The 45,028-nt window shown below is 42.9% G+C and carries 57 protein-coding genes, 1 pseudogene, 2 riboswitches and 1 other annotated feature; of the genes and pseudogenes, 17 read left to right on the top strand and 41 right to left on the bottom strand.

Annotated features, from left to right (window positions below; translation table 11 throughout):
• The first annotated feature begins 134 nt into the window (after nt 1-134).
• The 3 genes from AC3WTL_RS17840 to AC3WTL_RS17850 all read left to right on the top strand — a co-directional run bounded on the left by AC3WTL_RS17840 (nt 135) and on the right by AC3WTL_RS17850 (nt 2,814).
• Nucleotides 135-389: a YiaA/YiaB family inner membrane protein gene (locus tag AC3WTL_RS17840; protein WP_009335475.1), complete on the top strand. Its 255-nt coding sequence runs from the start codon at nt 135-137 to the stop codon at nt 387-389.
• 102 nt (nt 390-491) lie between these two features.
• Nucleotides 492-699 (top strand) — a binding site (T-box leader).
• Between the two features lie 91 nt (nt 700-790).
• Complete coding sequence (locus AC3WTL_RS17845) at nt 791-2,521, top strand: aromatic amino acid hydroxylase (RefSeq protein ID WP_252220708.1); 1,731 nt, start codon at nt 791-793, stop codon at nt 2,519-2,521.
• Nucleotides 2,518-2,814 carry a 4a-hydroxytetrahydrobiopterin dehydratase gene (locus AC3WTL_RS17850; RefSeq protein ID WP_248349246.1) on the top strand — a complete coding sequence of 99 codons (297 nt, stop codon included), beginning with the start codon at nt 2,518-2,520 and terminating at the stop codon, nt 2,812-2,814. The genes AC3WTL_RS17845 and AC3WTL_RS17850 overlap by 4 nt, the downstream gene beginning before the upstream one ends.
• Nucleotides 2,815-3,049: 235 nt before the next feature.
• On the opposite strand, the gene AC3WTL_RS17855 is transcribed toward AC3WTL_RS17850, so the two are convergent.
• Both AC3WTL_RS17855 and AC3WTL_RS17860 read right to left on the bottom strand, forming a co-directional pair.
• On the bottom strand, nt 3,050-4,177 hold the full coding sequence (locus AC3WTL_RS17855) for a bifunctional cystathionine gamma-lyase/homocysteine desulfhydrase (RefSeq protein WP_248349248.1): 1,128 nt from the start codon (nt 4,175-4,177) through the stop codon (nt 3,050-3,052).
• Nucleotides 4,174-5,100, bottom strand: a complete 927-nt coding sequence (locus AC3WTL_RS17860; protein ID WP_252220706.1) for a PLP-dependent cysteine synthase family protein — start codon at nt 5,098-5,100, stop codon at nt 4,174-4,176. The genes AC3WTL_RS17855 and AC3WTL_RS17860 overlap by 4 nt, the downstream gene beginning before the upstream one ends.
• 247 nt (nt 5,101-5,347) lie before the next feature.
• Here AC3WTL_RS17860 and AC3WTL_RS17865 point away from each other — a divergent pair, with 247 nt between their 5' ends.
• The 4 genes from AC3WTL_RS17865 to AC3WTL_RS17880 all read left to right on the top strand — a co-directional run bounded on the left by AC3WTL_RS17865 (nt 5,348) and on the right by AC3WTL_RS17880 (nt 7,566).
• A complete protein-coding gene (locus AC3WTL_RS17865) occupies nt 5,348-5,983 on the top strand; it encodes a class I SAM-dependent DNA methyltransferase (protein WP_248349252.1) in 636 nt (211 codons plus the stop codon).
• A 161-nt stretch (nt 5,984-6,144) separates the two neighbouring features.
• Complete coding sequence (locus AC3WTL_RS17870; RefSeq protein ID WP_163139541.1) at nt 6,145-6,573, top strand: MarR family winged helix-turn-helix transcriptional regulator; 429 nt, start codon at nt 6,145-6,147, stop codon at nt 6,571-6,573.
• Nucleotides 6,574-6,609: 36 nt separating this feature from the next.
• Nucleotides 6,610-7,245, top strand: coding sequence for a nitroreductase family protein (locus AC3WTL_RS17875; RefSeq protein ID WP_252220704.1), 636 nt, complete (start codon nt 6,610-6,612; stop codon nt 7,243-7,245).
• Nucleotides 7,246-7,266: 21 nt separating this feature from the next.
• Entirely contained in the window at nt 7,267-7,566 is a 300-nt protein-coding gene (locus AC3WTL_RS17880; RefSeq protein ID WP_248349256.1) for a putative quinol monooxygenase, read from the top strand.
• A 53-nt stretch (nt 7,567-7,619) separates the two neighbouring features.
• Here AC3WTL_RS17880 and AC3WTL_RS17885 read toward each other — a convergent pair whose 3' ends face one another.
• The 3 genes from AC3WTL_RS17885 to AC3WTL_RS17895 form a co-directional block, all read right to left on the bottom strand.
• The gene (locus AC3WTL_RS17885; protein ID WP_197248598.1) at nt 7,620-7,763 is read right to left on the bottom strand and encodes a hypothetical protein; all 144 of its coding nucleotides are present in this window, start codon (nt 7,761-7,763) and stop codon (nt 7,620-7,622) included.
• 98 nt (nt 7,764-7,861) lie between these two features.
• Nucleotides 7,862-8,203, bottom strand: coding sequence for a hypothetical protein (locus tag AC3WTL_RS17890; RefSeq protein ID WP_252220702.1), 342 nt, complete (start codon nt 8,201-8,203; stop codon nt 7,862-7,864).
• 15 nt (nt 8,204-8,218) lie between these two features.
• Nucleotides 8,219-8,671 carry a GNAT family N-acetyltransferase gene (locus AC3WTL_RS17895; RefSeq protein WP_252220700.1) on the bottom strand — a complete coding sequence of 151 codons (453 nt, stop codon included), beginning with the start codon at nt 8,669-8,671 and terminating at the stop codon, nt 8,219-8,221.
• A gap of 257 nt (nt 8,672-8,928) precedes the next feature.
• Between AC3WTL_RS17895 and AC3WTL_RS17900 the strand changes: the two genes are divergently transcribed.
• Nucleotides 8,929-9,198, top strand: coding sequence for a hypothetical protein (locus tag AC3WTL_RS17900; RefSeq protein WP_035333089.1), 270 nt, complete (start codon nt 8,929-8,931; stop codon nt 9,196-9,198).
• A 76-nt stretch (nt 9,199-9,274) separates the two neighbouring features.
• Here the strand turns inward: AC3WTL_RS17900 and AC3WTL_RS17905 are convergent, their stop codons facing one another.
• The 12 genes from AC3WTL_RS17905 to AC3WTL_RS17960 all read right to left on the bottom strand — a co-directional run bounded on the left by AC3WTL_RS17905 (nt 9,275) and on the right by AC3WTL_RS17960 (nt 18,187).
• A complete protein-coding gene (locus tag AC3WTL_RS17905) occupies nt 9,275-9,430 on the bottom strand; it encodes a DUF1540 domain-containing protein (protein ID WP_226619693.1) in 156 nt (51 codons plus the stop codon).
• 57 nt (nt 9,431-9,487) lie between these two features.
• Nucleotides 9,488-10,003, bottom strand: coding sequence for a GNAT family N-acetyltransferase (locus AC3WTL_RS17910; protein WP_248349262.1), 516 nt, complete (start codon nt 10,001-10,003; stop codon nt 9,488-9,490).
• A 221-nt stretch (nt 10,004-10,224) separates the two neighbouring features.
• Nucleotides 10,225-10,731: an EAL domain-containing protein gene (locus AC3WTL_RS17915; protein ID WP_492369843.1), complete on the bottom strand. Its 507-nt coding sequence runs from the start codon at nt 10,729-10,731 to the stop codon at nt 10,225-10,227.
• Nucleotides 10,613-11,233 carry a hypothetical protein gene (locus AC3WTL_RS17920; RefSeq protein ID WP_492369834.1) on the bottom strand — a complete coding sequence of 207 codons (621 nt, stop codon included), beginning with the start codon at nt 11,231-11,233 and terminating at the stop codon, nt 10,613-10,615. The genes AC3WTL_RS17915 and AC3WTL_RS17920 overlap by 119 nt, the downstream gene beginning before the upstream one ends.
• Nucleotides 11,234-11,308: 75 nt before the next feature.
• Nucleotides 11,309-12,010, bottom strand: coding sequence for a hypothetical protein (locus AC3WTL_RS17925; protein ID WP_248349266.1), 702 nt, complete (start codon nt 12,008-12,010; stop codon nt 11,309-11,311).
• Nucleotides 12,011-12,070: 60 nt separating this feature from the next.
• Nucleotides 12,071-13,264 carry an ABC transporter permease gene (locus tag AC3WTL_RS17930; RefSeq protein WP_163139559.1) on the bottom strand — a complete coding sequence of 398 codons (1,194 nt, stop codon included), beginning with the start codon at nt 13,262-13,264 and terminating at the stop codon, nt 12,071-12,073.
• Complete coding sequence (locus AC3WTL_RS17935) at nt 13,261-13,953, bottom strand: ABC transporter ATP-binding protein (protein ID WP_252220692.1); 693 nt, start codon at nt 13,951-13,953, stop codon at nt 13,261-13,263. The genes AC3WTL_RS17930 and AC3WTL_RS17935 overlap by 4 nt, the downstream gene beginning before the upstream one ends.
• Nucleotides 13,950-15,068 carry an efflux RND transporter periplasmic adaptor subunit gene (locus tag AC3WTL_RS17940; protein ID WP_252220691.1) on the bottom strand — a complete coding sequence of 373 codons (1,119 nt, stop codon included), beginning with the start codon at nt 15,066-15,068 and terminating at the stop codon, nt 13,950-13,952. Before AC3WTL_RS17940 ends, AC3WTL_RS17935 begins: the two co-directional genes overlap by 4 nt.
• Nucleotides 15,069-15,734, bottom strand: a complete 666-nt coding sequence (gene yknW / locus AC3WTL_RS17945) for a YknW family membrane protein (protein ID WP_248349274.1) — start codon at nt 15,732-15,734, stop codon at nt 15,069-15,071.
• Nucleotides 15,735-15,836: 102 nt separating this feature from the next.
• Nucleotides 15,837-16,568, bottom strand: coding sequence for an ABC transporter permease (locus tag AC3WTL_RS17950; RefSeq protein WP_248349276.1), 732 nt, complete (start codon nt 16,566-16,568; stop codon nt 15,837-15,839).
• Nucleotides 16,569-17,279, bottom strand: coding sequence for an ABC transporter permease (locus AC3WTL_RS17955; protein ID WP_252220687.1), 711 nt, complete (start codon nt 17,277-17,279; stop codon nt 16,569-16,571).
• Complete coding sequence (locus AC3WTL_RS17960) at nt 17,276-18,187, bottom strand: ABC transporter ATP-binding protein (RefSeq protein ID WP_252222267.1); 912 nt, start codon at nt 18,185-18,187, stop codon at nt 17,276-17,278. Before AC3WTL_RS17960 ends, AC3WTL_RS17955 begins: the two co-directional genes overlap by 4 nt.
• A 131-nt stretch (nt 18,188-18,318) precedes the next feature.
• On the opposite strand from AC3WTL_RS17960, the gene AC3WTL_RS17965 reads away from it, so the two are divergent.
• On the top strand, nt 18,319-18,498 hold the full coding sequence (locus tag AC3WTL_RS17965) for a hypothetical protein (protein ID WP_248349280.1): 180 nt from the start codon (nt 18,319-18,321) through the stop codon (nt 18,496-18,498).
• An 8-nt stretch (nt 18,499-18,506) separates the two neighbouring features.
• Here AC3WTL_RS17965 and AC3WTL_RS17970 read toward each other — a convergent pair whose 3' ends face one another.
• Together AC3WTL_RS17970 and AC3WTL_RS17975 are read right to left on the bottom strand one after the other, a co-directional pair.
• Nucleotides 18,507-19,868 carry a sensor histidine kinase gene (locus AC3WTL_RS17970; protein WP_252220685.1) on the bottom strand — a complete coding sequence of 454 codons (1,362 nt, stop codon included), beginning with the start codon at nt 19,866-19,868 and terminating at the stop codon, nt 18,507-18,509.
• On the bottom strand, nt 19,865-20,533 hold the full coding sequence (locus AC3WTL_RS17975) for a response regulator transcription factor (RefSeq protein WP_248349284.1): 669 nt from the start codon (nt 20,531-20,533) through the stop codon (nt 19,865-19,867). The genes AC3WTL_RS17970 and AC3WTL_RS17975 overlap by 4 nt, the downstream gene beginning before the upstream one ends.
• 62 nt (nt 20,534-20,595) lie before the next feature.
• On the opposite strand from AC3WTL_RS17975, the gene AC3WTL_RS17980 reads away from it, so the two are divergent.
• The gene (locus AC3WTL_RS17980; protein ID WP_248349285.1) at nt 20,596-20,793 is read left to right on the top strand and encodes a hypothetical protein; all 198 of its coding nucleotides are present in this window, start codon (nt 20,596-20,598) and stop codon (nt 20,791-20,793) included.
• Here the strand turns inward: AC3WTL_RS17980 and AC3WTL_RS17985 are convergent.
• From AC3WTL_RS17985 to AC3WTL_RS18000, 4 genes are read right to left on the bottom strand one after another with little or no spacing between them, the layout of a single operon-like run.
• Nucleotides 20,786-22,240 (bottom strand): PH domain-containing protein, encoded by a 1,455-nt coding sequence (locus AC3WTL_RS17985; protein WP_252220683.1) that lies wholly within the window; start codon nt 22,238-22,240, stop codon nt 20,786-20,788. The two genes, AC3WTL_RS17980 and AC3WTL_RS17985, sit on opposite strands and share 8 nt — an antisense overlap.
• Complete coding sequence (locus tag AC3WTL_RS17990; RefSeq protein WP_248349295.1) at nt 22,237-22,731, bottom strand: PH domain-containing protein; 495 nt, start codon at nt 22,729-22,731, stop codon at nt 22,237-22,239. The genes AC3WTL_RS17985 and AC3WTL_RS17990 overlap by 4 nt, the downstream gene beginning before the upstream one ends.
• A gap of 9 nt (nt 22,732-22,740) precedes the next feature.
• Nucleotides 22,741-23,646: an ABC transporter ATP-binding protein gene (locus AC3WTL_RS17995; protein ID WP_248349296.1), complete on the bottom strand. Its 906-nt coding sequence runs from the start codon at nt 23,644-23,646 to the stop codon at nt 22,741-22,743.
• A complete protein-coding gene (locus tag AC3WTL_RS18000) occupies nt 23,646-24,335 on the bottom strand; it encodes an ABC transporter permease (RefSeq protein ID WP_248349298.1) in 690 nt (229 codons plus the stop codon). The genes AC3WTL_RS17995 and AC3WTL_RS18000 overlap by 1 nt, the downstream gene beginning before the upstream one ends.
• 151 nt (nt 24,336-24,486) lie before the next feature.
• Here AC3WTL_RS18000 and AC3WTL_RS18005 point away from each other — a divergent pair, with 151 nt between their 5' ends.
• The 3 genes from AC3WTL_RS18005 (at nt 24,487) to AC3WTL_RS18015 (ending at nt 27,198) form a co-directional block, all read left to right on the top strand.
• A complete protein-coding gene (locus AC3WTL_RS18005; RefSeq protein ID WP_197214017.1) occupies nt 24,487-25,203 on the top strand; it encodes a response regulator transcription factor in 717 nt (238 codons plus the stop codon).
• Nucleotides 25,190-26,911, top strand: coding sequence for a sensor histidine kinase (locus AC3WTL_RS18010; RefSeq protein WP_252220681.1), 1,722 nt, complete (start codon nt 25,190-25,192; stop codon nt 26,909-26,911). The genes AC3WTL_RS18005 and AC3WTL_RS18010 overlap by 14 nt, the downstream gene beginning before the upstream one ends.
• A 155-nt stretch (nt 26,912-27,066) precedes the next feature.
• Entirely contained in the window at nt 27,067-27,198 is a 132-nt protein-coding gene (locus AC3WTL_RS18015) for a hypothetical protein (protein ID WP_261391598.1), read from the top strand.
• Between the two features lie 25 nt (nt 27,199-27,223).
• On the opposite strand, the gene AC3WTL_RS18020 is transcribed toward AC3WTL_RS18015, so the two are convergent.
• The gene (locus AC3WTL_RS18020; RefSeq protein WP_222500060.1) at nt 27,224-27,583 is read right to left on the bottom strand and encodes a hypothetical protein; all 360 of its coding nucleotides are present in this window, start codon (nt 27,581-27,583) and stop codon (nt 27,224-27,226) included.
• Between the two features lie 142 nt (nt 27,584-27,725).
• On the opposite strand from AC3WTL_RS18020, the gene AC3WTL_RS18025 reads away from it, so the two are divergent.
• Nucleotides 27,726-28,103 (top strand): VOC family protein, encoded by a 378-nt coding sequence (locus tag AC3WTL_RS18025; RefSeq protein ID WP_197214014.1) that lies wholly within the window; start codon nt 27,726-27,728, stop codon nt 28,101-28,103.
• Between the two features lie 84 nt (nt 28,104-28,187).
• Here AC3WTL_RS18025 and AC3WTL_RS18030 read toward each other — a convergent pair whose 3' ends face one another.
• The 7 genes from AC3WTL_RS18030 to AC3WTL_RS18060 all read right to left on the bottom strand — a co-directional run bounded on the left by AC3WTL_RS18030 (nt 28,188) and on the right by AC3WTL_RS18060 (nt 34,663).
• Complete coding sequence (locus AC3WTL_RS18030; RefSeq protein ID WP_252220680.1) at nt 28,188-29,207, bottom strand: MoeB/ThiF family adenylyltransferase; 1,020 nt, start codon at nt 29,205-29,207, stop codon at nt 28,188-28,190.
• On the bottom strand, nt 29,204-29,971 hold the full coding sequence (locus tag AC3WTL_RS18035) for a thiazole synthase (protein ID WP_252220679.1): 768 nt from the start codon (nt 29,969-29,971) through the stop codon (nt 29,204-29,206). The genes AC3WTL_RS18030 and AC3WTL_RS18035 overlap by 4 nt, the downstream gene beginning before the upstream one ends.
• A 2-nt stretch (nt 29,972-29,973) precedes the next feature.
• Nucleotides 29,974-30,177: a sulfur carrier protein ThiS gene (gene thiS, locus AC3WTL_RS18040; protein ID WP_163139584.1), complete on the bottom strand. Its 204-nt coding sequence runs from the start codon at nt 30,175-30,177 to the stop codon at nt 29,974-29,976.
• Complete coding sequence (gene thiO / locus AC3WTL_RS18045) at nt 30,174-31,313, bottom strand: glycine oxidase ThiO (protein ID WP_222500066.1); 1,140 nt, start codon at nt 31,311-31,313, stop codon at nt 30,174-30,176. The genes thiS and thiO overlap by 4 nt, the downstream gene beginning before the upstream one ends.
• A complete protein-coding gene (gene tenI / locus AC3WTL_RS18050) occupies nt 31,297-31,920 on the bottom strand; it encodes a thiazole tautomerase TenI (RefSeq protein ID WP_492369835.1) in 624 nt (207 codons plus the stop codon). The genes thiO and tenI overlap by 17 nt, the downstream gene beginning before the upstream one ends.
• An 85-nt stretch (nt 31,921-32,005) precedes the next feature.
• Nucleotides 32,006-32,115: riboswitch (TPP riboswitch) on the bottom strand.
• 23 nt (nt 32,116-32,138) lie between these two features.
• Nucleotides 32,139-33,923 (bottom strand): phosphomethylpyrimidine synthase ThiC, encoded by a 1,785-nt coding sequence (gene thiC, locus AC3WTL_RS18055; RefSeq protein WP_197214004.1) that lies wholly within the window; start codon nt 33,921-33,923, stop codon nt 32,139-32,141.
• Between the two features lie 126 nt (nt 33,924-34,049).
• Nucleotides 34,050-34,164, bottom strand: a riboswitch (TPP riboswitch).
• 214 nt (nt 34,165-34,378) lie between these two features.
• Complete coding sequence (locus tag AC3WTL_RS18060) at nt 34,379-34,663, bottom strand: hypothetical protein (protein WP_197204868.1); 285 nt, start codon at nt 34,661-34,663, stop codon at nt 34,379-34,381.
• 181 nt (nt 34,664-34,844) lie between these two features.
• Between AC3WTL_RS18060 and AC3WTL_RS18065 the strand changes: the two genes are divergently transcribed.
• Entirely contained in the window at nt 34,845-36,464 is a 1,620-nt protein-coding gene (locus tag AC3WTL_RS18065; RefSeq protein WP_492369836.1) for a bifunctional metallophosphatase/5'-nucleotidase, read from the top strand.
• A gap of 100 nt (nt 36,465-36,564) precedes the next feature.
• Nucleotides 36,565-36,798: a hypothetical protein gene (locus AC3WTL_RS18070; RefSeq protein ID WP_197214000.1), complete on the top strand. Its 234-nt coding sequence runs from the start codon at nt 36,565-36,567 to the stop codon at nt 36,796-36,798.
• An 8-nt stretch (nt 36,799-36,806) separates the two neighbouring features.
• Here AC3WTL_RS18070 and AC3WTL_RS18075 read toward each other — a convergent pair whose 3' ends face one another.
• Nucleotides 36,807-37,343 (bottom strand): DUF3267 domain-containing protein, encoded by a 537-nt coding sequence (locus tag AC3WTL_RS18075; protein ID WP_197248545.1) that lies wholly within the window; start codon nt 37,341-37,343, stop codon nt 36,807-36,809.
• Between the two features lie 228 nt (nt 37,344-37,571).
• Here AC3WTL_RS18075 and AC3WTL_RS18080 point away from each other — a divergent pair, with 228 nt between their 5' ends.
• Nucleotides 37,572-37,991, top strand: coding sequence for a hypothetical protein (locus AC3WTL_RS18080; protein WP_197213996.1), 420 nt, complete (start codon nt 37,572-37,574; stop codon nt 37,989-37,991).
• A gap of 176 nt (nt 37,992-38,167) precedes the next feature.
• Here the strand turns inward: AC3WTL_RS18080 and AC3WTL_RS18085 are convergent.
• The 9 genes and pseudogenes from AC3WTL_RS18085 to AC3WTL_RS18125 all read right to left on the bottom strand — a co-directional run.
• Nucleotides 38,168-38,333 (bottom strand): annotated as a pseudogene (locus AC3WTL_RS18085) (IS1595 family transposase); the annotation flags it as partial.
• Nucleotides 38,334-38,399: 66 nt separating this feature from the next.
• Nucleotides 38,400-38,675, bottom strand: coding sequence for a hypothetical protein (locus AC3WTL_RS18090; protein WP_492369837.1), 276 nt, complete (start codon nt 38,673-38,675; stop codon nt 38,400-38,402).
• A 314-nt stretch (nt 38,676-38,989) separates the two neighbouring features.
• Nucleotides 38,990-39,859 carry a cation diffusion facilitator family transporter gene (locus AC3WTL_RS18095; protein WP_248349307.1) on the bottom strand — a complete coding sequence of 290 codons (870 nt, stop codon included), beginning with the start codon at nt 39,857-39,859 and terminating at the stop codon, nt 38,990-38,992.
• A 231-nt stretch (nt 39,860-40,090) separates the two neighbouring features.
• Nucleotides 40,091-40,879: a DUF2935 domain-containing protein gene (locus tag AC3WTL_RS18100; protein WP_163139602.1), complete on the bottom strand. Its 789-nt coding sequence runs from the start codon at nt 40,877-40,879 to the stop codon at nt 40,091-40,093.
• A gap of 153 nt (nt 40,880-41,032) precedes the next feature.
• Nucleotides 41,033-41,593, bottom strand: coding sequence for a hypothetical protein (locus AC3WTL_RS18105; protein ID WP_197213994.1), 561 nt, complete (start codon nt 41,591-41,593; stop codon nt 41,033-41,035).
• Nucleotides 41,590-42,222: an SCO family protein gene (locus tag AC3WTL_RS18110; RefSeq protein WP_492369838.1), complete on the bottom strand. Its 633-nt coding sequence runs from the start codon at nt 42,220-42,222 to the stop codon at nt 41,590-41,592. Before AC3WTL_RS18110 ends, AC3WTL_RS18105 begins: the two co-directional genes overlap by 4 nt.
• A gap of 60 nt (nt 42,223-42,282) precedes the next feature.
• Entirely contained in the window at nt 42,283-43,977 is a 1,695-nt protein-coding gene (locus tag AC3WTL_RS18115; protein WP_283913961.1) for a cbb3-type cytochrome c oxidase subunit I, read from the bottom strand.
• 14 nt (nt 43,978-43,991) lie between these two features.
• On the bottom strand, nt 43,992-44,456 hold the full coding sequence (locus AC3WTL_RS18120) for a cytochrome c oxidase subunit II (RefSeq protein WP_492369839.1): 465 nt from the start codon (nt 44,454-44,456) through the stop codon (nt 43,992-43,994).
• A gap of 12 nt (nt 44,457-44,468) precedes the next feature.
• On the bottom strand, nt 44,469-44,609 hold the full coding sequence (locus tag AC3WTL_RS18125) for a cytochrome c oxidase subunit 2A (RefSeq protein WP_163139610.1): 141 nt from the start codon (nt 44,607-44,609) through the stop codon (nt 44,469-44,471).
• Nucleotides 44,610-45,028: the final 419 nt, after the last annotated feature.

The raw sequence follows: 45,028 nt of genomic DNA on the forward strand, positions 1-45,028 counted from the left end.
TTGCGTATTTTTACAAAAAAGGGTAATTTTATATAATATAGAATAAATTGTTACATCTGTTGTATTGGATTGTAGACTTACATCTTCAAGGAGAGAACGAGAAAATATGTTAAGAAAAAAGGGGATTAAAACATATGCAAAAGTATAGAAGGAGAAACACGCCAGCTTTTACATTTTTAGCATACTTTACACTGATTGCCGGCGTTGGGCTGTTTCTGATCGGACTTTACAATGCTGATATGGAGCTTAATGAAAAAGGGTACTACATTGCCGTCATGCTTCTGGTGGCGGTTGGGTCCATTCTGACTCAGAAGGTGACACGGGACAATGCCGAAGATGCGGAAATCATGGCAGAGCAGGAGCGCAGATCAGCTAAAATTGAGCAATAATACACAAGCTCAGAAAGGCTTCTGGGCTTTTTCTTTTGATAAAAATAAAAAGATGTTGACTTTAACACTTAAAAGCGTTTAAGATATAAAGCATCCTAATACTTAAATGCTTTGAAGGAATTAAAGTAGTGGTACCCTCCCTGTTGCAGAGAGCTGGTGGTGCTGAAAACCAGTACAAAGGAGATCACGAATTACGTTTCTGGAGCTTCTTATTTCTTTTCTGAAATAAGACGGTTTAGCCGTTATTCTGTGAAGTGGTAAGTTCTATACTTACAATCAGGGTGGTACCGCGAATAAATTCGTCCCTGCTGAATGAAAATTCAGCAGGGATTTTTTATACACAAATACTTTCGCACTTAAAAGCGTTTAAGCATAAAAACTAATAAAAGGAGACATACCAAATGAAGAAATCGATACCCCTGCACTTACGTCCATTTACAGCCCAGCAGCATTACAATGCTTACAGCCCCATTGACCATGCGGTTTGGAGGTATGTGATGAGGCAAAACCATCATTTCCTTGAAGACATCGCCCATGATGCATTCACTTCAGGTCTGAAGTCATCCGGCATTTCCATCGACAGCATTCCACGGGTAAGTGAAATGAACGATCATTTAGATAAAATCGGCTGGGGAGCAGTCATTGTCGACGGATTGATTCCCGGCACAGCATTTTTTGATTTTCAAGCGCATGGCATCCTTCCAATTGCAACGGATATACGCCAGAAGACCAATATCGAATACACACCCGCTCCTGACATTCTCCATGAAGCGGCGGGGCATGCGCCGATTTTATTTGATGAAACCTACTCAGAGTTTGTTAAATTAATAGGGAATATCGGAGCTAACGCTTTTGCGACAAAAGAAGAACATGAGGTGTTTGAGGCAACCAGGCATTTATCGATTGTCATGGAAAGTCCAGCCTCAACTGAAGAAGAAATTGAAGCAGCCAAACAGCGATTAAAGGAAAAACAGCTGCATGTAAAAGGACTTTCTGAAGCTGAGCAAATCTCCCGGATTTTCTGGTGGACGGTCGAATTTGGCCTGATTGGCGAGCTGCAAAAGCCCAAGATCTTTGGTGCAGGACTGCTGTCATCTGTGGGCGAAAGCAAACATTGCCTGTCCGATCAGGTGATGAAACGCCGGTTCACAATTGAAGATGCTATTAACACCAGCTATGACGTTACATCTATGCAGTCCCAGCTATTTGTTTGCGAAAGCTTTGAACAATTGATAGAGGAAGTGACGAGATTCGGCGAGTCGATGGCCTTCAGGCAAGGCGGAACAGCGGCTATCGAAAAAGCGATCGCTTCAAGTCAGGTTGCGCACATCGAACTCAATTCAGGCATTCAAATTACTGGTCTTTTCACCGATATCATGAAGGATGCAGAAGGTGAAGCCATCTATGTCAAAACGACAGGTCCGAGTGCCCTTTCGATTCAAAATGAACAAATTAATCATCATGGTCCTGATATTCACCATGACGGCTTTGGAGCGCCGATCGGAAAATTGGCTGGAGACATTAGGCTGGAAAATCAAACTGAACAGAGCCTGAAAAAACTTGGCATCGAGATCAATAAAATGATGCAAATCACCTTCGAAAGCGGAGTAGAAATTTCCGGCCATGTGACGAATCTTTTATTTAATCATGATTCCCTTGTTTTAATATCACTTGAAGAATGTCTCGTCAAAAAGGGAGATGAAATCTTGTTCCACCCCACTTGGGGCACCTATGATTTAGCTGTGGGCAGTCGAATTGTTTCCGCACGTCCAATCGCAGCGGATTACGCTGCATATCACGGTGAATCTTTTATGAATGAAGAAAGCCCAAAAGAAGGAACAGCCCTAACCCCTCTGGAAGAATTATATGCGGAAGTAAGACAAATCCGGGAAACGAATTTCCCTCAGGATGTCCTTCTTCACAGTGTTATCGGAAAAATTCTCGATGAGTTCCCGGAAGAATGGCTGCTTCAGCTGGAAGTTCTGGAACTGCTTGAAAAGCATGACAAAGAATCGCCTTTGAAAAAACTGCTTCTGAACCAGCTTGAAAAGTTAAGTAAGGAAGAACGCTATGTCCGCCTGATTCAAAACGGACTCGATGTCATCTTTGATTGGAGGCATGTCACAGTATGACAAAAATAAGTGAAGAAGAAATAGCCCTGAAACTCTCCAAGCTGCCGGACTGGAAAAGAAAAGACAGCAAATGGATTGAACGGCGCTATCGCTTCAAAGAATATTTAGACGGTATCGCCTTCGTAAATAAAATTGCATCTCTTGCTGAAAACGAAAACCATCATCCTTTTATCGCCATTCAATACAAAATGGTGATCGTCTCCCTCACTACCTGGAGTGAAAATGGGCTGACAGGTCTGGATTTTAAGCTAGCCCGGCAGATAGATGATGTTTACCTTGCAGACCATAATTAAGAAAATAAGTGCCTGTTGAAGATGACGGGCACTTACTTTTCCATTGCATCAAGTGGATTTTCATATTCCCGTACAAGAAATTTCTATGCCTAGAACACTCCAAAGCCTAACATCATACATTAAAGCAAAGTTGTTAGCAGGTCACTAATAAAGTCAGAAAAGCGTTAAGAGGTTAATCATTCTCATAAAAAAATACTCAAGCCCCATTTAGATTTTAAACTAAATGGGCTTTTCCTTATAGTGCCGACTGCAAATCCTCAATTAAGTCTTCGGCATCCTCCAGGCCAACTGAAATCCGAACCAGGCCATCTGTAATTCCCAGTTCCAGACGGCGTTCTCTCGGTATCGATGCATGCGTCATTTTGGCTGGAAGGGAAATCAGGCTTTCAACTGCGCCCAAACTTTCTGCCAGGGTAAAGTATCTTACTTTTTTCAGCAACTCTTCTGCCTTTTCACCGGTTCCGGCATCAAAGGAAATCATTCCGCCAAAGCCCCGTGCCTGCTTCGAGTGAATATCATGGCCTTTATGATCTTTAAATCCTGGATAATAAACCTTTGAAACCTGCGGATGATCGGCAAGAAAATGTGCCACCCTTTTCGCATTTTCTTCAATTTCCTCCATCCGAATGGCCAGTGTCCGAATCCCCCTGATTAATAGCCAGCTATCCTGAGGCCCCAAAACCGCACCGATTGAATTTTGAATAAAGTGAATATCTGCTGCAAGCTGTTCGGAATTCACCACAACCAGCCCAGCAACCACATCACTATGTCCGCCTATATATTTGGTGGCACTATGCAAGACAATATCAGCTCCCAGTTCAATTGGATTCTGCCAGTAAGGTGTACTGAAGGTGTTATCCACAATCATAAGCAAATTCTTGGATTTGGCCAGCTTGGAGATTCCAGCCAAGTCTGTAATCTTCAGCAATGGATTCGTTGGCGTCTCAACATAGATTGCCTTTGTATTCTCCTTTATCGCCGCCTCTACAGCAGCCAAATCACTTGTATCGACAAAGGTTACATCTACATTATATTTCGTCAAAACCTTTGTCACTAATCGATAGGACCCGCCATACACATCATCAGTGAAAATAACATGATCTCCTGTTGAAAATAAGTGCATTACAGAAGAAATAGCCGCCATGCCGGAACCGAAAGCAAAGCCTCGGTATCCGCCTTCCAGATCCTTTATTAGTTCCTCAAGAGCATGCCTGGTCGGATTCCCTGTTCTTGCGTACTCATAAACAAAATTGCCCACACCATCTTGTTTAAACGTACTGGCATGGTGGACAGGTATGGAGACGGCACCTGTATGTTCATCTCTGGAGATGCCCCCGTGAATCATTTGTGTTTTCTTTCTCATTGTTCATCCTCCTCATAAATAGATTTACTTAAATACCGCTCACTGCTGTCAGGAAAAATGGTGAGAATATTCGTGCCAGGCGGAGCATTTTCAGCTTCTCTCAGTACTGCTTCGAAAGCCGCTCCTGACGAACTTCCAACTAAGTATCCTTGAAGCAATGCCAGCTCCTTTACTCGTTTGAAGGCATCTTTATCTGAGATGGTATGAATGGCGTCAAATAAGCCTATTTCCATATACGGGGGCAAAAACTCCATCCCGATTCCCTCGGTTCGATGCGGTCCTGCCTTTCCGCCATTTAAAATGGAGCCTTCAGGTTCAACGATAACTGTCTTTATCTTTGGATTCTTTTCTTTAAGATATCTGGCGCAGCCCATGAACGTACCGCCAGTCCCTGCTCCAGCTGCAAAAATATCAATCTTCCCATCTAACTCTTCGTAGATCTCAGGTCCCAATGTTTCATAATACGTTAGCGGGTTATTCTCATTGCTGAATTGCTGAGGACTATAGGAATTAGGAATCTTCTTCAGCAGTTCCTTTGCCTTCTTAATAGCACCTTCCATGCCTTCTTCAGTTGGCGTATTAACCACTTCTGCCCCTAACGCCTTCATTAGTTCCTGCTTTTCAATGCTGAATCTTTGAGGTACAACACAAATGATTTTGATCTTCTTTCCTATAGCAGCCAGCGCTAAGCCGATCCCTGTATTCCCTGCAGTCGGTTCAATTACAGCGCCGTCTTCCGGGAGAAGTCCATCCTTAATCGCTGTCTGAATCAGCTTCTGTCCTAACCGGTCCTTTACACTGCCGCCCGGGTTAAAATATTCAAGCTTTGCAAAAACATTTACTCCTTGCGGAATAGCATAGTGTTTGATTTTCACAAGAGGGGTATGCCCAATCAGTTCTTTCACGTTGCTGTAATAATTCATCGTCAGCACCTCTGTTTTTCAGATGAATGGTTTCTTTTTTTTCATTGCGTTTTTTGGATATTATTACGATCTTTTTAATTCTTATTATTCCTACTTGTATAGTATGTTTTAAGCTTATTTTTGTTAATTATCAACTAAAAAATCAGCTGGCATCTGAGAATTAAGGCAGATTGCAAAGTTGCCAAGTGAGACATCAATTCATACTATACCAATAAGCATTATATGAATTAGAAGGAGTGATTTTACAATGGGACGTGAATTTGTAGAGTTGTTTGACCATTGGGCAGAATCCTATGATGAGACTGTGGCCGGTAAAGACCTTGAATATCAGGAGGTGTTTATGAATTATGAACAGATTCTTCATAAAGTAGCCGATCTTGTTCATGGGAATGTAGTGGAATTCGGTACAGGTACAGGCAACTTAACTCAAATGCTCCTGGAGAAAGGCTGTTCAGTAGTCGGAGTTGAACCTTCTGCTGCCATGAGGAAAATAGCAAGCAAAAAAATGCCTCATCTCACAATATTGGATGGTGACTTCTTAAGCTTTGAATTGAATGGCCCTATAGATGCTTTCGTCAGCACCTACGCATTCCATCATTTAGAAGACAGCGAAAAAGCCAATGCCATCTCTAAATACAGCACCCTCCTTACAACTGGCGGAAAAGTTGTTTTTGCCGATACTGTCTTTCGCAGCAAGGACGAAAAAGAGATTTTTATCCAGGAAGCTAAAAACAAACACTACCTCAGCCTGGCGCAAGACCTGGAAACAGAATACTATACAACCATCCCCATATTAGAAAGCATGTTTCATTCCAATGGATTCTCTGCTGAGTTTAAGCAGCAAAATCGATATGTGTGGCTGATAGATGCAGAGAAACTTTAGGAAAACGGATCTCAATGACTGAAAACCCTGCTGATCCATAAACTATTCAGCAGGATTTTCTCTGCTTTAAGCATCCAGTTTGACTTATAAAATATTTTGCAGTATATTAATTGACGTATCAATCATTGACCTATCAATTATCTAAAAAGGCGGGGGATGCTGTGTTTAAATGTTCTAAGCAAGAAGAATTAATTGCTGCCCGGCTGTTTGAGCTCAATAAGCAGACAATGCCGAAGTTTGAACGCTGTACAGGCATCAGCCAGTCACGGCTTGAGATTCTCCGGGAGCTTTTTGAAGCGGAAGAAATTACACAGCGGGAACTTCAGAAAAAAGTAAATATCGATCATGCTGCTGTCACGAGGCATCTAAAACAGCTTGAAGAAAAAGGCATGGTGATACGCAGGAAAAACCCTGCAGATAACCGTTTTACTTATGTCAGCCTGACAGAGGAAGGCAAAACGAAGATTGCTGCTTACTGTGAAGAAAAGCAGCGGTTTATTTCCAAAATCCTGAACGGCTTTTCGGAGCTTGAGCGAAGCACACTATTAAATATGCTCACTCGCATCCAGGAAAATGTAGATAATCTTTAATATTTTCATCCAGACAAACATAAAGGAGAGTTCACCATGAATAAAACCATTATCAATGACTTTAAAGAAATCGTTACAGGCCGCCGTTCCATCCGTAATTATGACCCAACAGTCAAAATCAGCAGAGAAGAAATGGCTGAAATCCTGGAGGAAGCCTCTTTAGCTCCTTCATCTGTAAACCTGCAGCCATGGCGTTTTGTGGTAATCGATTCAAAAGAAGGCAAAGAAACGCTGGCACCACTTGCAAAATTCAATCAAAGGCAAGTAGAGACATCAGCAGCTGTCATCGCAGTCTTTATTGATATGAAGAGTGAAGCATTCATTGAAAAAATTTATGACACAGCTGTTGAAAAAGGATACATGCCTGCTGATGTTAGGGACAAGCAGGTGCCATCCATCAAAGGCTTAGTGGAAAACATGACATTCGAGCAAAAGAAAGAAATGAACCTGATTGATGCCGGTCTTGTATCCATGCAGCTAATGCTTGCAGCACGTGCTCATGGCTATGATACAAATCCAATTGGCGGTTATGAAAAAGACCGAATTGCCGATGCTTTTGAGTTGGACAAAGAACGCTACTACCCTGTCATGCTAATCTCAATCGGGAAATCCGCTGATCAAGGCTATAAATCGGTCCGCCTGCCTGTTGAAGATATCACGGAGTGGAAATAACTCACAAAGGAGAAATGCAACATGATCATTATTCATGCTGGCTTCCAAATACAAACTGATAAAGAAGATGATTTTCTTGTTGAGATCCGTCCGCTGATCGAGGCTTCCAGATCTGAAGAAGGCAATATCTCTTATGACCTTGTAAAAGATACAGAAAAAACGGGTGCCTATACTATGGTGGAATTGTGGAAGGATATGGACGCTGTGAAGTTCCACAACCAGACTGGACACTTTACATCATTTACGGCAAAAGCTCCTCAATATTTTGCTGCACCTCCTCAGGTGAAAGTATATGAGGCGCAGCCTGTTGATAAAAAATAAATTACAGACAAAAAGACGCTTGGGATAGGAGATGCCCAAGCGTTTCTTCGTCTTTATTGCCTTTTATTCTCATTCTGATCATGATAAGCAATGAGAATGACTTCTTCTCCCTTTTCCTCACTTAAGCGTTTTTCCAGATTATGCACCTGCTGCAGATCCCCGTCGGACAAATTTGCAAATTGATATTCTTTATCCATTTTCAATCACCTTTCCGTTGTAAGATACCTAAAGTTTGTGTTTACCAAGCATTTTTATACACTTAAAAAGCCCGGGAATCTTCCCCGGACTTCATTTCCTATTTAATCCCCAAAATGGCAATTGTTATGACAGCTAACACCAGGCTCAGCAGCAGCGACATGCCCCAATGCTTCTTTTCCGTCATCTTGAATAACATATTCATTACGGAACTGATTGCCAGAAAGATAAAGAATACAAATAAAAAAATCATAAATTCCATAACTCTTAACCTGCCTTCTTCCCTGTCTTCGCAAGGAAATAAGAAGAGCTTCCCATCATCATCCCTCCGAGGATCCCCATGAAACTGCCGGCGATTGCCCAATTGGCAGACAGAAAGATGCCGGACATAAGTAAAATCAGCCCTCAAATAAACAGGGCCATTCCCACTTTCATTCTGCATCTCCCCTCCTGTTACTCAGTCTAAATCTTTCACAACCGCCATTTCCTTCCCAAATCGGTGGCCATGATCTGCAAATCCCAAACTTGCATAAAGATGGTGTGCCCCAAGATTTTCCGGATGGTATCCTACTGCAAGTGTTTTAGCATTCGGCAATTTCGCCATCTCAGCAATCATCAGTTCTGTCGCTTTTTTGCCTATTCCCCTGCCTTGGTGCGCCTTATCAACCATTATCCGGTAAATCCAGTACGCATCCAATTCTTCTAAACATGTATTAAACATTAAGAAGCCGACAGCTTCATCTTCCAAGTAAATCACATACGGTCTAAGCGCTGTTTCAAATTTAGATTGCGCAATGGAAACTGCATTAGGCTCCATATAAGCTCTTTGTTCCTCTGAAAGCTCCAATAAACAGCAATCATACCAATTGTCTGCTGTTACTTCTTCAATTTTCACTTTGCCAGTATTCATAAAAAATTTCCCCTTTTCACATTTTTGGGGAAACGCTTTTTTTAATTAGGCGTTCTCCCCTTATTTTGATCCAAAATTACTAAAGTTTTATTTAGCATATTGAACGCCTCCTTTTACTAAATTGTCAGAAAAAAACAAGACCCACTCATTATACTATATTATTCCAGTAAATGCGCACATTGGATTTCAGTTATTTTTTCTTTGGAAAGGCCATATATAATATATTGATTCAGCAAAAAAGGGGAGGATGCGATACTATGCCAGCGAAGCAAATTCGTTTACGGAGAATTCAAAGCCTTGCTCACGACATTATGCTAGAAATGAACTCAAAGGAAGACCATAAGAAGAATGAATCATACAGAACAGTCATTGATCACTTATCACGTGCGATTGGGGAACTTTCTGATCCATCGGGTGATTATTCATTGGATTATGTAGAAGAAAAAGTAGCTACTGCCCATTATAAGATCTTTAAGAACATGAAAAAACTGACTCCGCTTCGAAAAACAAAAGAATCAGCATGGTAAATTTTTTTGAATGAAACTGATAATTATTATCAATAATAAATAGCAGGGAGGTAACCAGATCGGTTACCCTTTTGGCTTACATTGTCGGCTCAAACGTTTTACAGTCTGTTTCTTTGCTGTTGGAAGCGTGCTTGCCTTTATGGCTGACAACATAAATAGCTTCTGCAGCGCACTTATTTCCCTGTTCCCAATAAGTGCAGTTATTTACTTCACAAAGAACATCTTTAGCCATGTAAATCACCTCCTGGCCATATTTTCTTCAAATCAGGATGGTGATATACATGGCCCTTTATTTATCTGAATTCCATTCTTCCTTCAAAATCGCATAATAATATTCATCCCACCACTCATCCCCATGTGGAATGCACTTTTTGAAAAAGCCTTCCCGCTTCATGCCGATTTTCTCCATCACCCGGTAAGACGGCGGGTTCTCTGGCTGGCAGGTTGCAATAATCCGGTGAACGCCAAGTTCTTCAAAGCCATATTTCAGCACTGCATATGCTGCTTCTGATGCGTAGCCTTTATTATAAAACTTGGGATTAAATACCCACCCGATTTCATATGTATGATTACCGAAATACTTATGAAACCCTATATGGCCGATCAGAATATCCCCTTCCATAACAACAGGGAAATGGTCAGCTTTCTCTATATTTTTGCGGATAAACTCTTTTGCAGCTTCTTCTGTAAATACCCCTTCCGGAATGTATCTCATCACTTCCGGGTTTGATGTATACTCATAAACCGCCTGCCAGTCTTCTGCTTTAAAATGGCGAATCGTTAGCCTCTCTGTTTTAAGCTCCATTTTTTTTACCCCTATTCAGCTGTTTTCATCCTATGTATGTTCGTTGATTTCAGCCATATTTCCTTTAAAAAATGCTGAGCCGGACATAATTTTTTTATCCGCACTGAAATTACGTCTATTCGCACAGAAAAATTCTTATGCGCACATATTTCTCCGCTATCCGCTCAGAAATTTTTCGGCACACCTTTTATTGGTAGAAAAACTGGTCCATTCCTGTTAATTCAGCACTGGGGTATTCCTTTTCTGCCTTTTTCAGCTATCGGCGCAGGTTTTCCAAACAAATACCCCTGAAACAGCTGATATCCTCTGTCCCGGAGCCATTCAAAGTCTTCCCGGGTTTCAATCCCTTCAGCAAGCGGGACGGACCCCATCTTCAATGCCTGCTGTAAAAAAGCTTCCGCTGTTTTCTGTTTTTCTGGATCTGTTGACACGCCCTGAACATATTTCATATCCAGCTTCATATAATGGGGCTGAAGCTCGCTCAATAACTCGACCGTGCTGAACCCGGCGCCCACATCATCCAGTGCATAGCAGAATCCTTTTTCCCTATAATAAGCGAGGATTCTTTTCAAATGATCCGTATCCTCCACTTTATCTGTTTCCACTACCTCAAATACGAGCCGATTCGGATCCACACCTAAGCGGTTCGCAAGCTGTACCGTTGATTTCAGGCAGAACTCCGGCGGAGTAAATGCTTGTAGGAATAAAATTGATAAACGCCTTTTTATCGATAAACGAAGCAAATCTGACAGCCGTCATCCGGCACAAGCGATCGAGCGCATACAACCTCCCGCGCTTTCTGGCTGCACCAAATATTTCTCCCGGAAAAATCACCGACCCATCTTCCCGGTAAAATCTCGCCAGCATTTCATAGGCAAACAGTTCTTCCTCTCCATTGAGAATCGGCTGTGCATGACAGGTAACCAGCCCATTGGCAATCACCTCATCAATCCACTGGCTATCCAGGATCTCAGCAGCCTCCTCAATGGGGCGCCACGCCTCATCGGCCAACCTGAAGCTGACACATTCAGCTTCCATATGGTCCCTGCAAAAATCAAGAAAATCCCGCATGCCGTCTTCCTTCAGCACGAACCGGTCTGATTCAGCTTCCACCAAAACGCCTTTTCTCTCCAAGTGTTCAACCACGCTTGAAAACATCCGGCAATTCTGTTCACCATCTGCCTTTACCTCAAAGCTCACATCCTGCACCATACAAGCATTACAGCTCATCCTAAGCACACCCTTATTATGTAATAGTTCTATTTTACTATATTGCCGGATTGCTTATAGGTAAAACGCATTGAATCAGTTTTTAAAATAAAAAGAATGAATGATTAATGCAACAAGATAGTCGTGATTGTTGTCCTCCACATTGATTTCCTGAACACCGCTAATGATATGACTCCGTTTTAATCTGCCAAGAACGGCTGTTTCTCTGGATAAAGTAATGGCTGACATAACCGATGACGCAGAGGATATATAAGTAATATTATGGAATCTGTATTCAATAGCTTCTTTTAATTTTGCTGCATTCTTTAAGGTGATGACTGTATGAGCTTCTCCTATTTGCGTTCCGTTCTTATAGATCCTCCATTGATCCTGTTGGCTTATCCACTTTTTACGATACCAGCGTACATCATACAAATCCTGGTCAATGCGCACCTCAAAAGACAAATACCAATTTAAACCGAAGCTATCTCCTAAAGCATACTGCCATCTCTGAGGAAAATACCGTTTAACGTATCCTTTCAGATTTTGTCCTTTAAAAAGCGGCTTTTCAATCATTAACGACTTTTGTATGTGATAAAATGACCAGCCATCCTTTGATTTCGGCTGATAAGCCCGCTCCCTGTCTGCAAGTCTCTTACTAATGAAAAAAATCACAATGGATGCAGCAGGAAACAAAAAGGCAGCCGCAAACATAGCGGGTTCAAATGCATCAAATACCAAATACCGCGCAAGCAAGGTTAATAAAAACAAAACAAAAATAATATTTAATTGAATCATTATGTTCACCTCAAACAAAAGACTACCCTCAGCCCCAGCCGAAGATAGCCTCTTTACTAATCACTCATACCGCAAAGATTCAATTGGACTCAGCCTAGAGGCTTTATTAGCCGGAAGCAGTCCGAAGATAATGCCGATCGCCATTGAAAAGAATAGGGCTCCGGCGACGACCTGCCACGAAATGAGCGATGGCCAGCCCGCAAAGAATGAAATGAGAGATGCTGAACCCCAGCCCAGAAGGATTCCCAGCACTCCGCCAATCAAGGTCAGGGTGACAGATTCGATTAAAAACTGTCCCATGATTTGTCCCCTGGTCGCTCCAAGTGCTTTACGGATGCCGATTTCCCTCGTTCGCTCCGTTACAGAGACGAGCATAATATTCATGACGCCAATTCCTCCGACAAACAGCGAGATGCCGGCGATACTGCCGATGATTAACGTCATGACCTTTGTAATCTGGCCAATTCCTTCTGCCATTTCTTCCATGTTGATGACCATATAAGATTCTTCTGTATTATGCATCTTGTTAAGTAAGCTGGCAGCCTTCTTTCCAGCGGTCTGAAGCTGATCAGCGGATTCAGCCTGAAGCGTCACCTGGGTAAAGTCACTCTTCCCATAAATAGTCTGCCATGTTTTCGTAGGCACATAGATCTCCAGAACACCGAATGAAAAGAGCCCTGTCGGCTTTTCCATGACGCCAATAATCTCTATCGGCTGGTTCCCAATCCGGATCACTTCGCCAACCGGCGACTTACCGTCAAAGAGCTCCTCCTGCATGGAAAAGCTGACAAGCCCCACCCTGCGTCCGCCAAGGAAATCAGCAGCCGTGAAAGATCGTCCTTTTTCCAGATCCACATTGTTCAGCTCAAAATACGCAGGACCAACTCCTGTCGTTGAAGTCTCTGCAGTCTGTTCTCCATATGAAGCCTGTGAAAACTGTGAGCTTGAAGCAACTACCCGTTTAATCTCGGGAATCTGCTCCAGTGCTTTGATATCTTCCCCATCAAAAGGAGCTTCATTAAATATGTTCGGGTTTGCCTGAATTTCCTCCTCAGAAGGCTGATAAAATAATTCCACTGTATTGCCCGGACCTGTCAGCTGCGTTTTCAGCATCGCTTCTCCGCCCTGGCCGATGGCAACTACAATGATGACCGCCCCAACACCAATAATGATTCCGATCATGGTTAAAATCGATCTCATTTTATGCGCCTTCAATGAGCTGAGTGCCATTTTGATATTTTCTAAAAAACTCATACAGGCCCCCCCCTGCGGGAAGGTTCAGCGTTCACAATCAGCCCGTCCCTCACCATAATCGTGTGATGAGCATATTCTGCTATCTCGGGTTCATGTGTCACCATTACAATTGTTGATCCTTCATGGTTCAGCTCACTGAACAGCTCCATAATGGAGGCACTTGTTTTCGTATCTAGTGCACCTGTCGGTTCATCCGCCAAGATGATTTTCGGCTCATTCACAATCGCCCGGGCGATGGCAACCCGCTGCTTCTGCCCTCCTGATAAGGCATTCGGCAGATGCTCCATCCGATCGCTCAGGCCCACTTTAACCAGCGCTGCTTCCGCCCGTTCCAATCGTTCCTTTTTGGCAAGTCCGCTATAAATCATAGGCAGCTCCACATTTTGAATAGCCGTCAGCCTCGGAAGCAGATGAAACTGCTGAAACACAAACCCGATCGACTGATTTCTGACCTTGGCCAGCTCTGCTTCCGAGTAATGGGATATATTCTCTCCATCCAGTTCATAAGTTCCTTCTGTCGGCAGATCGAGGCATCCAATAATATTCATAAGTGTTGATTTGCCTGATCCGGATGGCCCCATAATGGCTACAGAATCGCCCTGTTCAATGCTCAGGTTAATTCCTTTTAATACTTCAATGCTTTCTTTTCCCGCCTGATAGGACTTGGTTATGCCACTGAGATTGATCATTTTGCATCCACTTCCACGCCGTCTTTCAGCTGATCTGATGGATTCGCAATGATCAAATCCTTCTCTTTAAGTCCGCCTGTTATCTCGATTTTATCCCCGGAAGCAACACCAGTCTCCACTTCCTGTTTATAGCTTTTCTGATCCCTGACCACGAATACATATACACTGCTGTCACCCGTGACTACTGCGTTAGCAGGAACAGTGAGCGCCTTCTTTTTATCCGTTTCGATTTCCATTATGAGCTGAAAGCCCGGTTTCAGAGGCATCTCCTTCACCGATATCTCCACCGAATACTGCGGCGCATTATTTTCCGCAGGGTTTATTCCCTGGTTCTCTTCAGGCATGTCAGCCACTTCACTGACTTCACCTTTCCATTCCTTGTCAGGAATCGCATCGGAACGGAGTGTCACTTTTTGCCCCTCACCGACCTTCAATGAATCGAATTCTGAAAGCAGGCCCGATGCTAAGGTCGCTTTCAGATCCCCTATATAAATGACTGGCTTTCCTGCTGATGATGGATCGGATGACGTTTCTTTGTTCACCTGAAGCACCACTCCATCCATCGTGCTCTTAATCTCTAATTCTTCCAGGCGTTTTTCAATATCCTTTTTCTGCAGTAGCACCTGGCTTAATTCCAGATTCGCCAACCGCTTTTCCAGCTTTAGCTGATCCCTTTCAGGCTGTATCTGTTTTTCAGCTTCTTTTTTTCCAGCCTGTTTGCGCAGCTCTTTTTCCTTATCACCAAGCTCATCTTCCTGTTTTTCAAGCTGATTGATTTTTAAATAACCTGATTCAGCCTGGAGTTTAACTTTTTCCAGTTCCAGGGCTAAAGCCTGCTCATCAAACCTGGCCAGAACCTCTCCTTTTTTGACTGAATCCCCTTCTTCCACAAGGAACTCCTTTATTTCGCCTTTTTCGGGAGAAGCATATATCTTCTGTTCATTTACCAGCTTCACTGTTCCGGGAATCATTATCTGTTCTCTTATTTCCTCCTGCACCGGATGGGCGGTCTTTACTTCAGGCCCTTTCGCAAACGCCTGTCTGTAGATGCTCACGCCAGCCATCAGCAACACCACAGCCGTTACTCCGATGGCAATCCAAACTTTCTTTTTCATTTAAACACCAGTCATTCCAGAGACGGTATTGCTGAGTAACGCGAACAGAATGCCAATAATGAAGAACGCAATCGCAATGCCCCAAGCCCAGCCTTTTGATAATCCTGCCACCCTCTGCAAGCCTATCGCCGTGATAACCGACTGCCAAATACTGAATAATTCAATAGAACCTAAGATTCCCGGCTTCTCACTATTCATCAGCCCTGCTAAACTAGTAATAAAAATTTCAGGATTTCCGCCGATCGCGGCTCTCAGTGCCATGTTAAGGATAAGACCAAAACCGCCAATCACAATAATATGGACATTCATAGAGAAAAGCTGTTTAAACGTCGCATCAGATCCAGCAATCTTCGTGAAAATCATATAGATAGCACTTGAAATCAGCGCCACAAATACCGGAGTGAAAATACCTGTAATGGCAACTCCTCCCCTGGCAAACATCATCACCATTTCCGCTTCCGCATCACTCATTCCTTCGAGGCCCAGATAAGAAGCATCCATCGACATTGCCATCAAAAACATGCCGATCGAATAAATTATACTCACCAATATGAGCGGCACCCAAATCCTCGGATTCTGGCGGATCCGGTCAAACTGCTCCCCCGGACTCCATATCATCCCTAGCAAACTCGGTTTTGCACTGCTCGATTTTACTTCCTGCTCCATATAGAACACTCCTATTCCAGTTAAAAATAATTCCACTATGCATTACGGAATCATATAGAAAAGGTTTCAAAAAATTACATTTTTATCCTAAAAAAATTATACCTACACAGCCTTCCGCTGAAAATAAAAATAGCCGCCCAGATAAAACAGTAAAAAGAATCCCCCGATCACAGTCATAAGCTGCTCCCATGGTATAAAGAAAATGTCACCATTCTCTGTCGCTGGATACATCATGGCAAATGGCTGTGCCCACGGATAATAGGGACCCGCTTTCTCGGAATTCATCGCCAGAATAGATGGCAGCGTAAAAACGACGTTGACCGCAAAAGGTGCAGCAAAGCTTTTGAACCAGACGGACATCCACAGCTGCAGAGCGACTAATGGAAAAGTCGCGACCCAGCCTCCCAGTATGCTCTTCCAGACAATCGCTGCCGGAAAGGGATCAGCTATGCCTTTGTATAATCCTGCTCCTGCTATAGCGGCTAAATAAAATAACTGGATGAACAATACCAATAAAAGGATCAGAACATATTTAGCCGCAAACACTTTCCCCCTTGTGACTGGCAGCGCCAGCAGCTGCTTCCAGCCCCCGGCCTGATGCTCATACCTGCAGACAAGGCTTGCCAGGACTCCTGTTACTAACGGCAAAAAGAGAACCGCATAAGGCAAATTCATATATATCAAAAGCAGATACCATTCATTGATCATCCCCGCTGCTTCTGTTGTATCTGCTCCAGTCCCTGCACCTATCCCAATCAGCGGCCCTGCTAGAAGGATGCCGATAATGTTTGATTTGCGCAGTTTAAACCATTCCGATTTCAAAATAGTAAGCATCTATTTCACATCCCTTCTCACAAAATCAATCATTCCTGCTGCGTATAATAATAAGCCCGCTCCGGCACCAAGCAGGACGTTGATGAGAGGTTCCTCCCAGTCATTCAGCAGCAGCGGCCATTTCCAGATCAGCCAATCCGGTAAAGCATAGCCGGCATAGGTCAAAATAACACCCAGAATGCCAAGAGTGATTGGCACACCCTGGTTTACACTCACAGCCGCTGCCCAAAGCTGCAGCGCCAAAACAGGCAATGCCGCAAAAAAAGGATAAAAACTATATTTCAGCAGTCCGGCATACGGAATCTCACCGCCCAAATCCAATGAGATTCCAAAAGCAAGCGTAAACAGCAGCAAAAGCACAGAAGAAATCAAAAGCAGAACTGACAGCACCGTGAATTTTGATAAATACACACTCATTTTCGAAACCGGCAGTGCCATCAGCTGTTTCCAGGCATTCGTTTCATTTTCAATGCTCGACATGAATGACGTCAGGATGACAATGCCCAGAACAATCGCCAGCGGTGTGAACGAATGGATATTGTCCAGATAATACCCCCAGCGGTCATCATTCTGGCGGAACAAATACTCCTTGCGCACCCCGTAATTGACCATCTGCATGGCTACTACCCCAATTGGACCCAGGACGGTCAGGAACCAGATTCCTTTCCGCTTGATTTTCATAAATTCGGCTGACAGCAATTTTCCCATCATCCGGCCTGCTCCTCTCTTGTCATTTGCAGGAATATGTCTTCCAATGACCTCCTTTCTTCTTCCACCCGATACACGGAAAACCCATCTGCCACAAGTCCGCGTACAGCTTCAGCCACATTTTCATCGGACTGCTGGGGCAGCGAAATGATGCCATTATCCAAACCAGCCTTCATTCCTCTTCCAAGCAGGGCACGCCAGGCTTTATCGCTCTCGCTGACCTTTAATAGAACAGATTGCTGTGCAAACATGCGCATCGCTTCAATAGAATCCTGAAAAATCATTTTCCCTTTTGTCACAATGCCTACTGTTGTCGCCATCTGGTCAATCTCCGATAATAGATGGCTTGAGATCAGCACGGTCATTCCGCATTCCGATGGCAGGCTTTTAATTAAATTGCGAATCTCAATAATTCCTGAAGGATCCAAACCGTTTGTCGGCTCATCCAAAATCAGCAGTTCCGGGTTATTTAACAGCGAAGCAGCAATCCCAAGCCTCTGCTTCATCCCCAGTGAGAAGCCCTTTACTTTTTTATCCCCGGCAGCTGTAAGCCGGACAATTTCCAATACTTCATCGATTCTCTTTTTCGGCACAGCCAATATCTTTCTCATTGCTTCCAGATTTTCTTTTGCAGTTAAATGCGGATAATAGGATGGTGACTCCACAAGCGAGCCCACACGTCTCAATATATTTAACCTTTCTTTTTTTAGATCACTTTGAAAAATTTCAATTCTGCCGGAAGTAGGCTTCATGAGTCCCAACAGCATCCGGATAGTAGTCGTTTTCCCTGCCCCATTCGGTCCCAGAAATCCGTAAATCTCACCTTTGGGTATTTTCATTTCCAGTCCTGATACAGCTTTCTCCTGACCAAAATGCTTTGATAAATTCTCTGTTCTTACGATATACTCCATTCCTCTCACCTCACTTTCCATCTTATCCGGCAAAGGTTAAAACAAGGGTGGAGGGAAGTTTAAAATTTGTTTAAAAAATGACACTTCTTCCCTCTGCTATGCGTCTAATACAGCAGAGAGGAGTAGACATTATGACGTTTAAAAAACTGATTAACATCGGGTACGCGGTATTCCTGCTTGCCTGCTTACTCGTATATTTCCTTATTCCTCGCACTTATGGCTGGATTGTCCTGGTTACTCTGGCTATTCTTTTTGGCACCTATCAATTGATTACCTTATGGAAAATGAAGCAAAAAAGGAGCACCTCATGAGGCTGCTCCTAATGTTTTCTAATGATTTTAATCACTGTACCACTGTCACTTGACTCAATATCCCACTCCAGCTTCATACCCTTTACCATCATATCCACAATGGATAAGCCAATCCCTGCTCCTTTTTCATTGGAACTGTTATTCATCCCCTTCCCATGATCAATAAAAACAATCGCATCGTACTCATCGATTGATTCAGTCGCCACTTCAAGGTAAAGTCCATCCTTCGCATGCCGCAGCACATTTTGCAGAATGTTATCAAAAATACGGCCCAGCCACATTGGATCGGCCTGCCATTTCTTCTTAAACGGCTCTAACTCGATGTTCACTTCAAAGCCTTCCTTCTCAAAGACAGGATACCAGGACGCCATATTTTCACGAACAAACCGGACCGCATCCAGCTCGGTCATCTCCTGCTTATGCTTGCTCGCCATTAAAAGCGTGTAGCTCATTAAATTTTCTATCAATCTATCAATATTGACGATGGAGGTTTCCAGTGCTTTGACAGCCTGTTTCCCTTCAGGAGAAAGATCCTCCTTTCCGATTGAGTAGGTGTGTGCATTGATTTTCGTCAAAGGTGTACGCAGATCATGTGACAGATTAGCAATCAGCTCCCTCCTCAGCTGCTCTTCCTCCTGTTCGCGCCGCTTGCTTTCTTTAAGCTCCCCGACCATCTCATTAAAGGTCTTCTCCAGCTGGCCAATTTCATCATTCTTTTGCACATCAATACCGATCGGCAGGCTGTCCATATCCCGCCTTTCCATCGCCTCCTGGAGATGAAGCAGCCTTTTGCGGATGCCCCGAAAAAATAAAAAGGAGACGATGATAAACAGGGTAATGATTAAAAGCAGACCCGCTCCTAAGAAGATTCCGTATTTTTCTGCTACCTTCACCATCGGCGGAAGAAACAAATTCCGCGGTATTTCCAGAACGATAAAACCATTTTTTTCATCACCGCCAATAAAGCTAATGACTGTAAAAGGGTCTCCGCCATACCTCTCCTTAATGAACTTCGCTGTATAGGCAGGCGTCCACTGAGCAGGCAGATTCGACTTCACATCCCGCTGCTCCATCAGATTTCCCATTTCATCTACCCAAAACATCGAAGCATCAGGATACGTCTTTTTCCATTCAGCAAATAGACTGCTTATGGATTCTCTTGAGCTATTTTTCAGTGCTTTTGCATCTGCATGCCATTTTTCTTCAATCTGCTTAGGATCTGTTTCATTTTGGTTCTGTTCCCCTGAAATGTCTTCCTGAAGACCCATAGCCAGCATAGCCACGAGTAAATAAGCAGCCTGAAACAGAAATAAGGCAACCAGAATAATTACCATATACCTCGCCTGCAGCGATTGAAAAAATCTTTTCATATCTTCACCCTGTAGCCGATTCCGCGAATGGTCTCAATGATCTCAGGACGCGAAGGATTCTTCTCGAGCTTTTCACGAAGATAGCGGATATGAACCATCAGGGTTTTGTCGCCCTCCATGTATTGTTCGCCCCAAACACCTTCATAAAGCTGCTCTTTTGTCAGAATCTGATTCAGATGGCGAATGAAGAATTGAAAGAGCTGATATTGCTTGCCAGTCAATTGAATTTCACGGTCTGCCTCCCTGTCGATGATCCGCATATCCTTTGTATGTACCTGCAAGTGGTGAAGCTTTAGCACCTGATCGTTCTTTTGAAATCGCCTTAACAATACTTCAATCCTTGCAGCAAGCTCATCCGGCTGGAAAGGCTTTGTCAAATAATCATCCGCAAAGCTCAGGCCCTCCAGCTTATCCTCCACCGCTGTCCTTGCCGAAAGCATAAGTACCGGCATGTCATTCTTTACTTTCTTAATCCGCTTCCCTATTGAAAAACCGTCAAGTCCGGGAAGCATCACATCCAAAATCGCCATATCCGCTTCAGAAAGATACCCTTCCATCCCTTCCCCGGACTGCAGCCAGATCACCTCATGGCCTCTTTCCCCTAAATCATTTTTCAGCCAGCTGCCAATATCGCTTTCATCTTCTATGTATAAAATTCGCGCCATACTCTCCACCCTTTAACTTATCTTTTATTAATCTGCTATTTCAGGAGATTTTGCTTGATTATGTGCAAGAACACAGAGGAACAGAAAATATGGCTATGGTTATTCGCCATAACGATGAGGACTGGGTCAGCATCAATATTAGAATAACTCCAGTACTGATCCAAACCATCTTCAAAAAGGAAACCTCCATGATTATCTTTTATTTACTACATACGAAAGCTAACCCAAGAGGTTTCAATTTTATGGAAAAAACTACTTAATTTTCACTTCATCTATCCGGCTCTTATACCAGGTACGGAAGGATGAAGCCCATTCCACCGGTACATTCTCCATGCCGGCATGCTGAACAGGCTTCCCTCGGTTTACAGTCTGTATAGAAGCCAGACCAAACATTTTTTGCCAGCGTGTTGCCGTTACTTCTGCCTCAATGATTTTACTGCGTTTGGAGATAAAGACCCGTGTACCAATAATCCCGGTCTTAAATTGGATAAAAGAGCCATTGATTAAGTACCGTGCATTTGCATATCCAGCTGCCCTTACAAACACAACCAGAATGAATAGAATAACAGAAGCAGCTATCCAGGTTTCCCCAAACCCCAGAAACTCAGGCTTAAAATAAGAAAGGGCTGCTGTCGAGATGATCCATAGCCAGCTTGGCGATAATAGGCTTGCCCATAAGGCGTTTTTCGGAAGCGGAACCATGGACTGTGAAACCTCATAAGCCGGCAAAATCTCCTCTGCTAACTTATAGGCCCGATCCACAGGCAGAAAAGGAAATAGTGAATTTACCCCTTCCTTCTCCTCTCCCTCCATAACATCACCTGCCGCCGCCAGCTTAACTTCAGCCACTCCAGCCAAACGTTTCATAGCATTTTGCTTAATTTCGATGGCCTGAACCCGGTCTTTTGAAATGGAGAAAGAAGTTTCTTCCAAAAAACCCTTGCGGATATAAATCCGTTTTTCATCAGATAAGATTTCATATTTTCCATACTTTATATACGTTCGCAGAAAACCTGCCAGCACGGATATAAGCAGAAAAAAGATGAGTGCAGAAGCCTGCACCTGCCATGATGAAAAATGCACTTTTAAAAAGTCCAGTCCTCTTTCTTCCAAATCGATAAATTCTGATGCTTTTGTATAAATGGAAGCGATCAGTGACAGCAGCACTAGGAAACTCAGCGAAGTATATGCTGCTTTTATAAGATCTTTTTTTTCAGGTGTGAAATGCAGTGTTCTTCCGCTCATATCCGGCATTTCTGCTTCTGTTTTCGCTGAAACCTTTTCCTCCAGCCAGGCAGCTCCCTTTAAGGAAATCACCTTGAACTCAACTGCAGAATCAATACCCTCCATTCCTGTTTCAAGTGTAAGAGATGTAACACCAAATAACCGATGAAGAATGGACGTATGCCTATGGGTATTCTGAACTTTAGAAAATGGCACAGTCTGCTTAGAACGGACAAAAACTCCTTTAGATAAATGAATTTCAGCATCGTCAACCGTATACTTATTTGAAAGCCATTTTAAGAAAATTGATATTCCAGCCAAGGCAAGAAACGGAAGAAAAAGATTACGTCCCCATACAATTAAAAAAAATTGTGAATCGGCTTTCATCACAAATAAAAACAGGGCGATAAATGCTGCATTTCTCAGTAATTGAATAACTCCAAATAACATATGAAGCGGATGATATCTTCTGGCTTGCTTCATTCGTCTTCTTCCTTTATTTTGGCATATTTGGCTATCTGATTTCTTAATGAGACCGCCTCACCTTCAGGCAAAGCCGGAATCGTGTGAGAGGAACCCATTGTCCCCATAGTCACTGAATATAGCCCATATTTCCTCATAATGGGACCCTGTACGGTTTCAACCGATTGTACTTTTGTCATGGGAATCAGCAGATGCTTTTCCTGCCATACCCCTGACTTCATCTGTACATATTCTTCATCCACATCATAGCGCCAGCTTTTATACTTAATAAATGGTGATATAATAGACCAAATTGCAGCTGGGATCGAGACAAATAATAAGATAATTAGAACCCAGCCGATCCATTCCTTCCATGAGAATAAATCAATCAGATAAAACAAAACTCCCAGAACAGCAAATCCGATGATATTCTGGATCACCTCAGAGATGATCCATACCCGGATGGCCTTTGGAGATATCCGATTTTGAGGCTCCTTTATATTTACGAGCATATAAATCTCCTATTCATTTAAAAAGATTTCTTCTAGAGAAGGCTCTTCAACTTCCACCCTCAGAACATCCGCCTTGCATTGTGTAAATGCCCTTATCATTTCAGCAATCTTTTTCTCATCGCTGATCGTGATCACTGTATAAGCATCCCCGTGTTCAAGCAGAGTGCCAGCTGACTCAAGCCACTGCTTCAGCTTTGCTCGTTCCTGCATTGGCACATTGGAGTGTTTTATCTTGACCGTTATGGTTGAACGGTAAAATGCCTGCAGCTCTTCCATCGTTCCAATCTTATCAATGATTCCATCCCGCATGATGGCAATCCGCGAGCAAATCTTCTCCACTTCATCCAGGTTATGAGATGTCATGAAGATTGTCTTTTCCTGCTTTTGAAGCTCTCTAATGAGCCGGAGAATGAGAATAGCGGATTCTGCATCCATACCCGATGTAGGCTCGTCGAGAAATATCAGCTCAGGATCATGTATAATCGCTTGAGCAATCCCGAGTTTCTTTTTCATTCCAAAGGAGAATTTGCCTGCTTTCTTATTGGCATGAGATAAGAGATCCACACTTCTCAGAACCTCCATGCATTTTTCTTTCGTAGCCCCGGCGCCCGATAGCTCTGAGAAAAAACGCAAATGATCCAGAGCGGTCCATGACCCATAGAAAGATGAATAATCCGGCATAACCCCCACTCTTTTCATCATTTTGCTATCAGGACCTTCTATCCCGAGGAGTGAATACGTTCCGCTGCTCGGAGAAATGATGCCTGTCAGCATATTAATAAAGGTGGACTTTCCTGCACCGTTACGCCCCAGAAATCCAAATATCTCTCCTTTTCTTACGGTTAAATCTATCCCCATGACCACCTGTTGGGCACCATAGGATTTTGAGAGCTGTTTCGCTTCGATGGCATTCATCAGCACTCCCTCCTTTTAAAAACAGCATTTGCAGCCAGCATCATCATACCAGCCAATCCCAATATGACTAGAAATGTAAAATCATCCCGCTCTAAATAGTAGAAAGGAACAAAATATTTCATCCAATTTACCCAGCCGTTTGGTGTAAAAGCAGCCCAAAAGCCAAACGCCGGCAGCAGAAGCCCAAGAATATTGCCGAGGAACATGGTATACCCCGGCCTTGGAATGAGAACGGACAACAGCAGAGCCAAAGCCGCCTGATACGTCACCAGACTCAGCGTCTGAGAAAAGATGAACAGATCGAACTTCCTGGAAAAAATACTGATAAGCAAAAAGGACACCGTAATGCAGACAAACCAGAACATCCAAATCCCGAGGAATTTCCCGAATAATATGGCTAATCGTGACACCCTGGTCACAAGAAACCTTATGGTGCGTTCGTGGACCTCTCTATTTATTGTGTCGTGTGATAAACCGAATACAAATAATTGGCCAAAAAGCAAAATGACACTTAAAAGGCCAATTGTGTGGATATCCTCGGCCTCACCTGCAGTCAGATCCGCACCCGATGCTATGAAACTGGAAAATTTCGCGGCATAATACGAAACTGCAAATAGTATAGCGATTATAATAATCGATTTAAAACTCTTAAAAAGGCTTATAAACTCTCTCTTGCACATCATAAACATGAACCTTGCTCCCTTCAGCCTGATATGACTTAAGAATAAATGCTGAAGCTTAACCTATCTGAAATACTACCTTAATTTTTCCTAAATTCCTATATTTTTGGAAGTTGAATGATAAGATAAGTGTTGAACATTTTAGATTAGGAGAATAGTGATGCAAAATTCAAAAATACTGCTTGTAGATGATGAGCAAGCCATTCTGCAGATGCTGGCTACGATTTTACAGCGTGAACAGTTTAAAAATATCGATACCGCCTCTACCGCTGCTGAAGCACTGGAGCTTTGCCGTGCCAAAGCCTACGATCTCATTCTATTGGATGTCATGCTGCCGGACCGCACCGGTTTTGAGGTTTGCCCATTAATCAGAGAAACAACGGATGCTCCCATTTTCTTTCTGACTGCACGATCAACCGACCTTGATAAACTTTCAGGATTTGCACTTGGAGCAGATGATTATATAACGAAGCCGTTCAATCCGCTTGAAGTGGCAGCAAGAATCAAAGCACATTTGCGCCGCCATAAAGGCAGCCAGCCTGCCTCCATGCAGACAAATTTCGATTTTGGCAGAATTAAAATTAATACTTTAGCAGGGGAAGTTACTGTTTCAGGAAAGAAAATCGATCTGCCGGCACAAGTCTACCAGCTGCTTCTATTCCTGAGTAAACATCCCAATCAGCTATTCAGTAAAAGTCAGTTATACGAGCATGTGTGGGGAGAAGAAGGCTTCGGAGAGGACAACACAGTCATGGTGCACATTCGAAAGCTGCGGGAGAAGATCGAAATCAATCCGAGTAATCCCAGTCACATCATCACCATAAGGGGACTTGGCTATAAATTCGTTCCGGAAGGCAGTATTCATGAACATCCATAGACGATTCATTTTTCAATTTTTTGGTCAATTAATTACCGTTTTCGTGCTCTTTTTTATCATTTTGATTTCTTTTTGGGCTTTTCTTGGTTTTTCCATGATGGATTTTGAATCCAAACAGGATCTCTCCAATGCTGAAGATTATTTCGTATCTGACCATGTGACCTTTAAAGACGGGAAAGCTGTTTTTAAAGAGGAATTGAAAACTCTCGTTAAGGAACAGAAGGGATGGCTCCTCGCTATCAATAAGAACGGAGAAGTCCTGGGTGATTATAATGTGCCAGGAAATCCGCCTGTAACATTAAAGGAAAGTGAAATTGCTGCCATGATCTATGGAAGAGACAGTGGCTTATCCCAATATACATACTGGGAAATTGGCGATGAATCTCACTTTGTTCTTTTCGGAAGAATTCAGATGGCAGCTAAACTGCTGGAACAGATATCTCCAGCTGTTGACTGGGGGCTTAAGAAGCTAAACCTTCCTGAGAAGGTACAAAATGAACTTGCAAAGAGAAACGGATGGGTCCAGCTTATCGGCGCAGATGGAAAAGTAGCGGATGATTTTGGAGTCCGAAATCAGCAGACCCATTATTCAGTCAAGGAGCTATTGGCAAAACAAGATACGGAAAGAAGTTCAACAGCGTTACACTTTGATCCAGACACAGCACAGGCAATCCTGGTGGGAGTTCCTGCTGATGAAAAAGGCTCCACCCTGGAAAAAAGCTTGTTTGAGTCTCTAAACAAGAGTCTCATAATCATTTTTATCATAGCATTCCTCATGCTTCTGAGCGGAACACTCTGGTATGCACGTAAGTTCGGTGTGCCCCTGCTGACCCTAATGAAATGGATTCAAAATCTGGGGAATGGTGTTTATCAGGAGCCTGGCGATGTTCATGGCAGGCCGGCAACACGAACCAAAAAAGGGAAACTGAAAAGAAAATTCCGCCTGTATAAAGAACTGATTGCCACTTTAGCCCAGCTGACTGAAACGCTTAAGGAAACCGAGAAGCAGCAGCGTATTATGGCCCAGACCAGAGAAGAATGGATCAGCGGCCTTTCCCATGATTTAAAAACACCGCTATCCTCTATCTCGGGATATGCTCAAATGCTTGCATCCCCTGACTATTCCTGGTCTGAAAAGGAAACAAGGGAATTCTCAGGCATTATGTCTGAAAAGTCGGATTACATGATGGACCTCCTGGAGGACCTGACCTTAACCTACCGGCTCAGAAACCGTGCGCTGCCAATTGCCAAGGTGCCGACCAATATTAACGAATTTATTCGCCGGATCATCATTCAATACATTAATGATCCCGTTAACCAGGATAAAACATTCAATTTCATTCCGCATCCTGAATCCATTACAGCTCCCATTGATGCCAAATGGTTTCAGCGCATCCTGGATAATATCCTTGCCAACGCGGTCAAATATAACCCGGCAGGCACAGCCATTACGGTTACCCTCTTTTCTATAGAGGAACACTTACTTGTCGTGAAGATTGAAGATAATGGCATCGGCATGGACAGCATAACACTCGGAAAGCTCTTCAGCCGCTACTATAGAGGAACCCACACTGGTGAAACCGGAAGCGGAACCGGATTGGGCATGGCCATCGCCAAGCAGCTGGTCCAGCTTCACGGCGGCAGCATCAATGTCCAAAGTGAGCCGCAAAACGGCACAATCATTCGCATCATACTTCCGGCCAGCTAACGTAATTGAAAGAGTGCGAAAGCGCACTCTTTTCCTGTATATTGCAATTCAATCAAACGTTTGATTGAATTTAATGGGTTCAAAAACTTAGGCATAGCCTCTTAAAAAGAATGCAAACTAAACACAGTGCTTAATGACTAAAGGGGGTGAAAATCGTGGCAAAGAATAAGAAAAGCAGATCAGATCATAAGAATAATGCACTTCCAAAAGATACAGAATTTGCGGGTGACAGAGAAAACGGCCTTGAAAGAATCGCTTTAAAAGCCCAAAGAGACAACACCAAGTAAGCCATATGGGACAGTTAAACTGTCCCTATTTATCCCTGTCGTTTCGTCCGAAATGCATGTGATATACCTTTCGTGCTTTCGTTTCTGTTTCTATATTGCTTATAAACCGCTCTTTAACCTCCTCCAGCAGCAGCCGCTCCAGCTTTTCAAGCCTTTTTGGACCGAATCCGGTCATTTTTCCGGTAAGCTGCACCTTGTACTGCCCACTTTCCTTATACTTTCGAATGGTTCCATTGCCCTTCCTTTTTGTTTTTCCTACTGTAAAATCAAATTCATATTTCTGCTCAACAAAGGAAGAAACTTCAGGAAGCCCCAGGTTCTCATATAACGGGGGAAATTGATGATGGACAGGAGGATCGGTGAACTTTATGGAGTCAATGTTCATATTTCTCTCCTCTCAATGTTTACAGTAATTATCTCCAATCTGAAGTAAATTAAAGCGAACTATCCCTTAGTTGAAATTGTTTTTACAGCTTTATACTGATAAAATCGCTAATATAAGATATGAATTAAAGGAGACCTTTTTCATGATCAATAAAATTGGAAAAATCACAGTATACGTTGAGGATCAGGAACAGGCAAAAGATTTTTGGCTAAATAAGATGGGGTTTGTCCTAAAATTCGAACAGCCTATGGGACCAAATGCATCCTGGATTGAAGTGGGTCCAAGCGATGATGAGTTCACGACTCTGGTTCTTTATTCAAAGGCAGCAATGGAACAGCAAAATCCATCTGCTGTTGCCCACCCTTCCATCCTTTTCAGCACCACTGATATTGAAGCTGCCTATGAACAAATGAAACAAAATGGCATAGAAGTTGAAGATATGTTAAAGATGCCTTTTGGAACTATGTTTACGTTTAAAGACCAGGATGGGAATAACTACTTATTAAGAGAAGATAAGTAATTAAAAAAGGCCTGCCCTTCAAATGAAGAATGGACAGGTCTTTTTTTATTTAGCCTTAAATGCTTAGCCGACAGACAAAACTCATTATCCAAGGAAACGATGATACAGGTTCTTTGCCTCTAGAATGTCTCTTACACCATGCACCAGCACTCTTCCATCCTTAAATACAACTACTCTGGCGTCATTGATCGAAAAAGAGAGCAAATAAGGATTGCTCTCTACATTGATTCCTTGAGAGACCAGGGATTTTTCGAGATAGGCAACATCCATATCCTGAAGAGCTGAAGGCCTGATTTGAACGGTATCCCTCCCGCAAAGCAGCGCTGTCTTTGTCTGATTTCTGTAGTCCAGGAAGGGATAAACTGGTTTAGTCCCGCACGATAAGCACTGCGGATTTCTTAAGGAAGAAACATTCACAGAACTAAATTGATTTTTCCATACATCAAAAGAAACAAGTGTCGCGCGTAAGGATTCCAAGTCTTCTGCCAATATCTTTAATGCCTCAGCAGACTGGTGAGCCGCAACCATTTGAATAGCAGGCTGAATTACACCAGCCGTATCGCAGGTAATCCCCCCCATTGGCAATTTGTCCATCAGGCAATTCAGGCACGGTGACACCCCGGGCAAAATAGTATAGCTTAAACCATAGCTCCCCACACAGCCTCCATAAATCCAGGGAATCCGGTGCTTTTGAGAAATATCATTGATCAGAAAGCGAACGTCAAAATTATCCGTTGAATCGATGATTAAATCAACATCCTCAATCAGCTCTTCCATTTCCTGTACACCTACATCCATAATACGTGCGGAAATTTGCACCTCTGAATTGATGGCTTTTAGGCGTTTAGCCGCTGCTATCGCTTTTGGCACCTTTCGTACAGCATCTTCCTCACAATAAAGCTGCTGACGCTGCAGGTTGCTCCACTCCACATAATCCCGATCGGCAATGGTTAATTTGCCGACGCCTGCCCTTGTGAGAGTTTCTGCATTTGCAGCCCCTAATGCACCAGCCCCTATAATCAAAGCGTGTTTTCCCCTCAGCTTTTTCTGTCCTTCTTTGCCAATCGGAGGAAATAACATCTGGCGGGAGTATCGCTCACTCAACTAAAAACCATTCCTTCCGCCGGGCTGCTTGCTGATGCATAACGTTTTTTGGGTATCCGGCCTGCTTCATAGCCGAGCCTCCCTGCTTCAATCGCGAGTTTCATTGCTTTTGCCATTTTAACAGGATCAGCGGCAGAGGAAACTGCCGTATTTAATAATACTCCATCTGCTCCCAGCTCCATTGCCAATGACGCATCTGCCGGACTCCCAATTCCAGCATCAACAATAACCGGCACATCAGCCTGTTCTGTAATAAATTGAAGATTAATAGGATTAATGATTCCCTGTCCTGAACCAATCGGCGAAGCACATGGCATGACAGCATGGCAGCCTAGTTCTTCAAGCTTTCGAGCAAGCACGACATCATCAGAAGTATAGGGAAGAACAATAAATCCCTCGTCTAATAGGATTTCCGCTGCTTTTATTGTTTCTATTGGATCGGGAAGAAGCGTTTTGCTGCATCCAATAACCTCAACCTTAATCATGTCGCAGAGCCCGGAAGCTTTGGATAGCCTTGCTATTCGGACAGCCTCCTCAGCTGTACTCGCTCCTGCCGTATTAGGGAGTAATTTATATTTCTTTAAATCCAGCTTTTCCAAAAAGTTGGGCTGGTTCGCTTCAAAAATGTTCATACGGCGTACAGCAAAGGTAAGCACCTCTGATTCCGAAGCTTCTACAGCATCCCTTTGCACATCAAAGTTTGGATATTTTCCTGTTCCGAGCAGCAGCCGTGAGTTAAATTCATATGGTCCAATTTTTAACAAAATCATCCGCCTCCTACAAAGTGTACTATTTCGATTCGATCCCCATCTGTCAGCATGGTTTCAGCATGCATGGACTTATCCAAAATATGCTTGTTCAGTTCGACAATGACTACCTTTTGCTCCAAATGGAAATGCTCAAGCAGAAGTGAAACAGAATTAACTGTTTCAGGCAGCACCATAGCATCTCCGTTAATGACAACATTCATAAGAGCACCCTTTTAGACGATTGGACAAAGCAGTCCAGTCGGGACAGATTAAACGGATTAAACTGCTCTGTTTTGCCTTCGAGGATGTCTGCCATCAGCTCTCCTGTTGCCGGGGCAAGGAGGATCCCATTCCGAAAATGCCCAGCTGCAATATATAACCCTTCATAGGCCGGAAGTTGTCCCAAAAAAGGCTGCCCATCAGCTGATTGCGGACGAATACCTGTCCAGGCCCTTTCCCATTCTGTATTTGCAATATCCGGGACAAGGTTTTGAGCCTTTTCCATCAGCAGGGATATCCCTTCAAAGGTCACCTTTTCATCAAATGAGTTTACCTTAACCGTCGCGCCAACTACCAGCCTGCCAGATTGCTTTGGAACGATATAGCATCCGTGTGAAAAGATCGTCCCCTGTACAAGAGGTTTTTCAACCTTGACCGAGAAGCACTCGCCTTTTACCGGAATAATTGGCAGCGAAAGACCCGTTCTTTCAAGAATCTCCCTGCTCCAGGCCCCCGAAGCAACAATAACGGAATCTGCCAGAAATTCTCCCTGGCTGGTTCTGACCCCATAAACCTTTTCATCTTTTAAAATAAAATCTATTACATGTGTATACTCATAAATTTCTGCGCCGATGGCTATCGAAGCTTTTGCAAAGGCTAGGGACAATTCATATGCCTGTACCTGTCCGTCATTCGGTATATACATGGCCCCCCGCAATTTGTTTGATACGAAGGGTTCAAGTTTGATCAGGCTATCAATTGGTAACCATTCGGCCTGCTCACCTGCTTTTTGCTGGATTTCTATCAATCTTTTTAATGCCAGCTCCTCTTCTTTATTAGCCGCTACTTTATATACACCCTTATTTTGATAGCCAATATGAACTTGTGATAAATCTTCCAGTTCAGGAATCAGGCTCTGGTACATGGAGCGGCTTTTGCATGCCAGCTGGAATAGCGGGCCATCTTCTGTCAGTTCCGTTTGGGCTCCTAAAATTCCAGCTGCAGCTCCGGAAGCCTTGCCGGCTATTTTTCCCTTATCCAAAACGGCCACTTTATACCCTCTTTTAGCCAGTTGAAAAGCAATGGAGCTTCCATTAATGCCTCCACCTACTATAACGGCGTCAAATATTTCCCTCATCTTTCCCCTCCTCATTAAACTTATTTAAAAAGAGCTTTGCTGCCTCTGCAGGGTTCTTTGCCTGCAAAATCGCCGACATTACAGCAATGCCGTCTGCCCCCGCCTCCAAAACCTCGGTGACATTTTCTGGTTTAATGCCTCCAATTGCCAATACAGGAATTTCTACTGCCTTTTTAAGAGCCTCCAGTGACCCAGTGCCCCTTGGCGGAACTCCCTTCTTGGAATCGGTTTCAAATATGTGCCCAAACAGGATATAATCAGCCCCTTGTTTTGCAGCCTCTTTTGCTTCTTCAAGAGAATGTACTGAACATCCGATGGGTATATCTGGAAAACGCATTTTGACAACATGGACTGGAAGGCTGTGAAAAGCAAGATGTACTCCTGTTTTATATGTCCAAGCAACATCCACCCGATCATTTATAACAATTTTATGAATGGGGACTCCCTCATTACAAAGCAGCTCAACCCCTTCATATAGCTCCCTTGAGGTTCGATGTTTTTCCCTCAAGTGGAACTTGTCTGCAAAGGGTTCTACTTCACCTGCTATTTCAGCAAAGGCCTCTAGAGAAAGCTTTCCATCTGATATAACATGCAGACTTTTTTTCATAGAGGATGCTCCCATGCTATTTTAATTTTGTGCAAATAAAAAACCACCTTCTAAATAGAAAGCGGGGTATGAGGCCCTGGAATATAGACCCGATACTCCACTTCCCTACGCTGGTATTCATGCCAGATCAGGTTCCAAGGGTCTTAAGCTTTTGCTTTAATCTCAGCCTGCAAACAGGCACCCCCAGCGGATATAATTTCTATTAAACTATAAAAAGACTACTGATAAATGTTTCCTCCGGCCTTACTAAATTCCTCAGCTTTTTCTTCCAGTCCCTTCTGTATCGCTTCGTCGGTTTCAAGCTGATGCTCTTTTGCATAATTCCGGATATCCTGAGAAATTCTCATACTGCAAAATTTTGGCCCGCACATGGAACAAAAATGAGCTGTTTTTGCCCCTTCAGCCGGCAATGTTTCATCATGGAATTCCAAAGCGCGCTCAGGATCCAGAGAAAGATTGAATTGATCTCTCCAGCGAAATTCAAAACGGGCTTTTGACAGGGCATCATCCCTTTTTTGCGCTCCAGGATGTCCCTTTGCCAGATCTGCAGCATGCGCGGCAATTTTATATGTGATGACACCCTCGCGCACATCGTCTCTATTTGGCAACCCCAAATGTTCTTTAGGGGTAACATAGCAAAGCATTGCCGTCCCATACCAGCCTATCATAGCAGCCCCGATTGCAGAGGTAATATGGTCATATCCCGGAGCTATATCAGTCGTAAGCGGCCCGAGTGTGTAGAATGGTGCTTCTTTACAGATTTCCAATTGTTTATCCATATTCTCTTTGATTAAATGCATTGGAACATGGCCAGGACCCTCGACCATTACCTGAACATCATGTTCCCAGGCAACTTTCGTCAGTTCCCCAAGTGTTTCAAGCTCCGCAAATTGAGCCTCGTCATTTGCATCTGCAATCGATCCCGGCCGCAGTCCATCCCCTAAGGAGAAGGCCACATCATAAGCTTTCATGATCTCGCAGATTTCTTCAAAGTGTGTATATAAAAAGTTCTCTTTATGATGATGCAGGCACCATTGGGCCATAATGGATCCGCCTCTGGACACAATTCCGGTCAGCCTTTTGGCAGTAAGCGGTACATAACGTAAAAGGACACCTGCATGAATTGTAAAATAATCAACACCCTGCTCTGCCTGTTCGATTAAGGTATCCCTATATACTTCCCACGTGAGGTCCTCAGCAATTCCATTCACCTTTTCCAAAGCCTGATAAATCGGAACCGTCCCTACAGGAACAGCAGAATTTCTGATAATCCATTCACGTGTTGTGTGAATATTTTTTCCAGTTGAAAGATCCATAATCGTATCGGCGCCCCAGCGTGTGGCCCATGTCATTTTCTCTACCTCTTCTTCAATTGAGGATGAAACAGCCGAGTTTCCAATGTTCGCATTAATTTTCACATGAAAATTCCTTCCGATGATCATTGGCTCTGTCTCAGGATGATTGATATTGGAAGGAATGATTGCCCGGCCCCTCGCTACTTCAGACCGTACAAATTCAGGTTCCATATTTTCCCGAATGGCTATAAACTCCATCTCTGGAGTAATGATTCCCTTTTTTGCATAGTGAAGCTGGGTGACATTCTTCCCTTTTATCGCTCTCAATGGCTTGCGGGATAAGCCAGGAAAGACTTTATGATTGGCACGCGGATCACCTTCATTGAGGTAGCCATTGTCCTCGGGCTTTACTTTCCGCCCATCATATTCTTCTACATCCGCTCGTTCCTGAATCCACCGGCTTCTCAGGGCGGGAAGCCCTTTCTTTAGATCTGCCGTATAATGAGGATCCGTATATGGTCCGCTCGTATCGTATACACGAACCGGCTCATTGACTTCTTCACCAAACGTTCCGGCAGTGGGGCTTAATTCTATCTCTCGCACCGGAACCTTTATATCAGTCCTGGATCCCTTCACATATACTTTTTTGCTGCCAGTAAAGCTCGACATAATAGAAATACTCTCATGATTTAAAGAACTTGCAGTCATTGCCATCTCTCCCTTTTTAAAAATGTAAGGACGAGACCTGGAACCAAGGAAGTGCCATATATGTAAAAAAGCCGGTCCACATAAAGATGGACCGGCTTAACCGCAGATGTCTTTGCACAAAGTAACTTTTGCACATTCTAACTTCCCCACGCTGGTATAATCCAGATCAGGTCCAAAGAGTCAAGAAACTTTAGCGCGTTTCTTTCTCAGCCCAAGCTATTGGGCACCCCTAGTTATTGCTATTCAATTCCATTTTAGTATACATAATTCTGAAAACAAATAAAAGGGATTTCTATGATGTGTATGAAAAAACTTCCGCTTTTTCCCGCTAGATCACTTGTATTCCTGCAGCTGAATACTCCACGGCTTAGACATTCAAATTTTTTGAAAAAACATAGAAAAACGCCTGCCATTAGCAGACGTTTTTCTACATGTATTTAGATGTGTATCATCAATTAGTTCTCTTCAGAACCCCCATCGTTCATATCCATATCACTTTCATCCATGTTTTCTTCATCCTGTGGAGATTCTTCATTCATGCCGGGTTCCTCCATATCCGACTCCTCTGATGTGCCTGGATCCTGCATTTCACTATCTTCATTATTGTTTTCTTCCATTTGATTATCTTCCAATTCCACATCTTCCGTTTCCGGCGGCGGCTCCTGTTCATCTGTTCCGCACCCTGCCAACAATAATCCTGCACCCAATGGGACTGAAAGCAAAAGCTTCTTATATTTCATATGTTGTCATCTCCTTTGGCAGTATTATGTTTCTTAATATGAACTTACCCTTTATCAAATTGGATAAACAAGTGCAGGTTAGCAGGATTTTTTCATTTACTTGCCACCCAAAAGCCCCCTTACGATTAAATCCCCAATATCTGCAAATACTATCCCTGCCACAATTACAGGAGGTTGATTGATGAAAGTACTTATCTCCCTTATATTATTTAGCTTTCTGGGAATGCCTCTGGGAGAAAAAGATCAATGGGATCGGCAAGGCCTCTCTGAGGATTATCATGGCCATATTGAAGATCGCTCAGAAGGACCATACAAGAGAGTCCAGCTGCTGGGAATCAATGATTTCCATGGCCAGTTGAATGTGACCCGTCAGATTAACGGCAGACCAGCAGGACGTGCAGATTATCTCGCTGCGTATTTGCGCCAGCGTGCCGCAGAAAATGAAAATACCATCCTGCTTCATACTGGAGACATGATAGGAGCAAGTCCTCCTGTATCCGCCCTCCTGAAGGATGAACCGACCATTGAATTTTTGAATAAGATGGGGTTTGACATTGGCACCATCGGCAACCATGAATTTGACCGGGGTTTGGATCAGCTGCTTCGCTTACTAAATGGCGGTAGCCCTTCAGCTGCAAAGAGTTATCCCGGCTCACGCTTTCCATGGATTGCAGCCAATGTTATCAGTCAGAATTCTGGCAAGCCCATCCTTCCTCCCTATAAGATTTTAAATGTCAGCGGGGTCCCAATAGGGTTTATCGGTGTGATCATGAAACAAACACCAAGCTTATCCGCACCAAATAGTGTGAAGGGTCTTACCTTCACTGATGAAGCGGAAGTAATCAATACGTATACCCGGGAACTTAAAAAGCAAGGAGTAAGAGCCATTGTGGTACTGGCCCATGTTCCCGGCAAATCAAAACCAAATGGAGAACTAGCCGCGGGCCAGCTAATAGAATTGGCCCATCAAGCAGATGACGAAGTTGATATTATGTTCGGAGGCCACAGTCATGCTTATCTGAACAGTGTGGTGGATGGAAAGCTCCTCGTGCAGGCCTATTCATATGGCACTGCCTTTTCAGATGTGGATATCGAAATAGATCCCCGGACAAAGGATATTGTCCGTAAGCACGCAGAAATTGTAAATGTTTTTCAAGAGAATACCCAGCCTGCCAGCGACATAACCAGGATGATCGAACACTACGAAATGAAAGTAGAACCCGCTGTGAACAGATATATTGGCACTGCTTCCTTTCCCATCACAGCTGCACGAAACAGAAGCGGCGAGTCCGCCCTGGGCAATCTTATTGCCGATTCCGAGCGGGCAGTGATGAACACAGATTTCGCTTTCATCAATCCAGGGGGTATCCGGGCAGACATTGACGCAGGCCGTGTTACATGGGGCAACTTATATGTCGTCCTTCCATTCAGCAATCAATTGGTTAAAATGAACCTGACAGGAAGCCAAATCCGTGATATTCTCAATCAGCAATGGCAGCCTGATACTACCCGAATCCTTCAGATCTCGGGCTTCACTTACAGCTGGGATGACAGACAGCCTGCCGGCAGTAAAATACAGGAAATCTATTTGCCCAACGGAACAAGGCTTGATCCGGATAAGAAATATTCAGTTACCGTTAATACCTATCTCGCAGATGGCGGAGATAATTTTACTGTATTCAAAAGTGGTATAAGCAGAGTGACCGGACCAATGGATATTGATGCACTGGAGAAATATATACAGCAGCTCCCTCAGCCGTTTAGTTCTGCAATTGATGGACGCATAAAGAGAATAGACTAAAAAGGACAGCCATGACTGTCCTTTTTTCTTGTCTATTTGATACTAATAAGGGGATCTGACTCATATCTTTCCAGTAGGATCAAATGAAAGGAATAGGATAATGAAAAAATATATTTATTTCCTCATGCTGTTCGGTATCTTTTTTCCATTTTTTCATAAGACAGCCATTGTTTATGAAAACTGGAGATTGTGCACCACTGCTTCTAAATTAATCGGGATCCGGCTCTATGGACTGGATTCCATGAGAAACCTACTTATATCAGCATTGGCGGCCCTCGTTGCTTTCTATTTCACGCAGCTATTTATTAGATGGGACAGCAAATATAAAAGCTAGTATAACCGCTATTCATAAACCGTAAATTGCGGTTTAGTCGGATGGTCAATGACAAGAGCCTCATTAGGAAATTTTAATAGCTTTTGATACAAAACAAGATCTCCCATGCAGCCAACTGTCAATATCGCTCCCAGGACCGATAATCCAGGCATATTAAACACAACCCCCAGAATAAGCGGCAATAAGCCAGTCGGAATGAATGGCAGCATTAAAACCTTTTTCATTTGCTGAACTGTTACTGGCTGTTTGGCATGAGCATAAGCCACACCCATTTTCAAATTGACTCCCCAGGTCATTTCCTTCCAGGGAACACCGCCAATATAGTGAAAACCCGCCAAATGAATGGCTTCATGCAAAATAACGATAGCGACCATGCCAGCTAAAAATAATAGCATACCTGTGAGGTCAAAAGACATTTCCCCACCGCCATAAAACACAGCATGTAAAAAGAGTACCCCAAATATAAGCGCCATCGTTGTAAAGAATAAATAAATCTGCAGCTTCATCATTGAAACAGTAACAACTGTTGCTTTTTTATTTTCCAATTTTTTCACCTCATCAGGATTGGTCAATACCATACCTACGAATCAAGCAACAGCGAAGTTTCAGATTTTTCCATTACCTGTTTTTCTCCTTCTTTTGCCTCAGTCTCATTTTTTCATAATGTACAGTTTCTGCCCAAATGGACCCAAAGTAGCGAAAAACACTGTTACCGTCACTGATAGACTTGTATAATCAAGGCAAGAAAAAATGAAAGGACTGTGATAAGGAAAGTGCTGTATATCTGGGATATTGAAAAAATCATTTTACATACATTGAACGAACAACGCCTCAATATAAATTATGAGTTCAGCAATACACTCGCTTCGCCTATGAGCTACAATGTCTCAACGAATACAATAAAATTTAACTACCTGAAGGTGAACGGCTACATAGCCAAAATCAATTTTAAAATAAAAGAGACAAATGAGAACCTGGTAAAATTAATGCTTTACCATGAGATCGGCTATTATCTGGATTTCAAGAAAAACAAACATGACATCAGAACGCTTATGTACGGAGAAGATGATGAGAAAGAACAGCTCATGGCTGAAATAGAAAAAAACTCCTGGGATTATGGAAGGGGTATTGTGCCTGAACATCTGGTCAATGCCTATGATCAGTTTAGGGAATTGGATAAAGTGTTCAGTTAAAAAAGAGTTGCATACGAATATACTTGATTTTATTAATAAAAATGGGAACCTCTAATTCACTAGGTTCCCTAAAATATTATACTTCTTTTTTTACTTTTCATTAGCATATCACATAAATTACAATTCCATTTGCGACCATAATTAGAAAAGAGTTTTGAAATCCAGCTTTTTTAATTACCGTTAAATCGATTTAACCAGACCTCCAAGACTGTTATATCTATTCACATTTTGGATATGATAAACCTCTCTAACACATTCCTTACCATCTGATTTATTTCTATAATGCTCATGTCCTTTTTCTTTTGCATAAGTCATAAATGCCCGAAAAGCATCGGTACACAGGAATTGGAACGAGCAGTCTAGAGACAAAAGTTTTTTCACAAAAAAGAACAGCTTCCGCTGTCCTCTCTATACGCTTCCTGATGCTGATCCGATGGCAACCAGTATCCAAAAGCCGAACTTGTATATAAATGTTCCAATTCCCAGTATAAGTCCTGTCCAGCACATCCCTTTGCTCTGACCCTTTTTCAGCCCCACTGCACCCAAAACAATGGCAAGGATCCAGGCGGGAAGAAGAAACCATCCAATAAACGGTATCAGTCCTAATACAATCCCGCATATGCCAAGAACCAGTGAAGCTACGGCCATTCCATTGCTCTCCATCTTTGCCTGCTGCATTTCCATCGCATCCACTCCTTCTTTCTATGGATACGCGTGATTTAGTAATAAAAGAACCGTATTCGTTTTAATCAGAGTTAATTTCTGGATATTTTCAATTGACAAGGTATATCCCGATAAAAATGGATCCTTTTATGAAAAGGGATGATAATCCGCTATCTATTATGGAAGAAAAGCCCGACCCTTCTTCTTGCCAATCGTTTTAAAATTGCAGGAGCTACTTCTGCAGCGAGTTTGAAGACCTGTTGTGTTTGCAGGATTTATCCATACAGAATAAACTCCCTCAGCGTCAGGTCCCTCATCATGAGACGCCTTTCTTTTCAATTTGGTTCAACATGGACATGAACATCATAAACACCATGATCCTGCATCATCACTTTTTCCACATGTGTCGCAATATCATGGGCTTCCTTAATATCAAGCGTGGAATTAACCATAATGACCACATCAATCACTTCATTGTTGCCGTAGCTTCTTCCTTTAATATCTTTTATGCCTTTAACCCCGTTTACTTTTTTGATGACATCCTGATATTCTTTAATCTTTCCTTCATCAAAACCATCTGAAAGCTCATGGGAAGCTTGTACAAAAATATCCCAAGCCGTTTTGCATATTAAAAGCCCGACAATAATGGCTGTTAACGGATCAAGCCATGGCATGTTCAACTGTGACCCAAATATCCCGATGGCTGTGCCGATACTCACCCATGCGTCTGAAATATTGTCCTTTGCAGCTGCCATTACGGCCTTGCTGTTAATTTTTATGGCTAATTTTTTGTTATAGCGGTACACAAAGTACATTGCCGCTCCAGAAAATACTCCCGTATATGCCGCAATGATATCAGGAGATTCATTAGCTCCTTCAAACATGGATGAAACAGCATTAAGCAGGACTTGAAGACCTACAGCAGCCATAATGAAGGAAGCTACCATAGATGCAATGGTTTCACTCTTCCAATGGCCATACCCATGATTTTTATCCGGCGGACGCTGGGAAATCCTAAGACCTATAAGCACTGCAATTGAAGCAATGATATCCGTTGTATTATTCAATCCATCCGCTTTCAAAGCAGCTGAATCACTCACATATCCAATTGTTAATTTTAGTACAGAAAGACATATATAAGCTGCAATACTAATAACCGCAGCACGCTCACCTAATTTAAGGTTTTGATACTTTTCCTCTTCCATGCCCCAGCCTCCTACTTTACCCTTGCTTATATTACCAAGCGGCATTCGGGTGGGTCTAGAGCAATCTTTTTGTCTATTATTAAATAAATAAGTAAAGTGCAATTAAGTTGTACTAATGAAAATTTAAGCCAGCCCCGTAATAGGCTGGCTTAATTCGAAAACGTTTTATATGACGAAGGTGAAGACAGAATCCGAACCGCCTGTGAGTAATAGCCCTTCATTCATGCAAATCTAAGATCTTTTGAGACTCGCCTCAAACAAATCGATAATTTCCAAAAATCTTTCTGCTTCTCTAAATGTATGGTCAGCCAGAAGAGGATGAATATTGCTTTTGATCCGGCATGCCTCTATTAATTCTCTGGCAGTTTTCTTAAAATCCCTTAATGAAGCAACTGATACTTTATTCTGGTTTAAGAATTGGCTCAGAATTGGTTTCGTTTCTGATTGCGGCTGCATAGATTCCAGGTCCACAGCCTGGAATAGCAATTGATCGAAATCATGGCTGAACTCTCTGGCCTGTTCAACCAGCTTTCTTTCGGAAGGGTCTAATAAATGGCCGATAAATTTAGCATGATCAGCCATAATCTTTAGGAAAAATACATTCTCCTCTATTATAGCTTCCGGCTTTGGAGCGAGTACCCCTGAGTTAAGTTCTTTTAATCGATTAGCAAAATAAGCAGCTTCTCTGCTGATATGGTCAATCAATAAAGGATAATTATTTGAACGGATTTCGCATCTTAAGGTCAAACCCAATACTTTTCTCTTATAGCTCCAGATAGCGGCAGCTGCCTGATAAACCTCGTTATTAAAAGCTTGCACTTGGCCAAGTTCGGAGTTTACATTAAACCTTGCCAGCTTCTCCTCAATTCGTTCAAATAAAGCAATAAACTGCTGGGCTTCGGCAATTAACTGTTTCTGTTCATATGTAAAACCCAAACTTAAAAATAAGGCATGTTCTTTCATGATCCTGGACCAAAATTTAATTTCATCCAGAGATCTAGCGACAATTGGATCCGCCATGTCTTCCCCTCCTTAATTACTCACTCCTTCTTATATATATTTATGATATTCTGTCATTATTCCATTTTAGTTCGCTCACTAATCATTACCTTACAAGCAGATAAACCAGCTGAAAATGTAAAAACTGCTCCCAGGACGGAAGCAGTCATTTTTTTACTCATATTTTGAAAAATCCATAAAATAGCTATAAATCAAGTAAACAACCATTGCAAACGCGGTTGAGATGAAACCCCAGCCGAGCGTAATCTGCTCGATAACCAAATAGTTATTGCAAAGCTGCACAGGAGACCAGATATATAGCCATCCCAGAGCTAGAAAAAGAATAGTAAAAAAGATAATGAGAGCATGCTTCCAAAATGAACTTAGTTTTGGCCAGCTGTCCCGCAATGGCACCCCGGCCAAAAATGGCAGTGAGATAAATTTAAAGACTTCTACACTTGTAAGCGTCAAAGCTTCATCCATCGTCCTTGGCAGAGACCAATACACCATAATAATTGAAAACAGCAATAGACCCGGCACTCCGTTTTCATTCCATTTTGAGAAAAACTCAGGAAAACGATTCTGAAAGAACTTCGCCATAAACAATCCAGAGATCACCAGCAGGGGCATTTGCATATGCATATGGGTAATCATAATGGACTCCAGCAAATTAGCTGCAGGCGGGAGCATCAACGCAAGAAGCAGAAGCAATCCGTAAACTGGTGACTTCATCATTCTTCCCTCCCGCTGCGCAGAATCTCCGTTACCCGATCAGCCGCTTCTTCAATCAAGGTGTAGTCCATGACTTCGATTAACTGTCCTTTTGGGTTCACCAGATAAAAAGCCGAGTTATGGGCAAAGTTGCCGTATTCATCCGGTATGACAATGACGCCAAACCGATCCAGCAAAGAGTCAAGCTCTTGCTGTTCCGGTATCCTCGCCATTCTCCACGTTTCTCCGTCACTGCCGAAAGCCTTACGGTAAGTATCCAATGTTTTCGGATCATCCCTCTCCGGATCAAAACTGATGCTAAGGAATTGAATGTCGTGGCCAATATACTCTTCCGGAATCAGTTTATATACTTCAGACATATTAACCTCAAGCTCGGGGCAAACCGTACCGCATGAAGTATATAAGAAAGTAATAAAAACATACTTCCCTTCAAATTCCGAGAAAGAGTAGGTCCTTCCATTATTGTCTTCAAGCGTTACATCCGGGAACTGAGGCTTTTCATCCATTAACTGATTAACCCTGGCTGTTTCAGCAGTAAAAGCCTGAAACCCATCTGTGCCAATGTAAAAAAGGACTATGCCAAACATCAGTACCAGCAAGCTTGATAAAGCCGTTCTATTTTTTAGAAACATGATTCATCACTTCCTTTTAAAAGAAAGAGACAGCCCAGCAGCCGAGCTATCTCTCATACCTTACCAGGTTTTAAATGGAGGTGAACCTGGAGGCGCATTGACAATGAAATCGACCAATGGAATGACATATGCCATGCCGACAAGGACAATCATACACACAACCCACAATCCCCAGCGTTCTGTCCATCTAGGTGTTGGCGCTTCATCCTCTTCAACTTCCGCAATAGGGAACTCTGTGTTTCCTTTTGGCGCAAAGAACATGAGGTAGAAAACTGCGTATACCTGCATAAGGACACCAATCATTAGAAGCGTGCCACCGATTGCCAGGAAAAATAGATAAGGATCCCAGCTTAAAGCAGTTGCATTATCAAAATATGTTGAATAGGAAGTTCTTCTCGGAGATCCCAGCAAACCCACCCAGTGCATCGCACCTGACATGATTATCATACCGAGCGTCCATATAATCGTTTGAATAACTCCAAGTTTATTGATCTGCGGTGTCAGAACTCTTTTAGATACATAAGGAATGAGCCAATAGCTTAGGCCAAAGAACGTCATAACTACTGACATGCCAAGTGTTAAGTGGAAATGGCCAACGACCCACATCGTGTTATGAACTACCTGATTCAATTGGTTTGTAGTTTGAGCAATGCCGCCTGCCCCAGCAGGGATAAAAGCAGCCATTGCGATAAATGGTGCAAGGAATCTAACGTCTCCCCAAGGAAGTTTTTTGTACCAGCCAACTATGCCTTTTCCGCCTTTCCTTCTCGCTGTGCGTTCAAAGACTGCAAACATTGCATAAGCAGTCATTAATGAAGGGAAGCCAATGGCCAAACTCATAAACACGTGCATGTATTTCACAGGTTCAGAAATACCCGGGTCAATAATTTGATGGTGGAAGCCGCCGGTAATATTCATAATTACTAGTGCAATAACCACAATCCTTGTTAAGAGGTCATTCCATCTTCGGCCGCCAATAACTTTCGGCACAATGACATACCAGGCGGATACAGCTGTTAAATACCAGATGTTAACCAGCGTATGGCCGAACGCCCAGAACAGCGTGCGTGCAACCATAACATTTATTGTCTCCACCCATCCAAAAGCCCAAGGAATTATAGTGAAAACCTCAATGGCTACAGGTATGCTACCGAAGAATAAGAGAACAAATACGCCTGTTGCAAAGAAAGATAGAATCGGGATGTGCTGGCCGGGATTTCTCTTTCTCCAGCTGGCTACATTGATAAAGGCACCGAAGGCGCACATCCATACACCCAATACGATAAATACTAAGCCGATATAGAAAATGGGTGAAGCAGCCATTGGCGGATAGAAAGTATACATAACAGATGCTTCATTCATTAAAATCGGAATCACCGCTAGGACAAATCCAAAAATCTTCATCCAGAAACCAATCCAGGCCATCTTTCTGACCTTAGGAAGCAGGCCGCCCAATGTATGGGATAACCCGGCATAGAAGTATCCTATTGTGAAGAACGCCGACAGTACGACTACCAGCAGAAGACCATGAGCTGTAAGAACCTGATAATAGTTCAGCCATGCAGGCAATTCGAGCATTCCAGCCCGGTTCAGGCCTTGCAGCAGTCCAAGTATTCCGCCTAGAAGGATGGCTAAGAAAGCAACAGATAAATATGATTTCGTTAATTTTCCATCCTCGAGGCTAATCCCCATAACTTTATTTGCTTTATCCTTAAAAACTTGTGTTTTTGCTGATTGCTTAATAACTGTTTCCACTGTCTATCCCCCCTTTATTTCACTGTAATGGTTGTGCTCATCATTTGATGACCCGCACCGCAGTACTCATTGCAAAGAACCAAATATTCGCCTGGCTTATCAAATTTCTGAGTGATTTTTTGTACATAACCAGGCACAACCATAGCATTTAAGTTAGTTTCGGCAACCTGGAACCCGTGAACGACATCTTTTGACGTCAATGTAAAATGAACTGTTGATCCTGCAGGCACTTCTATCTCACTCGGAGTAAAACTGAACACTTGTAGAGTCATAACTACTTCATACTCATTATCGCCAATTTTCTTAATTCCTTGCTTATCGAACGGTGCTGTTTCATCCACTTTCTGAGGATCAATTCGCTCTCCATAGCTTGGCGGCCCCATTTCAAAGGCGAATGCCTGGTAGCCAGCGATTAACATGAATCCAATAATCATTCCAAAGCTTAAAATAAGCCATACCTTTTCAGAACGATGCATCATTGTTTATCCCCCCTATATTCTGGCCATATACAGGCCGTACAAGATTAAATAAGTAACAAAGATCCCAAGCCCTACTACTGTAACTGAAAAGAACGTACCCTTTAGAGAGTTATGTTCTTTTGAACTGCTCTGGTCCACTTTTCGTGTTTCCACCTTCAATCAGCTCCTTAACTTTGTTACCTACATAATAGTTGAGAAGGGTTTTCATAAAAGTGAAATGAATCACACTTTCTTCATATTTCCTTAAAGGCAAAAGGGGGGCAATTTTAGCTAAAACACTGTAATATCAAGGGTTTTTTCCTCCTAATGGTGCTCTGGCAAGAATAACGGTTCACAAAGTATTCACAAAGTATCAACTTAGCTCCTCGCTTCCACATTCAAAGTATCTGCATTTACAGTAAAATAGCCTGTTCCTCTTGGAGGCAGCCGTTAAAAAAGTTTCTAAAAACAAAAAAAACTAATCCCTATTGGAATTAGTTTGATAATGGTATGTATAATGGTGGGCCTAAATGGACTCGAACCATCGACCTCACGCTTATCAGGCGTGCGCTCTAACCAGCTGAGCTATAGGC

The sequence above is a fragment of the Cytobacillus sp. EB106-05-05-XG126 genome, assembly GCF_058791715.1.

Bases quoted from the DNA above. Each gene is read 5' to 3' on its own strand.
- AC3WTL_RS18065 (WP_492369836.1), top strand. From the start codon at position 34,845: ATGAAAGTACTTATCTCCCTTATATTATTTAGCTTTCTGGGAATGCCT.
- AC3WTL_RS17855 (WP_248349248.1), bottom strand. From the start codon at position 4,177: ATGAGAAAGAAAACACAAATGATTCACGGGGGCATCTCCAGAGATGAA.
- AC3WTL_RS17885 (WP_197248598.1), bottom strand. From the start codon at position 7,763: ATGGATAAAGAATATCAATTTGCAAATTTGTCCGACGGGGATCTGCAG.
- AC3WTL_RS17875 (WP_252220704.1), top strand. From the start codon at position 6,610: ATGAATAAAACCATTATCAATGACTTTAAAGAAATCGTTACAGGCCGC.
- AC3WTL_RS18020 (WP_222500060.1), bottom strand. From the start codon at position 27,583: ATGAACATTGACTCCATAAAGTTCACCGATCCTCCTGTCCATCATCAA.
- AC3WTL_RS18095 (WP_248349307.1), bottom strand. From the start codon at position 39,859: ATGGAAGAGGAAAAGTATCAAAACCTTAAATTAGGTGAGCGTGCTGCG.
- AC3WTL_RS17965 (WP_248349280.1), top strand. From the start codon at position 18,319: ATGACGTTTAAAAAACTGATTAACATCGGGTACGCGGTATTCCTGCTT.
- AC3WTL_RS17900 (WP_035333089.1), top strand. From the start codon at position 8,929: ATGCCAGCGAAGCAAATTCGTTTACGGAGAATTCAAAGCCTTGCTCAC.
- AC3WTL_RS17925 (WP_248349266.1), bottom strand. From the start codon at position 12,010: ATGATTCAATTAAATATTATTTTTGTTTTGTTTTTATTAACCTTGCTT.
- AC3WTL_RS17955 (WP_252220687.1), bottom strand. From the start codon at position 17,279: ATGATGGGAAAATTGCTGTCAGCCGAATTTATGAAAATCAAGCGGAAA.
- AC3WTL_RS17935 (WP_252220692.1), bottom strand. From the start codon at position 13,953: ATGATCAATCTCAGTGGCATAACCAAGTCCTATCAGGCGGGAAAAGAA.
- AC3WTL_RS17890 (WP_252220702.1), bottom strand. From the start codon at position 8,203: ATGCAGAATGAAAGTGGGAATGGCCCTGTTTATTTGAGGGCTGATTTT.
- AC3WTL_RS17920 (WP_492369834.1), bottom strand. From the start codon at position 11,233: ATGAGCTGTAATGCTTGTATGGTGCAGGATGTGAGCTTTGAGGTAAAG.
- thiC (WP_197214004.1), bottom strand. From the start codon at position 33,923: ATGACTGCAAGTTCTTTAAATCATGAGAGTATTTCTATTATGTCGAGC.
- AC3WTL_RS17940 (WP_252220691.1), bottom strand. From the start codon at position 15,068: ATGAAAAAGAAAGTTTGGATTGCCATCGGAGTAACGGCTGTGGTGTTG.
- tenI (WP_492369835.1), bottom strand. From the start codon at position 31,920: ATGAAAAAAAGTCTGCATGTTATATCAGATGGAAAGCTTTCTCTAGAG.
- AC3WTL_RS17850 (WP_248349246.1), top strand. From the start codon at position 2,518: ATGACAAAAATAAGTGAAGAAGAAATAGCCCTGAAACTCTCCAAGCTG.
- thiS (WP_163139584.1), bottom strand. From the start codon at position 30,177: ATGAATGTTGTCATTAACGGAGATGCTATGGTGCTGCCTGAAACAGTT.
- AC3WTL_RS17970 (WP_252220685.1), bottom strand. From the start codon at position 19,868: ATGAAAAGATTTTTTCAATCGCTGCAGGCGAGGTATATGGTAATTATT.
- AC3WTL_RS18100 (WP_163139602.1), bottom strand. From the start codon at position 40,879: ATGGCGGATCCAATTGTCGCTAGATCTCTGGATGAAATTAAATTTTGG.
- AC3WTL_RS17975 (WP_248349284.1), bottom strand. From the start codon at position 20,533: ATGGCGCGAATTTTATACATAGAAGATGAAAGCGATATTGGCAGCTGG.
- AC3WTL_RS17950 (WP_248349276.1), bottom strand. From the start codon at position 16,568: ATGCTTACTATTTTGAAATCGGAATGGTTTAAACTGCGCAAATCAAAC.
- AC3WTL_RS17895 (WP_252220700.1), bottom strand. From the start codon at position 8,671: ATGAATACTGGCAAAGTGAAAATTGAAGAAGTAACAGCAGACAATTGG.
- AC3WTL_RS18110 (WP_492369838.1), bottom strand. From the start codon at position 42,222: ATGTTTCTAAAAAATAGAACGGCTTTATCAAGCTTGCTGGTACTGATG.
- AC3WTL_RS17910 (WP_248349262.1), bottom strand. From the start codon at position 10,003: ATGGAGCTTAAAACAGAGAGGCTAACGATTCGCCATTTTAAAGCAGAA.
- thiO (WP_222500066.1), bottom strand. From the start codon at position 31,313: ATGAGGGAAATATTTGACGCCGTTATAGTAGGTGGAGGCATTAATGGA.
- AC3WTL_RS17990 (WP_248349295.1), bottom strand. From the start codon at position 22,731: ATGCTCGTAAATATAAAGGAGCCTCAAAATCGGATATCTCCAAAGGCC.
- AC3WTL_RS17840 (WP_009335475.1), top strand. From the start codon at position 135: ATGCAAAAGTATAGAAGGAGAAACACGCCAGCTTTTACATTTTTAGCA.
- AC3WTL_RS18105 (WP_197213994.1), bottom strand. From the start codon at position 41,593: ATGATGAAGTCACCAGTTTACGGATTGCTTCTGCTTCTTGCGTTGATG.
- AC3WTL_RS17930 (WP_163139559.1), bottom strand. From the start codon at position 13,264: ATGAGTTTTTTAGAAAATATCAAAATGGCACTCAGCTCATTGAAGGCG.
- AC3WTL_RS18060 (WP_197204868.1), bottom strand. From the start codon at position 34,663: ATGAAATATAAGAAGCTTTTGCTTTCAGTCCCATTGGGTGCAGGATTA.
- AC3WTL_RS18120 (WP_492369839.1), bottom strand. From the start codon at position 44,456: ATGATGCATCGTTCTGAAAAGGTATGGCTTATTTTAAGCTTTGGAATG.
- yknW (WP_248349274.1), bottom strand. From the start codon at position 15,734: ATGGAGCAGGAAGTAAAATCGAGCAGTGCAAAACCGAGTTTGCTAGGG.
- AC3WTL_RS17860 (WP_252220706.1), bottom strand. From the start codon at position 5,100: ATGAATTATTACAGCAACGTGAAAGAACTGATTGGGCATACCCCTCTT.
- AC3WTL_RS17960 (WP_252222267.1), bottom strand. From the start codon at position 18,187: ATGGAGTATATCGTAAGAACAGAGAATTTATCAAAGCATTTTGGTCAG.
- AC3WTL_RS18025 (WP_197214014.1), top strand. From the start codon at position 27,726: ATGATCAATAAAATTGGAAAAATCACAGTATACGTTGAGGATCAGGAA.
- AC3WTL_RS18090 (WP_492369837.1), bottom strand. From the start codon at position 38,675: ATGGAAATGCAGCAGGCAAAGATGGAGAGCAATGGAATGGCCGTAGCT.
- AC3WTL_RS17845 (WP_252220708.1), top strand. From the start codon at position 791: ATGAAGAAATCGATACCCCTGCACTTACGTCCATTTACAGCCCAGCAG.
- AC3WTL_RS18010 (WP_252220681.1), top strand. From the start codon at position 25,190: ATGAACATCCATAGACGATTCATTTTTCAATTTTTTGGTCAATTAATT.
- AC3WTL_RS18070 (WP_197214000.1), top strand. From the start codon at position 36,565: ATGAAAAAATATATTTATTTCCTCATGCTGTTCGGTATCTTTTTTCCA.
- AC3WTL_RS17880 (WP_248349256.1), top strand. From the start codon at position 7,267: ATGATCATTATTCATGCTGGCTTCCAAATACAAACTGATAAAGAAGAT.
- AC3WTL_RS17865 (WP_248349252.1), top strand. From the start codon at position 5,348: ATGGGACGTGAATTTGTAGAGTTGTTTGACCATTGGGCAGAATCCTAT.
- AC3WTL_RS18000 (WP_248349298.1), bottom strand. From the start codon at position 24,335: ATGTTTATGATGTGCAAGAGAGAGTTTATAAGCCTTTTTAAGAGTTTT.
- AC3WTL_RS18005 (WP_197214017.1), top strand. From the start codon at position 24,487: ATGCAAAATTCAAAAATACTGCTTGTAGATGATGAGCAAGCCATTCTG.
- AC3WTL_RS17995 (WP_248349296.1), bottom strand. From the start codon at position 23,646: ATGAATGCCATCGAAGCGAAACAGCTCTCAAAATCCTATGGTGCCCAA.
- AC3WTL_RS17985 (WP_252220683.1), bottom strand. From the start codon at position 22,240: ATGAAGCAAGCCAGAAGATATCATCCGCTTCATATGTTATTTGGAGTT.
- AC3WTL_RS17905 (WP_226619693.1), bottom strand. From the start codon at position 9,430: ATGGCTAAAGATGTTCTTTGTGAAGTAAATAACTGCACTTATTGGGAA.